This window comes from Nonomuraea sp. NPDC003560, assembly GCF_042878785.1.
Taxonomy (GTDB): domain Bacteria; phylum Actinomycetota; class Actinomycetes; order Streptosporangiales; family Streptosporangiaceae; genus Nonomuraea.
In genome coordinates, this window is sequence record NZ_JBIAOF010000006.1 from 1 (window position 1) to 56,658 (window position 56,658).

The window sequence follows — 56,658 nt, forward strand, 5'->3', positions numbered from 1 at the left end:
CCGGCGCCGGGGGTGACCCGGACGCGGCTGTAGGCCTCGTCGGGGCCTCTGCTGAGGTTGTCGAGCTGGCTGGAGACCGCCCTGTCGGCGACCGCCGCGGCGAGCGAGGCGGGGTCTGCCGCCGCTCGGCTGCTGCTGGAGCCTTGTTGGGCAGGGGTGGCTCCGGGCGGGGCGGCACTCGCGGGTGACGCGGGAAGCGTCAGGGTCGCGGCCGTGGCCAGGCCGGCGACCGCCGCGAGTAAGGCTTTGGGTTTCACGCTGTGGTGCTCCTTTCGGCGGGCTCCCTCCGGCCGTTGCCGTCTTGTGGGCGTGCGCGGGCCGCCGCACGGTCAGGGGTGTCCTGGGTCGCGGGGCGTGAGGGGGATGTGGGGGGTGATAAAGGGTGACGGATACAGCAAGCGGACCGTTTCGCCTTGTTGCCGCCAGACGCTAAGCGTTGGTGGACTGCTCGAAAATACGTATGTTCATCGGTAGGCATACCGACATTTCTGTTACCGCTGGTCACACCCATCCACGTGCGGATAACAGCCACGATGCTGGACAATCAGGCACGTGCAGTTCGGCATCCTGGGCCCGTTGGAGGTGCGATCGGCCGGCGGCGACCCGATCGCCGTGGGCGGTCCCCGACCGCGTGCCCTGCTCGTCCTGCTGCTGCTGGAGGCGGGCCGGACGGTCGGCGTCGACCGGCTCATCGACGCCCAGTACGGCGAGAGCCCGCCGGCCGGCGCGGCCAACGCCGTGCAGGCGCAGATCTCCCGGCTGCGGCGCAACCTGCCCGCCGACCTGATCGAGTTCCACGGCGCCGGCTACCGGCTGGCGGTCCCGCCCGAGGACGTCGACGCCCACCGCTTCGAGCGGCTGGCCCGCGACGGCCGGCGGCTGCTCGCGGCGGGCCGGCACGCGGCGGCGGCGGCCGTCCTGCGGGAGTGCCTGGACCTGTGGCGCGGCCCGGCGCTCGCGGACGTGCGCGAGGCCGCCTTCGCGCCCGGCCAGGCCGACCGGCTGGAGGAGCTGCGCCTCGCGGCCCGGGAGGACCTGTACGAGGCCGACCTGCACCTGCCCGAGGCCGAGCCCGCGGCGGGGCTGCGCGAGCTGGTCGCCGCCCACCCGCTGCGGGAACGCCCGCGCGCCCTGCTGATGCGCGCCCTGCACGCGGCCGGACGGCAGGCGGAGGCGCTGGCCGTCTACGACGAGGCGCGGCGGCTGCTCGCCGACGAGCTGGGCGCCGACCCCTCGCCCGAGCTGGCGGCGCTGCACCTGGCGATCCTGCGCGGCGAGCAGCGGCGCGCGCACGCCACGCGGTCGGCGCCGCCGCCGCAGCTCACCACGTTCGTCGGCCGCGAGGAGGAGCTGGCGCGCCTGGCCGCGCTGCGCGGGGCGCGCCTGGTCACGATCACCGGCCCCGGCGGCACCGGCAAGACCCGCCTGGCCGTCGAGGCCGCCACCCGCGGCCAGGAGCGGCAGGCGTGCTTCGCCGACCTGTCGCCCGCGGCCGGGGAGGGACAGGTGCCGCTGCTGGTGCTGAACGCGCTCGGGCTGCGCGAGTCGGCGCTCAGCCCGGGCGTCCCCGGCCTGGCCGACCCCGCCGAGCGCCTGGTCACCGCCCTCGCCGAGCAGGACCTGCTGCTCATCCTGGACAACTGCGAGCACGTCGTCGCCGAGGCCGCCACGCTGGCCCGCCGCCTCCTGGCCGGCTGTCCCGGCGTGCGCGTCCTGGCCACCAGCAGGGAGCCGCTGGGCATCACCGGCGAGCACCTGGTGCCGCTGCCGCCGCTGGGCACCCCGCCCCCGGGCACTCCCGCCGGGGACGCGCTCGCCTACCCGGCGGTCAGGCTGTTCGCCGACCGGGCCGCCGCCGTACGGCCGGGGCTGGAGCTGGACCTCGACGCGACGCTGCGCATCTGCGCGGCACTGGACGGCCTGCCGCTGGCCATCGAGCTGGCCGCGGCCCGGGTGCGCACGTTCCCCGTGGCGGAGATCGCCGCGCGGCTGGCCGAGCACGGCCGGTTCCGGCTGCTCTCGCGCGGCGACCGCACGGCCGCCGCCCGGCACCGGACGCTGCACGCGGTGGTGGAGTGGAGCTGGGACCTGCTGGACGCCGAGGAGCAGGTGCTGGCCAGGCGGTTCTCGGTGTTCTCCGGCGGGGCCCGGCTGGAGGCGGTCGAGCGGGTGTGCGGCGAGGACAGCGCCGTGCTGCTGGCCGATCTGGTGGACAAGTCGCTGGTGGAGACCGCCGGCGACCGCTACCGCATGCTCGACACCGTCCGGCTGTTCTGCGCCGAGCGGCTGGCCGAGGCGGGCGAGGAGCAGCGGATGCGCGCCGCGCACGCCGCCTGGCACCTGGCGCACGCCCGGCACGCCGAACCCCACCTCTACCGTGCCGAGCAGCTCGAATGGCTGGCCCGCCTGGGGGCCGACGACGCCGATCTCCAGGCCGCGCTGCGCTGGAGCGTCGAGCACGACCCGCCGGCCGCGCTGCGGCTGATCGCCGCCCTGGCCATGTACTGGTATCTGAGCGGGCGGCGCGGCCAGGCCGTCCAGCCGGCCCGGCGGCTGCTCGACGTGCTCGGCACCGAGCCGCCGGCGGGCCTGACCGACGAGTACGTGCTCGCCGTCCTGCACGCCGCCCCCGGCACCGGGTCGCCGCACTGGAGGCGGGCCGCCGAGATCACGACGGACCCGGACCGGCCGGTACGGCATCCGTTCGCCGCCGCACTGTGGGGCATGACCGCGGGGCCGCCCGAGCGCGACGTGGAACGGCCGCGGCAGCGCGAGCTGGGCGGCGACCCGTGGAGCCGGGCGCTCGGCCGGCTCGGCGAAGCGCTGCTCATGCTGCTGAACGGCGGCATCGTGGCGGCCGAGCGGGAGCTGGAGATCGTGCTGGCGGAGTTCGGCGCGCTGGGCGAGCGGTGGGGGAAGGCGCAGGGGCTCGACTGGCTGGCGGTCATCGCGGGCTGGCGCGGCGAGTGGGCGCGGGCGACGGAGCTGTGGGCGCAGGCGCTCGAACTGCTCGACGAGCTCGGGGCGCTGGACGAGCTGGTGGACGTGCTGTGCCGGCGAGCCGACGCCCGGCTGCGCGCGGGCGACCTGGCCGCGGCCAGGGCCGACTGCCTGCGCGCCCGTGAGCTGGCCCGCGAGCTGGGGCGGCCCGAGCTGACGGCGGCCGTGCACGTGAGGCTGGGCGACCTGGCCAGGATCGAGGGGGATCTCGGCGAGGCCGCCGAACGGCTGCGGGACGCGCTGGCCGCCACCGCTCCGGGCTCCCCGCTGGCCGGCAGCACGGATCCGCAGGTGCTCACGGCGCTGGCCCGGCTGGCCCAGGCCAGGGGCGAGGCGGCCGAGGCCGTGGCCCGGCACCGGGAGGCGGTGGCCGTCGCGCTGCGCTCGCCGGTCGACAGCGACCTGGCCGACGCCGTCGAGGGCCTGGCCGGGGCCGCCCTGCTCGACGACCCGCCGGAACGGGCGGCGCTGCTGCTCGGCGTGGGGGTGGCGCTGCGCGGGACGGCGGTGACCGGCGACCACGACGTGGCCGCGACGGCCGCCGCCGCCACGGCCGCGCTCGGCCCGGAGCGCTTCGCCGCCCTGTACGCCCGCGGCGCCGCGATGACCAGGGACGAGGCCCGGTCCACGATCCTCACCTGACAGTCCGCCGAAATGCCCCTGACAGTCCGGGACGGCCGCGCCCGGGACTGTCAGCCGGTCGTCGCCGGGCTGTCAGCGCTCCCGGCGAGGCTTGCCGGCATGAGAGACAACCTGCACAACACCCGCGTACTCATCTCCGGCGCCAGCATCGGCGGCCCCGCGCTGGCCCACTGCCTGGCCCGCCACGGCTGCAACGTCACCGTCGTGGAGAAGGCGCCGGCCCTGCGCGAGGGCGGCCAGGCGGTGGACTTCAAGGGCGAGACCCACCACACCGTCCTGACCCGCATGGGCATCCTGGACGACGTGCGCCGCCTCCAGACCGGCGGCACCGACCAGTACTTCGTGGACGCCGACGGCCGCACGCTCGGGGTCATGCCCGGCGAGTTCACCGGCGGCGACATCGAGATCCGCCGCGGCGACCTGGCCCGCCTGCTGTACGAGCGCACCGCGTCAACCTGCGAGTACGTCTTCGGCGACTCCATCACCTCGCTCACCGAGGCCGCGGGCGGCGTGCACGTCACCTTCGAACGCTCGGCCCCCCGCACGTTCGACCTGGTCGTGGGCGCGGACGGCATCCACTCCAACGTCCGCAGGCTGGCCTTCGGCCCCGAGTCCGAGTGCGTGGACTTCCTCGGCCACTACTACGCGCTGGTGGAGCTGGACACCGACTTCGGGCCGCACGGCCAGATGTACAACGAGCCCGGCAGGATGGTCGCGGTCGGCGGGCCGAAGGCGCCGGCGTTCTTCGTCTTCGCCTCGAAGCGGCTCGACTACGACCGTTACGACGTCGAGCAGCAGAAGGCGATCCTGGAGCGGGCCTACGCCGGCATGGGCTGGCGCACCCCGCAGGTCCTCGACGCGGTGCGCGGCGCCAAGGAGGTCTACCTCGACTCGATCAGCCGGGTGAGCATCGACCGGTACGTCCACGGCCGGGTGGCGCTGCTGGGCGACGCGGCGTACGGCAGCACGCTGGGCGGGTTCGGCAGCGGGCTGGCGCTGGTGGGGGCGTACGTGCTGGCCGAGGAGCTGGCCGCGGCGGGCGGCGACCACCGCGTGGCCTTCGCCGAGTACGAACGCCAGATGCGCCGCTACTCCAAGGTCACGAGGAGCGGCAACAACGCGGGCACGTTCCTGGCGCCCGGCTCCCCCGCCGGGATCCGCATGCGGAACTGGACCTTCAAGTTCGGCTTCCTGCTCGGCCTGATGATGAAGGTGACCGACAAGTTCGCCACCAACATCGCGCTGAAGGACTACTGAACGGGCACCCGGCCCACGCCCGCGTCGAGCCGGAGCCGGGGCATGTCGTCCAGCGGCGGGAGGTGGTCGTCGTCGGTGAGCCGCCAGTCCTGGACGGGCACCAGGCCGGGCCCGATCAGCTCGAACCCGTCGAACAGCCGCAGCACCTCGCCGTGGCTGCGGAACGCGCCCTGGGCGGGCGAGCCGGCGGTGGCCGGGCGGAGCTGGGCGATGGCCTCGGGAGAGCTCTCGGCCATCGCGTGGGAGAGCACCAGATGGCTGCCGGGCGCCATGGGCTTCCTGAAGGCGGCGACGATGCCGGGCGGGTCCTCGGCGTCCATGACGAAGTGCAGCACGCCGACCATCAGCACGCAGACCGGCTGGTCGAAGTCGATGAGGCCGGTGACGTGCGGGTCGGCGAGTATGTCGGCGGGCCTGCGCAGGTCGCCCTGGATGCCGGCGACGCCGGGCTGGTCGGCGAGCAGCACCTGGGCGTGCAGGCGGACCATCGGGTCGTGGTCCACGTAGACCACCCGGCAGGCGGGGCTCACCTCGCGGACGGTCTCGTGGATGCTGGGCGAGGTCGGGATGCCGGTGCCGAGGTCGATGAACTGGCGCACGCCCTGGCGGGCGACGTGGCGCACGGCCTCGATCTGGAAGCGGCGGTTGGCCCTGGCGACGGCCCGGGCGTCGGGCGCGACGGCCAGCAGCCGCTCGGCGACCGCGCGGTCGACGGCGACGTTGTCCTTGCCGCCGAGCAGGTAGTCGTACACCCGGGCGGAGCTCGGCACGTTCGGATCAACGCCGGGCGGAACACGTTCTAGCTCAGACATGGTGACCCATTTCCTCGCCTGCCACTGTTCGGTGGCCATACTAATCGGTAACTTACCGGAACGTGTTCTATTCGGCCGCGTAACCGCAGGGGCGGGGGTCGTCGAACTCGGGGTCGAGCTCGATCCTGCTCAGCACCGTCGCGTCGATCGGACGGCGGATCGTGCCGGCCGTGGCGCAGTCGTAGAACACGTACGCGCCGGAGTCCTGGCCGAGCACCAGCCAGCGCTGCCCCTTCGACAGGAGCTTGCCGGAGTCGTCGCGCACCTCGGCCCACTGGTTGGAGAACCCGGTGAGCTGGAGCAGGAGGTTGGCCTCGCCGCGGTCGTGCACCGCCTCGGCCCCCTGCGTCATCCAGCCGACGAGCACGAACCCCAGGCCCACCCCGACCAGCGCGCCGGTCAGCACGCGCATCGCGGCCCGTCCGGTGGGCCGCGCCCGCAGCAACCGGTACGGCACCAGCAGGCAGAACAGCCCGACCACCGCGACCGTGATCAGCACCGGCGTGCCGGTGACGTCGAGGATGCCGAGCAGCCCCCAGTACGCGACGCCCGACAGCGCCGCGCCCACCGCGGCGGCCAGCCACGGCTGCTCCCGCCCCCGGTCGAGAACGCGTCCGGCGGCGCCGCGGGTGATCCGGTCGAGCAGCCACCAGGCGCCCACGACCAGGCCGAGCAGCGGCAGCAGGGTCAGGAAGAGCAGCACGAGCGTCGCCACCAGGTGGCCGAAGATGCTCGCCTGGGTGAGCCCGGCCTGCTCAGGGGTGATGCCGAAGGTGTCGTAGACGCTCTCGAAGCCCAGGTAGAGCAGGGCGTACACGGCGACGGCGATCGGCACGACGACCGTGCCGATCTTCTCCATCACCTCCAGCACGCTGCCCCTGGTGGACGCGGTCCCCGGCGCCGTGGCGACGGGGGGCGCGGCGGGTGCCGGGGGCGCTGGGGGGAGCGTCTGATGTGTCATGGCACAAGAGGATGCATCAGGCCAGGAGCGGCGTCATCCGCCGGGCCGGGCGAAGCGGCGCAGCAGGGCGTCCGCCTCGGCGAAACCGGCCACCACGTCGGCGGCCGTGCGCCGTTCGCGCACCATCCCGACGGCCTGGCCCGCGTAGATGCAGGCGGTGTCGAAGTCGCCGTCGCGGCGGGCGGCGGCGATCCGCGCCGCGGCCTCCTCGTCGGCCGCCAGCTCCTCCTCGTGACCGGCCCAGCGGTCGAAGAACGTGTTGCGCAGGGCCCGGCCGCCGTACTCGGCCGGCCAGTCGAGGCGCTGGGCCACGTCGAAGACGCGGCCGTAGGCGGTGTCGGTCTCGGCCGCGGCCAGCACGCGGGCCGCCGCCGTCTCCGGCAGGGCCGTCTCCGCGCAGCCCATGAACGCGGTGCCGGCCCACGCGCCCTCGGCCCCCGCCGCCAGCACGGCGGCCAGCCCGCGCGCGGTGGCGATGCCGCCCGCCGCCAGCACCGGGACGCGGACGGCGTCGAGCACGCTCTGGAGCAGCGGCAGCGTGCCGACGTCGGCCCGGCCGTGGCCGCCCGCCTCGGCCCCGCGCGCCACGACCGCGTCGACGCCGGCCTGCTCGGCGGCGCGGGCCTCGTCGGTGGTGCCCGCCTGCGTGACGACCGTGATGCCGGCCTGCCGCAGCTCCTCCACGTACCGCTGGTACGGCCCGAAGCTCACGGAGACGAGCCGCGGCCGGGCCGCGAGCACGGCCTCGAACTGGGCCGGGTTGCCGGGCAGCGCCCAGGCCATGAGCCCGATCCCGTACGGCCGCCCGCTCGCGGCGGCGACGGCGGCCTCGGCCTCGATCCAGGAGGCGGGGGCGGCGGCGGACACCCCGATCACGCCGAGCGCGCCGGCCGCGGAGACGGCGGCGGCCAGCCGGCCCGCGCCCACTCCGGCCATGGGCGCGCCCACCAGGGGCACCGTCAGCCCGAACCGCTCGGTCAACCACGTCCGCACGCCGGCCTCCTTGCACGTCGCCTGCCGTTGTCAGTCTCGCACCCCGCCCTCTGCGAGCATGGCGGGAGGGCGACAACGCAGGATCCGTACGAAAGTAGAGCCGGATGACCGATGCGCCGGAGGCGGCGGCTGTGCATCCTGGTGGGGACGGGTCCGGCGCGCGTGGCCTGTTGTGAACCCGAGAGGAGTCGCCAGGACATGGACAGCGCTGCGAGCCGCCCGACCGTGGTCTTGGACAACGGTGTCGTCGGCCGGATCATGCTGGCCCACCGGTCGAGGAGCGATCTCGTGCTCGTGCTCGGCATGGACGGCACCCTGCTGAGCTGCGACCTCGACGGCATCGCCTGCGTGGTCGGTGGCCGCCCCCTGTGCCGCGACGGCTGAGCCCCGGCGGAGGCGGCGACGCCCCCGCGCCCGGCGGTCAGGACCGGGCGACCAGGGCGGCCAGTTCGCCGACGGCGGCGAAGTCGTTGGTGAGGCGGTTCTTGGTGAGGGCGACGGCGGTGCCGGTCGCGGTGTCGGCCCACGCGTAGCTGCCGCCCGCTCCGCCGATGCCGAACGCCGTCGCGCTCTCCTGCGGCGAGCCGCCGGGAAGCCCGATGGTGAAGCCGAGACCCCACGTCGAGGGCATGCCGAAGACCTCGTCCGGGCCGCTGTAGGCCACCGTGGTCGCCTCGCGCAGCCGCTCCGGCGAGATCAGCCGCACGCCGTCCACCTCGCCGAGCAGGGCGGCGTACATGCGCGCGATCGCCCTGGCCGAGGTCTTGCCGCCGGCCGGGATGTCGGCGGTCAGGTAGTCGGGCCTGCTGCCGAGGGCGGCGTTGGGCATCAGCTCCATCGGCCCGGCCCTGAACATCGGCAGGTCGGCCGGCATGTCCCCGAACGCCGACGGGTCCATCGGCTCGTCCTCCAGGCGGGCCAGGCGGTGCTGCTCCGCCGGCGGCATGCCGAAGTAGAGCTCGCGGGCCACGCCCAGCGGGCCGGAGACCTCCTCCAGCAGCACCTGCGAGATGCGCTTGCCGGTGGCCCTGCGGACGATCTCGCCGACGAGGAAGCCGAAGGTGTAGGCGTGGTAGCCCATCTTCGTGCCCGGCTCCCACCACAGCTCGGCGTTCTCCAGGGCGGCGACCATCTTGTCCCAGTCGCAGACGTCCTCGGGCGTGGTGTCGAGCGGCACGCCGGGCACGCCGGCCGTGTGGGTCAGCACGTGGCGGACGGTCACGCCGCCCTTGCCGTTCCCGGCGAACTCCGGCCACAGGTCGGCGACCGGGATGTCGTAGTCGTACAGGCCGCGCTCGGCCAGCATGTGGGCGACCGTGGAGGTCGCGCCCTTGCCGATGGAGAAGTTGTAGAACGGGGTGTCGGAGGTGACCGGCCGGCCGGTCTCCGGGTCGGCCACGCCCGCCACCACGTCCACGATCTGCACGCCGTCGCGGTAGACGGCCACCTGCAACCCGCGCTCGGCGCCTGACTCGACCAGCTTGTCGGCGGTCTGCTGCACCTGCTGCTGAAGGTCGCTCATGAGGTCGTCACTCCTGTTCGTTTCGGGAACTGGACGGTACAGTACTCACACGAGTACGGAACTGTCCAGTACTATGCGAACTCATGATCGAAAAGGTGGCGTGACGGTGACCGACGAGGACGGCCGGACGGCCCGCAAGCGCAGGCAGATCCTGGACGCGGCGCGCGCGGTGTTCCTGCGCAACGGCTACGTGGGCGCGAGCATGGACGAGGTCGCCTCGATCGCCGCGGTCTCGAAACAGACCGTCTACAAGCATTTCAGCGACAAGGAACAGCTCTTCACCACGATCATCCTCGACACCACGGCGCAGATCGAGGGCCTGGCCAAGCTGATCACCGAGTCGCTGGAGGGCAACGACGACCTGGAGAAGGGGCTGCGCAAGCTGGCCCGCGAGTTCCTGGCCTCGATCATGCAGCCCGACGTGCTGCGGCTGCGACGGCTGATCATCGCCGAGGCCGACCGCTTCCCCGACCTCGGCCGCACCTGGTACGAGCAGGGCTTCGAGCGTTCGCTGGAGAGCATGTCCACGGCCTTCGGCCGTCTGGCCGGGCACGGCCTGCGGCCCATGGACGACCCGCGGCTGGCCGCCGACCACTTCGTCGGCCTGCTGCTGTGGATCCCGGTGAACAGGGTCATGTTCGCGGGCGGCGGCGAGCACCACACCGAGGCCGAGCTCGACCGGCTCGCCGACGCCGCGGTCGAGGTCTTCCTGCGCGCCTACGGGGCCTAACCGGTCAGGAACTGCTTGAGTCCGGCGGCCAGCGAGCCGGCCATCTCCCCGCGGAACTCCCCGTCGGACATCTTGGCGGCGTCGCCCGGGTTGGCCATGTTGCCGCACTCGATGAACACCACCGGGCGGGTGGACAGGTTGAGCCCGCCCAGGTCGGTGCGGGTCTGCAGGCCCTGCTCGCCGGTGTAGGTGGCGTACGGCAGGCCGGTGCCGTCACGGAAGGCGTTCCGGACGGCCACGCCGAGCTTCCTGGACGGCTGGATGATCGCGTCGTTGTGCCCGGCCACCAGGCCCGGCAGGATCACGTGGAAGCCGTGGCCCGCCGGCGGCGCGCCGTCGGCGTGGATGGACAGGACGGCGTCCGCCCGCGCCTTGTTGCCGATGGCCGCCCGCTCGTTGATGCAGGGGCCGACGCCGGTGTCGTCCGGCCTGGTCAGCACCACCTTGGCGCCCATGTCTTCGAGCAGCGGCTTCAGGCGGTTCGCGACGTCCCAGGTGAAGGCGTGCTCGGTGTAGCCGGCGGCGGTCTGGGTGCCGGTGGTGTTGCAGGGTTTGCGCCCGGTGATGATGTCGACCGGGCGGCTGATCTCCTTGGGATGGGAGGCGTTGCCGCCGTTGTGCCCGGGATCGAGCACGACGACCTTCCCGGCCAGCGCGTTCCGCGTGCTCTGCGACGGCGAGCCGGAGGTCACGACCACCCCCTGGGTGGTGCGCACGGGGCCGCCGCCGCAGGCCGCCGACAGCGCGGCCAGGGCGGTCAGCAGCACCGGGACGGCTGGGTGAACGCGCATGCTAGTCGCGGTCCCAGTTCAGGCCGGGCACCGGCGGCTCCTCGCGCTTGCGGATCAGGTACGGCGGCATGACCAGGGCGTGCAGGTTCGTCGAGAGCAGGGTGCCGATCGACTGCTCGGGCGTCTCGGTCAGCGGCTCGCCGGGGCCGTTGAGCGAGGCGTTGACCAGCACCGGGGAGCCCGTGGCCGCGTGCCACCCGGTCAGCAGGGCGTGCAGGAACGGCGTGGCCCGCTCCTCCACGGTCTGGATCCGCGCCGTGCCGTCCACGTGGGTCACGCCCGGCAGGCTCGCGCGGTGCTCGGGGCGCACGTCCACGACGCACTGCAGGAACGGGGCCGGGCGGTCGACGCCGAAGAGGCGCTCGGCGTGCTCGGCCAGCACCAGCGCGGCCAGCGGGCGGAACCACTCGCGGCCCTTGACCTCGAAGTTGACGTAGTCCTGCACGTCCGGCCTGGCCGGGTCGGCGAGCACGCTGCGGTTGCCGAGCGCGCTCGGGCCCGACTCGCTGCGGCCCTGGTGCAGGCCGACGACCCGGCCGCTCTCCAGCAGCGACACGGTCGCGCCGACGAGGTCCGCCGGCTGCTCGGCCACCAGGCCGTCCGGCAGGCTCCGCACCGCGGCGGTGATCTCGGTCTCGTCCGGGTCGGGGCCGAGGAAGTCGTCGGTCCAGCGGAAGCGGCTCTCGACTCCAAGGCATTCGATGAGCCCGTACAGGGCGCAGCCCAGGGCGGTGCCGCCGTCGTGCGGGCTCGGCGGGATGAACACCTCGCGGAACGGCGACTCGCGGACGATCCGGCCGTTGGCCGTGGCGTTGAGCGCGGCGCCGCCGGCGTAGACCAGCCGGTCCAGGCCGGTCTGCCCGTGCAGCCAGGCGACCACCTGGGCCAGGGCGTTCTCGAAGACCCGCTGGCCGGCCGCGGCCAGGTCCGCCGCGCGGGAGAAGCGCTCGCCGCCGGGCTCGTAGACATAGGCGTCCCGCTGGGCGAAGGTCTCGATCCACTCCTCGGGGATGAACACCTCGTGGCCGCGTACGTCGAGGTCGGGCAGGCCGTAGACGTACGCGTCGCCGAACGGGGCCAGGCCCATGACCTTGGCCTCGTTGCCCTCGCCCTCGGGCCACAGCAGCCTGGTCAGCAGCGTGTAGAAGCAGCCGAGGCCGGCCGGCCGGGCCCAGTCGCCGTCCCAGAGCTGCTTGGCCAGGCACTCGACCGGGCCACCGCGCTCGCAGCGGTAGAACGAGGCGACCTCCAGCATGTCGTCGCGGGTGCCCTTCGGCAGCCGGACCGGCTCGGTGAAGTCCCTGACCCGGCTGCCCTGCGCGCCGATCACCAGGCCCGCCGCCCGGTCGAACGGCGAGGGCGGGAACGCGCTGTAGAGGTGGCTGAGATGGTGGGAGACCAGGACGACCCGGGCGTCCTCCTTGAGGCTCAGCGTCTCGCGCAGCTCCTCCTCGTAGGCGTCCTTGTGCTCGATCTCGGTGTCGGCGGCGTATCCCTCGACCACGAGGTCCACGGGCTCCTTGAGCAGCGGCATCTCGGGCAGGTACAGGTCCGGCAGGTCGCCCAGACGGCCCCAGTGGTGCCTGCGCCGGGTGATGCGCTCCTTCTGCAGGCTGTACATGCCCGACTCGCCCACAGCGACAGCAACAGAACCATCCTGAGTACGATTTATGCCGACAACGATAGGAACATCCGTCATCTCTGGTGCCTCCTGGGCTGTGATCACCGGCACCAGTACCCGGGCCCGGGACAAGACCATCCCTCAACCGCGTAACGGACACGTCAGCCCGCAGCCGCCCGCGAACCGGGCGAACTTGTGCGCCGGGCGCGCAGTCAAACCCTGCATGACGACGAAGCACATCATCGCGGCGGCGACCCTCGCGACGGGCGTCGCGCTGGCCGGGATCGCCTCCCCCGCGCTCGCCGCCCCCGCCTTCGGCCCCCAGGGATACGGCGGGGTCACGCTGGGCATGAGCGCCAAGGCCGCCCAGGCCACCGGGAAGATCGTCCACAAGCCCGGCCTCGACTCCCCCGCCTGCTCCGGCTGGGACCTCAAGGCCCAGCGGACCGGCCGCGACGCGGTCGGCCTCTTCATCTCCAAGAAGCAGGGCGTGGCGATCATCTTCGCCCCGAAGGGCGCCAGGACGCCGCAGGGCATCGGCATCGGCTCGACCGACGCCCAGCTCAAGCGCGCGTACGCGAACAAGCTGCGGACGGCCGCGAGCGGCTTCCCGTACGTCGCCGTGCCGGGCAACGCCAAGGCGCACTACTACTTCCTGCTCCGCGGCGGCAAGATCTACGAAATGGGCCTGGCCCTCGACAAGCAGGACTGCGCGAACTGACGATCCGAGACCCCGGCGACCATCGGTTGACGGGGCCCGATCGGGCGGCACCGGCTTCTCCATGAAGCCGGTGTTTTTTATTTCCCGATAAATAGGGTCTAGCCCGGAGATGCGAGTTTTTGGTACAAATTGCCGCTGGCGGCTACACGCTGCTTCCTGAACCGGTCATCCACCAATTCCTATAGTGAGCGGGCCGATTTTTGCTTGCCGATGATTTCTTCTTCGTCTGCTGGGACGCGACGGGCTCGGGCAAGCCTCGGCTGCACGTCCCGGGCGTGGCGCTCGGCCTGGCCGGGGCGCTGCTCGCGGAGCTGGTGCTGGAGCAGCGGATCACCGTCGAGGGGGTCCGGCTGCGGGTGGTCGACCGGCGCCGGGTCCCGGACGAGCTGACCGGAAAGGTGCTGACCGAAATAGGCAATTCCCCGCAGCACACCGATGTGCGGACCTGGCTGGCCTACCTCGCACAACGCTCGGTCACCGAAGTAACCAGCCGGTTGATGGGTAATGGTCTGCTCGACCGCGAATCCCCGAGGCTGCTCAAGCGTAAACAATTCCGCTATTTCTCCACGGACTTCAACCGGGCCATGTGGCCCTCCGCCCGGCTGCGGCTCGCGCTGGTGAAGTGGCAGCCGCTGACCCCGCACGACATGGCGCTGGCGGCGCTGGCCGAGGCCTGCGACCTGACCGACGTCGTCGTCGAGGACCCGGCCGACCGGCGCGGCGCCCACCAGTACCTGACCACGGTGCTGGCCGCGATGCCCCAGCCGCTCAGCGACCTCGGCCGCCAGGTGAGCGCGGCCGTCGGCGACGCCGTCCTGACCTACCGGACGTGAGCCCCGGGCCGCCGACCCGACCACACCGCACCTGAACCCCCCAGAAAGGAACGCGATGCCCTCCGCGAGATCCGGCGCCGCGCCCGACCCGATCGCCGGCGCCCTGGCCGCCGACCGGCTCGGCGCGCCCTCGGTCGTCTACTTCGTCCTGTCGGCCGCCGCGCCGCTCACCGTCGTCGCCGGTGTGATCACCACCGGCTACGCCGTCACCGGCATCACCGGGCTGCCGATCGCGTTCCTGGTCGTGGGCGCGGTGCTGGCGGTGTTCGCGGTCGGGTACGTGGCCATGGCCCGTCACATGGCCAACGCCGGCGCGTTCTACACCTACGTCAGCCGGGGCCTCGGCCGTCCGGCGGGCATCGCGGCGGCCTGGGTGGCGCTGATCGCCTACAACGCGCTCCAGGTCGGCCTGTACGGCGCCTTCGGCGCGGCGGCCACCCCGCTGCTCGAACGCTGGTTCGGCGGCGCGCCGCCCTGGTGGGCCATCTCGCTGGTCGCCTGGGCGCTGGTGGGCGTGCTCGGGCTGATGCGGGTGGACGTCAACGGGCGGCTGCTGGCCGTCCTGCTCACCGCCGAGGTGGCGGTCATCCTGCTGTTCGACCTGGCGGACCTGGTCAACCCGGCGCGGTCGGGGTTCTCGGCCGAGACGCTGTCGCCCGCGGCGCTGTTCGTGCCGGGGGTGGGGGCGCTGCTGGTCATCGCGACGCTCGGGTTCGTCGGGTTCGAGTCGTCGGTGGTGTTCTCGGAGGAGAGCCGGGATCCGCGGCGTACCGTGCCGCTGGCCACGTACGCGTCGGTGGCGATCATCGCGGGTCTGTACGCGCTGTCGTCGTGGGCGATGACGGTCGCCACGGGACCGGCGGACATCGTCGCCGCCGCGCGCCGCGACCAGGCCGAGACGATCTTCATCATCGCGAACCAGCACCTCGGCGGCGCGGTCGTGGACATCGCCCGGGTGCTCTTCGTCACCAGCGTGTTCGCCGCCATGATCTCCTTCCACAACACCACCGCCCGGTACTTCTTCGCGCTCGGCCGCGAGCGGGTGCTGCCCGCCTTCTTCGGCCGCACCCGGCCGCGCAGCGGCGCGCCCCGGTCGGGCTCGATCGCGCAGACCGTGCTCGGGCTGGTCGTCATCGTGGTCTACGCGGTCCTGGGGCTCGACCCGCTGGTGCAGCTCTTCTTCTACGGCGGCTCGTTCGGCGGATTCGGGGTGCTGCTGCTGGTGTTCGTGACCTCGATCGCGATCGTCGCCTTCTTCGCCCGGCAGCCGAGCGGCGAGAACCTCGCGCGGCGGTTCCTGGCCCCCGTGCCCGCCGCGCTGGCGCTGGCGGTGATGGTCTGGCTCGCGCTGGACAACTTCCCGACGCTGCTCGGGGTGCCCGAGGGCGATCCGCTCGCCTGGATCCTGCCGGTCGTGTACGCGGTGGCCGCCCTGTTCGGCGTGGGCTGGGCGCTGGTCCTGCGCACGGGACAGCCGAGCGTGTACTCGCTGGTGGGCATGGGCGCCAAGGCCGCCGCCACGCCGGAGGCCGTCCGTTGAGGCGCGCACAGGACGTCGCGGCGCACGACGTCCGCCGGGCGACGGCCGGGGACGCCGGCGCGGTCGCCGAGCTGATCGCGACCGCGTTCGCGCGGCTGCCCGCGGTGTCGTACCTGGTGCCCGAGCCGGCCGGGCGGCACGAGATCATGGTGGCCGACTTCCTGATCCTGGTCTCGCACGCCATCGAGCACGGCGAGGTGGACCTGCTCGACGAGGGCCGCGCGGTCGCGGTCTGGCTGACGCACACCGCCGACGCGCCGCTGCCCGAGCCGCCCGACTACGACCGCCGCCTGGCCGCCGCCACCGGCAGGTGGGCCGACCGCTTCCGGGTGCTGGACGAGCTGTTCGAACGGCACCACCCGGAGCCGCCGTACCACCACCTGGCGTTCCTGGCCGTGCACCCGGACCACCAGGGCCGGGGGCTCGGCTCGGCGCTGCTGCGCCGCCACCACGCCCTGCTGGACGGCGCGCCCGCCTACCTGGAGGCCAGCAGCGCCCGCAGCCGCGACCTGTACGCCAGGCACGGCTACCAGGCCGAGGAGCCGTTCGCGCTGCCCGACGGCGCGCTGTTCTGGCCCATGTGGCGGCCCGGCGTCACCGGGTGAGGCAGGGCCCCTCGCAGACGTCGGCGACCACGCCGGTCCTGAGGAACACCGACTTCTGCAGCTGGGCGGCCGGGGTCCTGCGCGGCTTCTCGTGCGGGTCCTCGCCCTGCGTAGGCGGGGTGTTGGTGAGCGGCGGCGCGGGGGCGCCGCTGTCCCACATCACCAGGGCCGAGCCGGGATGGGCCCGGCCGCGGATGCCGGGGATGCCCCAGAACGGCACGACGTCCGGGCTGCGTCCCGGGGCGAGGGCCGGGGTCAGCAGCCGGGCGCCGACGGTGCGGGCCTCGACCTCGGCGGTGACCGTGGCCACCTGGTGGTCGCCGAAGGCCACGTGCATGAGCACCCGGTGCCGCGGCGTCCCCGGGTAGGGGCGGTCGGTCAGATGGGCGGCGTAGCCGTCGGCCTCGCCGCGGTCCCACAACATCTGCATGAGCGCCAGGATGAGCTGCTGGTCCAGCTTGTCGGGGTAGGCCCGGTCGAAGGCGGCCTGGAAGGGGGCGGCGTCGGCGCTGCGGTTGAACAGGGTGCTGTAGTTCATGCCGGTCACGCCGAGCACGCCGCGCTCGATGTCCTTCGACAGCGCGACCAGCGCGCCGCCCAGGATGCCGCCCTGGCTGTTGCCGTCGTACACCAGGCCGTGGCGCGGGTCGATCAGCGGGCGGCCGCCGGCGGTGCGGAAGGCGGGGTGCGCGGCGAAGCCGCCGGGGGCGGTCATGGCGCGGCCCAGGAACATGAAGTCGAGGAAGCCCTGCAGCGTGCGGTCGGGGATCGTGCCGAACCGGGAGATGTCGGTGAAGACGGAGACGACGTTCGGGATGTCCTCGTCGGCCATGCCGATCCACTTGGTGGCGCAGAAGAGGAAGCCGTGCTCCTGCGCCATGGTCTTCACGTTCGACGCGCCCACCTCGGAGTGCCTGCCGAGCAGGCCGTGGCCGTACAGGGAGGGCCGGGCGGGGCGGTCGAAGGCGACGCGGGGGATCTCGCAGCGGAAGGGCGCCACCTGCTCGTTGCCGGGCAGGCGGGCCGGCAGGCCGTCGGGGCCGCGGTTGAGCGCCGACCCGGGCGGGCCGCCGGGCCGGTCGAGGTAGCTCGGCACGCGGAAGGTGCCCTCGACCCGGCGGGCGATCTGGGCGTCCTGCTCGGGGGTGAGGTCGGTGACCGAGGTGACCTCGAAGGCGGGCGCGCGGCCGCGCAGCGTGCGCAGGGCGTCGTCGCGCATGGCCAGCGCCGGGCCGGCCAGGCCGCGCGCACTGGCGACGGTGAAGTCCCAGGCCAGGTAGAGGCCGCGGGTGCCGATGCCGGCGCGGCGCAGCGCGGACAGCGCGGGCTGGAGGCGGCGCTGACGGTCGTGCAGCTCGTGGTCCGGCGGCAGGGGCGGCCCGGCGACCGCGGTGAAGGCGGGGCTCGGCGGGATCGGGGCGCCGGCGGCGTCGCGGAGGTCGCGCAGGGCGACGGCGTACCGGTGGCCCTCGCTCAGGTTGCGAGCCGGGCGGACGATCAGGGCCTGGCGGTCGGCGGGCGCGTTCGCGTCGAGCTCGGCCCAGTACGGCCACCGCTCCCCCGTCACCGTGTCCAGCAGCACGACGGGCGCGTCCCGGTCCAGCGACCTGCCGATGTCGGTGATGGGCGCGGCGCCCGTCCTGGCCAGGTCGAGCCCCGGCACCCTGGCCAGCAGCATCGAGCCCGGCGAGAAGCCGTCGTTCCTGTTCCACTCGGCGGGCGCGATCGGCACGCCGGCGACCGAGACCGGCATGGACCCGGCCGCGAAGGCCACCCGGCGGCCCGTGTCGGTGCCCCGGTCGGCGACGGTGAACCAGTCGTTCGGGAACGGCAGCAGGCAGGCCGCCGGGTCGATCGGGTCGCAGCCGGCCGGTTCGGGCACCGCCGAGGCCGGTGACGCCGTCGGGGCCGCGAGCGACGCGCAGGCCAGGGCGAGGACGGCGATGAGACGGGGAAGCACGCGCACGGGCACCTCGGGGGGCTGATCGAGGCCGGGGGTTCGGGCCATGGTGGATCGCGCCGGGGCCGCCGTCAATCGGCTTCGCGGAATGCCGCCCAGATTTGTGAGGCGTCACAGATTTGACCGTCCGGATTTACCGCCCTGTCCAGTTCACAGAAGGACGAGCAGGGCTCATCGTCATGTCTGCGAATTCAAACGACCTCGAACGACGCGAGCCACGTGGAGTGATGATGCGCCGTCGTACGTTCATCAGGACCGTCTCCGCGGCGGTCGCGTTCTCCGGGGCGATGTGGCACGACGCCGTCGCCTCCGCGGCGGGCGCGGGCGTGAGCCCGTACGGGCCGCTCGGCGCCCCGGACGCCAACGGCATGGCGCTGCCCGCCGGTTTCACCGGCCGGGTGGTGGCCAGGTCGGGCCGGGTCGTCGGCGGCACGCTGTGGCACCCCGCTCCTGACGGCGGCGCGTGCTTCGCCGACGGCTCCGGCTGGATCTACGTGTCCAACTCCGAGGTGCCGCTCGTGGGCGGGACCTCGGCGATCAGGTTCAGGGCCGACGGCTCGATCGACCGGGCGTACCGGATCCTGAGCGGCACGAACCTCAACTGCGCGGGCGGCGCGACCCCGTGGGGCACCTGGCTGTCCTGCGAGGAGATCTTCCGCGGCAAGGTCTACGAGACCGACCCGTACGGCAACCGCTCCGCCCAGCAGCGCCCCGCGATGGGCAAGTTCAAGCACGAGGCCGCGGCCTGCGACCCCGACCACAAGGTCGTCTACCTGACCGAGGACGAGGGCGACGGCTGCTTCTACCGCTTCACCCCCACCACCTGGGGCGACCTGTCCAGCGGCCGGCTCGACGTGCTCTGCGGGATCGGCGGCGACGACGTCGAGTGGCGGCCCGTGCCCGACGCGACGCCCGGCGTCTTCGACACCCAGACCAGGCACCAGGTCTCCGCGGCCCGGCACTTCAGCGGCGGCGAGGGCTGCCACTACGCCGCCGGGATCTGCTACTTCACCGCCAAGGGCGACCGCAAGGTCTGGGCCTACGACACCGCCCGGCAGACGGTCACCGCGGTCTACGAGGGCGGCGGCACCCTCGACGGCGTCGACAACATCACCGGCCGCCCGTCCGGCGACCTGTACGTGGCCGAGGACGGCGGCAACATGGAGATCAACATCATCACCCCCGACGGCGTGGTCGCCCCCGTCATGCGCCTGGACGGCCAGGCCAAGTCGGAGATCACCGGCCCCGCCTTCTCCCCCGACGGCACCCGGCTCTACTTCTCCTCCCAGCGCGGCACCAGCGGCGAGACCGCCGGGACCGGGGGGATCACGTACGAGGTGACCGGGCCCTTCCGCCGCTGACCAGCACGGCTTCACCCCACCGGGGCCGCTGACCGGCCCGGCCTCCGTCACCGGAGCCGCTGACCGGCACGGCCATCGCACCCCCCACCTCCGCCGAAGGAGTCCTCCATGGTCCGACGGTTGCTCGTCCTGCTCTCCGCGACCGCCCTGGCGCTCGGCGTCGTGCCGCCCGCACACGCCGCCCAGGGCGAGGTGTACGTGGCGCTCGGCGACTCCGCCGCGTCGGGTCCCCTGGTGCCCAACCAGGTCGTGCCCGACCTCGGGTGCTGGCGTTCCGACCACAACTACGCCCATCTGACCGCCCAGGCCATCGGCGCCGCCACCTTCAGGGACGTCACCTGCTCCGGCGCCAAGACCCGCGACATGTACAACTCCCAGGGCACCGACCTCGGCAGCGTCGCGCCCCAGCTCGACGCGCTCAGCTCGGACACCACCCTGGTCACGGTGCAGATCGGCGCCAACGACGTCGGCCTGACCGGCTTCATCGAGGACTGCCTCAACCTGCTGCCCCCGCCCATCGGCGACGCCTGCAACGACGACTACGTCGTCAACGGCCAGGACTCCTGGCGGGTCAAGACCGACGCCCTGCGGCCCAAGCTGACCACGCTGGTGACCGACATCCGCGCCCGCGCCCCGCGTGCCCGGATCTTCATGGTCGGCTACGCCACCTACGCGCCGCCGAACGGCTGCTACCCGACCGTCCCGATCATCAAGGCCGACGCCAACTACATCCGCGCCACGCTCCAGTACTTCAACCAGATGCTGGCCGAGCAGGCCGCCGCCGCGGGCGTGTCGTTCGTCGACCTGCAGACGCCGAGCGTGGGCCACGACCCGTGCAAGGCCCCCGGCGTGCGCTGGATCGAGCCGTACGTGCCGGCCTCGCCCGCCGCCCCGTTCCACCCCAACGGTCTCGGGATGCGGAACTTCGCCACCGTGGTGACCGCCGCGGTGTCCGGAGTCTGAACGCGCCGAATCGCGCGACGGGAGCCGTCCCCGCCCGGGGGCGGCTCCCGTTCACTTGCGGTGCTGGCGTCTGGCGGCCAGCGCGGCGCCGATGCGTTGCAGGTGTGCCGGGTCCACGGGGTCGAGGCCGGTCAGGCTGACGGCCCTGCGCAGGCGGTAGTCGACCGTGTTGGGGTGCACGTGCAGCAGCTCGGCCGTACGGCGGCGGTCGAGGCCGGTGTCCAGGTAGACCGTGAGCGTCCTGAGCAGGTCGGGGTTGTCGAGCAGCGGGTCGAGCAGCCCGGCAAGCACGGCGGTGGCCTGGCTCGGCCGGGTGAGCTGGTACTCCAGCAGCACGTCGGCCAGCCGGTAGGCGCCCGGCGGCTGCTCGAAGACCCGCACCACCTCCAGGACCTCCTCGGCCAGCTTGACCGCCTCCGGCACCCCGGGCGGCGCGGCGATCTCGGCCGCCGCCCACACCGGCACCCCGGCCGCCTTGGCCATCGCGGCGGCCGTCTCGCCGACCTCGTACCAGTCGGGGTCCTCGCCGGTGATGGGCACGAACACCAGGCCGCCCGTCGTGTCCAGCACCGACAGCACCGGCTCGGCCGCGCCCCGCTGGAGCGCCGTCCTGATCCGGTGGAGCTTGCGGCGGCCCGCGATCGACCCGCCCGGCTCGTCGCTCTCCTCGTCGGGATGCCGGCCCACGGCGAGCGCCAGCACCAGGTAGCGCGGGGCCAGCCGGACCCCGGCCAGGGCCGCCCGGTCGCCGCCCAGCAGCGCGGACACGGCGGCGTGCAGCGCGTGCTGCTCGTGGCTGAGCATCCCCTCGCGCTCCTCCAGGTACGCGGTGCACACGGCGGCCGTCACCGACTCCGTGTAGAGCAGGATCAGGCGGTTGGCCGCCAGCACGTCCTCGAAGTCGGCGGGCGTGGCCGCGGCGAACAGGTGCTCCCACACCTTGCGCGCGCCCAGGTGGTAGGCGGCCAGCAGGGCCTCCAGCGGCACGCCCTCCTGGGCCCGGCGGGCCGCCGACGAGCGCAGCGGGGCCAGCTCGGCCCTGGTGGGCGGGCGGCGGTCGCGGAACATGCGGGCGATCAGCCGCAGGTTGTGCTCGGTGATGACGGTGATCTCGCCGTCGAGCTCCTCCCTCGGCAGCCGCCGGTAGAGCGGGATCTCCTCGGCGAAGCCGCGGACGAGCTGCCTGGCCAGCTTGGCGGTCTGGCGTTCGAGCAACTCGTGCGCGACGCACCCGGCCAGGGTGAGGGCAGGGACCACGTTCGAAACCCTCCCAGAACATCCGGCGTCAGTGAAGGCCCCGCCGGCGTGCGGCGGGGCCCTGCGCAGGTCAGGCCACCTGGGGTCACTGCCTGGTCAGCTTGAGCCGGACGGTGTAGGTGTAGTCCGTCTCGTCGGTGCCCTCGACGATGGTGGTCTCGGTCGTGTCCGCGCCGACGGCCAGGCCCGCGCAGACCGAGCCGTGCGCGGTGGCCTTGCCCAGGCTGTCGCCCTCGCCCACGATCGGCGGGGTGACCTCGCGCAGGTCGAACTTGACGTCCTCGCTGCCCACCAGGAGCGTGGACGGGTACTCGAAGTCGGCCGGGTCGCCGTCGCCGCCGGTCTTCATCGAGAAGTAGTTCGCGCTGAACTTGGGGAACAGGTTCCCGTCGACCTTGAAGCGGAGCTCGTCCTTGCCGTCGCGTTCGGCCACGTTGTTGGCGTCGATGTCGTACAGGGTGATGACGCAGGAAGCGGTGGTGGCGGCGGTCGTGGCGGCGGCCGGGCCCGCGGTCAGGGCCGTGGGGGCGGCGACGCCGGCGGCCAGGGCGAGCGTGGCGATCAGTCGGTGAGCGTGCATGCTGTCGTGTCCTTCGGTCCGTGCCTCGCGGCTCTCGCGAAGCCGGTCCCAGAGTGCGGACGGCGTCGTGAGCACATCGTGAGAGCACAGGTCAGTGGCGCGGAACACGCGCTGTCTGTGGCTTTTGGCGCGGTCTGTCCAGGCGGCCGCGCCTACTGTCGTCCGCCATGGGAGAGTCGCTGACCCTGCTGCTGCTCGGGCCGCCCGACCTGGCCGTCGGGGGCGCGCCGGTGGGCCTGCGTGCGGCCAAGTCCAGGGCGCTGCTGTGCTACCTCGCCACCACGACCGGGCCGCGGTCGCGGTCGGAGCTGGCCGCGCTGCTGTGGGGCGAGCGCCCGGACGCCAACGCGCGCGGCAGCCTGCGGCTGGCGCTGTCGGAGCTGCGCAGGGAGGTGGGCGGCTGGCTCGACATCACCCGCGACCACGTGCGCTTCCTCGGCGACCGGGACGGCTGCTTCGTGGACCACCGGCAGCTCATGGCGGCCTCGACGGTCCAGCAGGCGCTGCGCCTGTGGCGCGGGGAGTTCCTGGACGGCGTCTGCGTCGAGGCCCCCGCCTTCGCGGGCTGGCTGGCGGAGGAGCGCGACCGGGTGCGCGCGCTGCTGCGCGACCTGCTCACCCAGGCCGGGGCCGACGGTTCCGCGCAGGTGGTGCGGCTGGCGCGGATCGTGGCGGCGCTGGACCCGTTCGACGAGGAGGCGCACCGGCTGCTGATGGCGTCCCTGGCCGGGGCGGGGAACCGGGCGGCGGCGCTGGCCTGCTACGACGACCTGCGCCACCGCCTGGCCGCCGAACTGGGCGTCGCCCCCGCCCCGGAGACCCAGGCCCTGCGCCGCGACCTGCTCCCCCGCCGCGCCGCCGCCGCGACGGCCGAGGCCGGGCGAGCGGCCCTGCCCCGCACCACCGCCGCGACGGCCGGGGCGGGGCGGGCGGCCCTGCCCGTTCCCGGTTCCGAGCTGGTCGGGCGCGCGGACGAGGTCCGGCGGGTGCGCGCGCTGGTGGCGGGGCGGCGGCTGGTGACGCTGGTCGGGCCCGGAGGGGTCGGCAAGACCCGGCTGGCCGTCGCGGCCGCCGCCGTTCGCGATGGCCGGGAGGTGGCGTTCGTCTCGTTCGTGGGCGTACGTCCCGAGGCCGCCGTCACCACGCTGGCCCGCCGCCTCGGCGTGGACCTCTCGCCGCCGCGTCCCGCCCTCGACCTCCTGCTGTCCGCCCTCGCCGGACGCCGGCTCCTGCTCGTCCTGGACAACCTGGAGCACCTTCCCGGCTTCGATGCGGTCGTGGGCGAGATCCTGCGCGCCGCGCCCGGCGTACGGGTCCTGGCGACCAGCCGGCGGCGTCCCGACCTGCCCGGCCAGGTGGCCGTCGAGGTGGCGGGGCTGCCGGGGCCGGCCGCCGAGGCGCTGTTCGCGGCCAGGGCGGTGCAGGCGCAGCCGTCCTTCGACCCCGACGCCGAAGCCGCCATGGTGGCCGCGATCTGCGCCGCCACCTGTGGCTTCCCTCTGGCCATCGAGCTGGCGGCCGGGCTGCTGCGCGCCGTCCCGTGCGCGGAGCTGGCCCGGCGGCTCGGCGTGGACCTGGAGCTCCTCACGGCCGGCGGTCCCGCCGTCCGTCCGCGGCACGCGTGCATGAGGACGGTCTTCGAGACGTCCTGGAGCCTGCTCGGGCCGCCGGAGCGGGCGGCGCTGGCGGCGCTGTCGGTGTTCGGCGGCGGCTGCACGCTGCCGCACGCGCTGGAGGTCGCCGGCACGACCCCGCGGGTGCTGGTCCGCCTGGTCGACCAGAGCATGCTGCACCTCACCCCGGCCGGACGGTACGCGGTCCACCCGCTCGTCCAGCAGTTCGCCGCCGCCCGCCTGGCCGAGGACCCGGCCACCCGCGACGCGGTGCGGAGGCGGCACGCCGCCTGCTTCGCCCGCCTGCTCGACCGGCACGCCACGGCGCTGCAGGACGCGTCGGACACCGAGGCCGTCCGGGTGCTCGGCGCCGACCTGGACAACATCAGGACGGCCTGGGCCGCCTCGGGCGACCCCGCCTTCCTCGACCACTACTGGACGTTGTGCCTGCGGTTACGCCTGTACGAGGAGTCGGCGGCCGTCGTGGGGCGGCGGCTGGAGAGCGGCGTGGACGTGCCGTGCCTGCGGGCGCGGTGGTCGCGGATGGCGGGGGTCAGCGCGTACCAGCTGGCCCGGGAGGGGGAGGCGGCCCACCTCGCCAGAACGGCACTGACCACCCTCGGCGAACCACTCCCCACCGGCCCGGCCGGGGCCGTCGTGGGTGTGCCGGCTGCCGCCGTGCGGCAGGTCGTCCATCGCCTGGCGCCGCCGCGGCGGACGGACGCGGCCGGCGCGGAGGCCGCCCAGGCGCTCACGTTGCTGGCCCGGCTCGCCTACCACCAGCAGGACCTGCCGACGATGCTGGTGGCCTCGCTCCGCCAGCTCAACGCCGCCGAACGCGCGCCGGACCCCGCCCTGCGGGCCGAGGCGTACGCGAACTTCGCGACGATCGCCCGGATTGCGGGCCGCCACGGACTCGCCGCCCGCTACGGCGGACTCGCCGACCGGGCACTGGACGGCGTCCCGCACCCGACTGAGGCGGCCAGCCGGGCACGACTCGCGCGCGGGCTGGACCAGCTCCACTCGGGCGCGTTCGGGGCGGCCCGCCGCTCGTTCGCCGAGGGACGGGCCAGGACGCTGGACCCCCGGATGGCGGAGAACTGCGCGGGCATGCTGGCCGAGACCGCCCTGTGGGAGGGGAAGTTCGCCGAGGCGGCGGAGCTGTTCGCCGAGACCGAGGAGCTGTCGGTCGGACGCGTCGGCGGGGACGACATCGGCCGCCACTGGTGCCTGGCGGGCCGCGCGGAGGCGCTGCTGCGGCTCGACGACGTGCCCGCCGAGCGGATCGCGGAGGTGCTGGCGGCGGCCCGCGCGTCCGTGGAACGGCGGCGCGCCCTCGCCGCCCGGCTCGGCCTCCATGACAGCCCGTCCCTGCACACCATCCAGTCCCTACGCCTCCTGACCGCCACCACCCGCCTCACCACCCCTCCCCACCAGCCGGCGACGACCGCAGCGGCCCCGGTGAGCGCGGCGGCACCGGAAGGGGCGACGGCCGCGCAGGTTCCGGAGGGTGGGGCGGCCTCGGAGGTTCTGGTGGCGGTTGCCGTCGCTGAGGTGCGGGGGGCGCTGGTTCGGGCGCTCGCGCTGGCGGACGGGTTGCCGTCGGCGCAGCCCGGCATGCTGGAGTGCTGGTCGGGGCTGGCGGAGCTGCTGTGGCACGTACGCGACCACGTGGACCGCGCGACCGCCCGCCGCCTCCACGCCCACCTGACCCGCTACCTGGCCCGCAACCCCGGCGCCGCGGCCAGGATCGGGTGGGCGCGCGCCCTGACGCTGGCCGCCGCGGGCAGGAGACGGGCCGCCGTCCGGGCCGCCGAACAGGCGGTGGCCGCCGCCGACCGCCTGGCCACCGCCTACGACCACCGCAGGGCCACCGACCTCCTCCACCACCTGACATCCGGCCTGTCACGCTCCCCCGGCTCGTGACAGGCGGGGTTGTCACGATCCGGCCCGTGAGGCAGGGCCGTCAGGATCCCCGGCCCGTGACAGGCCAGGCCGCCATGATCCCCCGGCCCGTAGCAGGCAGGGCTGTCACGATCCCCCGGCAGGTGAAGCGGCCCCGGCCGTGAAAGTTTCAGGGTCTTCGGGGCTGATCGGGTGCAGCCGTTGACGGGGCGGCGGTGGGCAAGGAGGATCGGGTTCGCTCCACTGGGAGCGCTCCCAACCCCCCGAAGGACCTCCATGACCCGATGCCGGGCCGCGCTGCTGGCCCTCCTCACCATGGTCGCCCTGTCCCCCGCCGCGTCCGCCCGCGCCGCCGACGAGGGACCCGAGCAGATCGTGAACGGCACCTTCGACGCCGGCACCGCCCCCTGGTGGAGCACCGGCAACACCACCCTGACCATCGACGGCGGCAGGCTGTGCGCCGACGTCCCCGGCGGCACCGCCAACCCCTGGGACGTCATCATCGGCCAGGACGGCGTCCCGCTGGTCGCCGGCGACACCTACGCCTACAGGTTCTCGGCCTCCGCCACCCCCGCCAAGGTCGGCAAGGCCCTGATCCAGCTCCCCGTGGACCCGTGGACGCAGTACCTGTCGGCCGCCCCGGAGCTGAGCGTCTCGGGCAACGACTACTCCTACACCTTCACCGCCCCGGTCTCGCTGCCGAACGCCCAGGTGGCGTTCCAGCTGGGCGGCAGCGCCGAGCCCTGGAGGTTCTGCATGGACGACGTGTCGCTCAAGGGCGGCGCCGAGCCCGAGGTCTACGAGCCGGACACGGGCCCGCGCGTCCGCGTGAACATGGTCGGCTACCTGCCCTCGGGCCCCAAGAAGGCCACCCTGGTCACCGAGGCCACCACACCTCTGGACTGGGAGCTGCGGAACGCCGCGCAGGAAAGGGTCGCGAACGGACGTACCGTCCCCAAGGGCATGGACGCCAGCTCCGGCCAGAACGTGCACACCATCGACTTCGGCGCCTACGCCAAGCCCGGCCAGGGCTACACGCTGACCGCCGACGGCGAGACCAGCAGGCCGTTCGACATCGGCGCGGACGTGTACGACTCCCTCCCCACGGACGCGCTGAAGTTCTACTACACCCAGCGCAGCGGCATCGAGATCCTCGACAGCCTGCGCCCCGGCTACGGACGCCCGGCCGGCCACGCGGGCACGTCCCCCAACCAGGGCGACACGGACGTGCCCTGCCAGGCGGGCGGCTGCGACTACACCCTGAACGTCAAGGGCGGCTGGTACGACGCCGGCGACCACGGCAAGTACGTCGTCAACGGCGGCATCGCGGTGCACCAGCTGATGGCGGCCTACGAGCGCGACCGGGCCGCCTTCACCGACGGCCAGCTCAAGATCCCCGAGAGCAGCAACGGCGTCCCGGACGTGCTGGACGAGGCCCGCTGGGAGCAGGAGTTCATCCTGAGCATGCAGGTGCCGGACGGCAAACCGTACGCGGGGATGGCCCACCACAAGGTGCACGACCAGAACTGGACCGGCCTGCCGCTGCTGCCGCACCTCGACCCGCAGAAGCGCGAGCTGCACCCGCCGTCCACGGCCGCGACGCTCAACCTGGCCGCGACGGCGGCGCAGGCGGCCCGGCTGTTCGCGCCCTACGACGCGGCGTTCGCGGCGCGGAACCTCAAGGCGGCGCGCAAGGCGTGGACGGCGGCGAAGGCGAACCCGGCCCGGTACGCCAGCCCCGCCGACGGCGTGGGCGGCGGCGCCTACGACGACGCCGACGTGACCGACGAGTTCTACTGGGCGGCGGCCGAGCTCTACCTCACGACGGGCGAGAAGGAGTTCGCGGACTTCGTGCTGGCCTCGCCGCACCACACCGGCGACATCTGGCGCGAGCGCGGCTTCGACTGGGGCCACACCGCCCAGCTCGGCCGGCTGGGCCTGGCGACCGTGCCCAACGCGCTGCCGGGCCGGGACAAGGTGCGGCAGTCGGTCGTCGAGGGGGCCGACAAGTACCTGGCGGTGCAGCGGGCGCACCCGTACGGGCTGCCGTACGCGCCGGCGGACTTCGACTGGGGCTCCAACAACCTGGTCCTCAACAACCTGGTCGTCATAGCCACCGCCTACGACCTGACCGGCGAGGAGAAGTACCGGGCCGCCGTCCGGGAGGGCATGGACTACCTGCTCGGCCGCAACGCGCTCAACATCTCCTACGTCACCGGCTACGGCGAGGTCTCCGCCCAGAACCAGCACAGCCGCTGGTACGCCCACCAGCTCGACCACGCGCTGCCCCACCCGCCGCGCGGCTCGCTGGCCGGCGGCCCCAACTCCGCCATCCAGGACCCGGTCGCCCAGCGGCTGCTGCGCGGCTGCAAGCCGCAGTTCTGCTACGTCGACGACATCGAGTCCTGGTCCACCAACGAGCTGACCATCAACTGGAACTCGCCGCTGGCGTGGGTCTCGGCGTTCCTGGCGGACAAGGGCGAGCGGTCCGCCTGCCGGGTGCGCTACTCGGCGCACGGCTCGTGGCCCGGCGGCTTCACCAGCCAGCTCGTGATCGAGAACACCGGCCGGGAGAGCGTGAACGGCTGGACCCTGAGTTGGTCGTTCCCCGGCGGCCAGCGGATCAAGGAGGGCTGGGGGGCCGAGTTCGCCCAGTCCGGGGCGGTGGTGACGGCGCGCAGCCTCGGCTACAACGGCCGGATCAGGCCCGGCGGGTCAGTGACGTTCGGCTTCGTCGGCACGCACGCCTCGGGCCCCAACCCGGCCCCGGAGGTCTTCCGCCTCAACGGCGACCGCTGCCGGTGACGCGCGACGCGGGCGGCCCTTGCGGGGGTCCGCCCGCGTTGCCCACACTCCGTTGAACGGAATACTGTCTCCCCCATGCCCAGGGGAACCTCAGAAGTCAGCGAGCCGATGTACTTCGTGCTCGCCGCGCTGCGCGCCGGCCCGCTGCACGGCCACGCGATCAGCAAGTCGGTCAAGGAGCTGTCCGGCGGCCGGGTCCAGCCCTCCGTCGGCACGCTCTACGGCATCCTGGAACGCCTGAACGAGCGCGGCGTCATCACCGTCGACCGCGAGGAGACGGTCAACGGGCGCAACCGGCGCTACTTCCGGATCACCGACGAGGGCCAGGCGCTGGTGGAGGCGGAGGCGAGACGCATGCAGGCGGCCGCCTCGCTCGTCCTGCGGCCGTCGGCCGGATGACGGCCGTCGGGTCCGCGCGAGCCGCGTCCGCGCTCGAACGGCGTTACCGCAGGCTCCTGCTCGCCTATCCCAGGACCTACCGCGCGGCCCACGGTGACGAGCTGCTCGACGTGCTGCTCGAATCGGCCGCGCCGGGGCGGCGCGTCCCGGTGCCGCGCGAGGCGTGGGGGCTGCTCAGGGGCGGGGTGCGCAGCCGGATCGTCCACCTGGCGAGCGGCAGCCCCTGGCAGGACGGCGTGCACCTCGCCGTTACCGCCATCGCGGCGGCGAACCTGGCCGCGCTGCTGCCCTACGCCGGCACGCTGCCGCTCTGGACGCTGCTGTCGGCGCTCACGCTGCTGGCGACCGCTCGCGGACGGCTGCGCACGGCGGCGGCGCTGACGCTGCTCACCGGGGCCAAGGCGGTGGCGCTGGCCGGCGGGTGGTGGCAGCCGTTCGACACGACGCTGTTACCGGTCTATCCGACGTTCCTCCAGGTCCGGCCGTTGTTCATGGACAGCGCCCCCTACCTGGTGGCGGGCACCTACGCGGTGGCGCTGGCCGGCCTGCTCGTGCTGCGGCGGGCGCCGCGCACGAGGTCGTGGTGGTGGTGGGCGGCGGTCGTCGCGGCGAGCTGGGCGGGCCCCGAGTGGATGGAGGACTCCACGAGGTTCCCGCTCAGCCTGAGCGGGCTGGTCGTGGAGGCGGCGGCGTTCGGGCTGGCGGCGGGGAGCGCCTACCTGGCCCGCGACCACCGGTGGACGCTGGCGGCGGCGATCTACCTGGCGACGGCGTCGGGCGAGCTGGTGCTGCACTCCGACGCCCTGACCCGGCAGCACCTGGCCTACTGGGGGGTGCTCGCGCTGCTGGTCGTGGCGGCCGCCTTCGCGCCCTTCCGCCAGCGGCGGCATTGCCTGGATTGACCATACTTCGTTGAACGGAGTATGGTCTCCGCCATGCTCAAGAGATCCCGCCTGGCCATCGCCATGTCGCTCTCGGCGGCCGTGCTCTGCGGCTGCGGGGGCGCCGCCGAGCCGACCGGCGGCGCCGAGACCGCCCAGCCGTCGCAGGCCGCCGCCGCCAAGGACAGGAAGCACCAGTTCGAGGCGGCCAAGGCCGACTGCATGAAGCAGAAGGGCTTCACGTACATGCCGTACGTGAAGCCCGAGGACAAGAGCGAGGACGAGCGCAAGCGCGCCTCCGGCGACTACCAGGCGATGAAGAAATATCGCGCCAAATACGGATTCGGCGTGTTCGCCCTGCAGGTCTACCCCGGGGAGCTGGAAGGCCCCGGCGGCAAGAACGACCCGGACCCCAACATGAAGATCCAGGCAGACCTCTCCACCGCCCAGCTCACCGCCTACCACAAGGCCAAGGACGCCTGCGTCGTCACGGCCGCCAAGCAGGTCCTCGGCCTCACCCTGAAGTCGAACATCGACTACTTCTCCCAGATGGCCATCGCCCACAGGCGGGCGAAGGCCACCGAACTGGACGGTGACCCCGAGCTGGTCGAGCTGGCCGGCCCCATGGCCGCCTGCCTCAAGGGCAAGGGCTACTCGGTGGCCGACGCCAAGCCGTCGGCGCTCAACCAGCGCGGGGAGCGGGAGTTCATGCGCCGGCAGGACAAGCTGGGCCGCCAGCAGCAGAAGAACCTCCCCGAAGCCCCGAAGATGACCAAGGACACCGAGCAGTTCCACATTCCGGACCTCACCCCCGACGCCGCCCGGCCGTACCTCGTCCAGGAGGTCAAGGCGGCGCTGGACGACCTGGAGTGCGGCAAGGACTTCTACGCGGCCTACACGCCGAAGGAGACCGCCGTCCAGCGGAAGATCAACGACCGGTTCGCGTTCTGACGTCCTCATGAGATCCCCACGCAGGCTTGCGGCCGTCGTGCTCGCCGGGGTCGTGCTCGTCGCCCTGGCCGGGTGGGCGGTGAGCACCCGGCTGCGCTCGCCGGCCGACGAGGCGAGCAGGCGCGCCGCGCCCACACCGTCCCTGGTCACCGCCGCCGTCGAGCGGCGCAGGCTGGTCAGCACCGTGGTGGTCAACGGCACCCTCGAATACGGCTCGCCGCTGCCGGTCGGCCTGGCCGGGGCCGTCGGCGGCGCGTCCGAGCTGCAGCGGGCCACCAGGGCGCCGCGTCCCGGCCGGATCGCCGAGGGCGGGGTGCTGATGGAGGTCAACGGCCGGCCGGTGTTCGTCCTGCGCGGCTCGGTGCCGATGCACCGCACGATCACGCCGGGCAGCGAGGGCGACGACGTCACCCAGTTGCAGCGGGCGCTGCGCAGGCTGGGGCACCGCGCGCCGTCCACCGGCGTCTTCGACCGGGCCACGGTCGCCGCGCTCACCCGGCTCTACGCGGCCAAGGGGTACCAGGCCCAGCGGCCCACCCTCGCCGACCGGCAGACCTACGAGACGCTGCGCAAGGCCGTACGGACCGCCAAGGAGACCCTGGCGGCCGAGCAGCAGGCGCTCGACCGGGGACGTGACGTGCTGCCGCTCAAGCTCAGGCTGAAGAACGCCAGGACCGGGCTCACGGCGGCCCGCCGCGCCCTGGCCGAGGCCCGGTCCCAGGAGCTTCCGCCGGCCGACGAGGCCCGGCTGTCGGCCGCCGACTCGGCGGTGCGGGCGGCCGAGGAGCGGCTGCTGGAGGCCGAGCAGGCCCTCGCCGCCGCCCGCACCCGCCCCACGAGCGCGCCCACGGCGGCCGCCACCGATGCCCCCACCAATGCCGCCACCGCTGCCCCCACTGCGGCCCCCACCGGCACGCCCGCGCCCGCGCCCGCCGCCACGGCCGCTCCCCAGCCCACGGCCTCGCCCGCTGACACGCGGCTGCTGGAGCTGCGGGTGGCCAACGCCCGCGCCGACCTGTCGGCCGCCCAGGAGGCCCGCGACCTGATCCTCAAGGAGGCCGAGCAGGCCCGCGCGGCCCGGGTCGAGCAGCTGCGCGCGGCCGTGCGCACCGCCCAGGAGACGCTGGCGACCGCCGAGCAGGCGCTGCGCCAGGCCAGGCAGCTCTCCCCCGCCCGGCTCAAGGTGACCGGCGCCCGCGCGGACGTGGCGGCGGCCGAGGAGATGCTGGCCGAGTACTCCCGCACGTACGGGGTCTCGATCCCGCCCGGCGAGGTGGTGTTCCTGCCGAGGCTGCCGGCCCGTGTGCGCAAGGTGTCGGTGAAGGCGGGGCAGCGCGTCGAGGGCGAGGTCGCCACCGTGACGAGCTCGTTGTTCGCGGTCACGGCGTCGGTCGAGGCGGCGGAGTCCGAGCTGCTGCGGGCGGGCATGCCCGCGACCGTCGAGCTGGACACCGGCCGGTCGTACCCGGCCCGGCTGACCGCCGTGGGCGACAAGGCGAAGGTGCCGGGCTCCGCGGCGGCCGAAGGCGGGGCGCAGCCCGTCCTGATCACGCCGGGCCCGGCCAAGGGGCTCAAGGCCGGGACCGCGGTGACGGCGCGGATCACCGTGGGGGCGACGAAGGACCCGGTGCTGGTGGTGCCCGTGGCGGCCGTGATCACCTCGGCCGACGGCAGGGCCCGGGTCCGGGTCGAGTACGCCACCGACAGGACGAGGGACGTCGAGGTCCGCACGGGCCTGTCCGCCGACGGGAACGTCGAGGTCACCGGCGCGCTCAAGGAGGGCGACCGGGTGGTGGTCGGCGATGCCTGAGCGGCGGGCCGAGCCGGTCATCGAGCTGACGGGCGTGTGCCGGCTGTACGCCGCGCAGCCGCCGGTCCGCGCGCTCGACGGCGTCTCGCTGCGGGTGGGCCGCGGCGACCACGTGGCCGTCATGGGCCCGTCCGGCTCCGGGAAGTCCACGCTGCTCAACGTGCTCGGCCTGCTCGACCGGCCGGACTCCGGCAGCTACCGCCTCGACGGCGCCGAGACCACCACGCTCCCCGACGGCGTCAGGACCAGGTTGCGCGGCGACCGGATCGGCTTCGTCTTCCAGTCCTTCCACCTGCTCGCCCACCGCACTGTGGTGGAGAACGTGATGCTCGCCGAGGTATACACCCGGCGGCCGCGCAAGGGCAGGCGGGAGCGGGCCCTGGCGGCGCTCGACCGCGTCGGCCTCGGACACCGTACGGGGTTCGCGCCCGGCCGGCTGTCCGGGGGCGAACGTCAGCGCACGGCCATCGCCAGGGCCCTCATGGGCTCCCCGTCGCTGCTGCTGTGCGACGAGCCGACGGGCAACCTCGACAGCCGCAACACCGAGGCGGTGCTCGACCTGTTCGACGAGCTGCGGCGGCAGGGCCTGACCATCGTGGTCATCACGCACGAGCAGGAGGTCGGCGCGCGCGCCGAGCGGCGGGTGCGGATCACCGACGGCGTGCTGGTGGAGGAGTGATGGACCTGCGCGACCTGGCCGGCGAGGCCGTCGCCGGCCTGCTGGCCCGGCCGCTGCGCACGGCGCTCACCACGCTCGGCACCGTGCTCGGCATCACCACCCTCGTCGTGACGCTCGGCGTGGCCGCCACCGCGGGCAACCAGGTCGTGGGCCACTTCGACGCGCTGGTGGCCACGGCCATCACCGTCGAGGTGCCCGGCATGCCGGGCGCCCCCCTGGTGACCTGGGACGCGGTCGACCGGCTGACCAGGCTGCGCGGCGTGGAGTCGGCCGCCGCGCTGTCGGAGAGCGAGGACACCGCGAACCTGTCCGTGCGCTCCAACGACATCGTCGATCCGGCGCGCATCACCACGCAGTCGCTGCCCGTGGTCGCCGCGACCACCGGCCTTCCCGGGGCCCTGCGCGGCACGATGCTGCGCGGCAGGTTCTACGACGCCGGGCACGTCCGGCGCGGCGACCGGGTGGCGGTGCTCGGCGACCAGGCGGCCAGGCTGCTCGGGATCACCCGGCTCGACGGGGCGCCCGCGGTCTTCATCGGCAGCCACGCGTACACGGTGATCGGCGTGCTCGGCGGGCTGCGCCGGGAGCGCGACCTGGGCGCGGCCGTGTTCGTGCCGCCGACCGCCGGGGCCCGGTTCGGGCTGCGGACGGTCACCAGGGTGCTGGTCAACACCGGCCTGGGCGCCACCGCGCTGGTCGCGGGCCAGACGCCGGTCGCGCTCAGCCCCGGCAACGAGGACCTGCTCCAGGTGGTCGCGCCGCCCGGCCCCACCCGGGCCCGCGACGCCGCCCAGGACGACGTCAACGCGCTGTTCCTGATCCTCGGCCTGGTCTCGCTCGTCGTGGGCGCGGTCGGCATCGCCAACGTCACGCTCGTCACGGTGCTGGAACGGGTGCCCGAGATCGGGCTGCGCCGGGCGCTCGGCGCCGCCCGACGGCACGTGGCCGCCCAGTTCCTGCTGGAGTCGACGCTGGTCGGGCTGGCCGGCGGCGTGATCGGCACGAGCCTCGGCGTGGTCGCCGTGGTCGCCGTCTCGGCCGCCAGGGAGTGGACGCCGCTCCTCGACGCGCGGCTCGCGCTGGCCGCGCCGGTGGCCGGGGCGGTGGTGGGGTTGCTGGCCGGGCTCTATCCGGCGCTGCGGGCGGCGAAGATGCAGCCGGTGGACTCTCTGCGATAGCGGTTCCGCCACTTATGATGTGCCCGACATATGGCGAAAAAAGCCCGGCGGGTGCTGCTCAGAGCGGTCAGACCGCTGCTCGTCAAGGCAGCGGTCCTGTCCGGGCTGCGCGGACGCGAGCGGACCCTCCTCCTGCTCAACCGCGCCCTGGTCTACCTCGCGCTGACCACCGTGGTCGGCGCCGTCTACTTCGGGGTCGGCGCGCTCGACGCCCTGCTCGGCTCGTGGTCCGACCTGCTCGCCGCGCTGGCCGCGGGCGCGCTGTTCCAGCCCGTACGGCTGCGCCTGCAGAGCGCGGCGGACCGGCTGTTCCGGTGGGAGCGCGACCCGTACCGGCTGGCCGACCGGGTGAGCCGGAGCGTGCAGGAGGCCAGGGGACCCGCCGAGGCCCTGGCGTCGGCGGCCCACGCCGTCCGGCTGGCCCTGGGGGCGCCCGGCGTCGCGGTGGAGGTCGTCCTGCCCGGCGGACGGGTGCGCAGCGTCGTCGCGGGCGAGATGGGCCCGGCCCCCTCGGTCGAACGCCTGGTCTGGCACGGCAAGTCGATGGGCTGGCTGTCGGTCAGCGGCGAGCCGCGCGACCGGGCGCTGCTGGACATGCTGGCCAGGCAGCTCGCCGAGGTCGCCCACGCCGTACGGCTCAGCGCCGACCTGCAACGCTCGCGCGAGCGCATGATGGTCACCCGCGAGGAGGAACGCCGCGAACTCCGCCGCAACCTGCACGACGGACTCGGACCGGCGCTGACGAACCTGGCGATGAGCGTCGACCAGGCCCGGCTCAGCCTGGCCAGCGACCCCGGCTCGGTCGAGCCCCTGCTCAGCACGGCACGCAGGCAGATGACCGAGGCCATCGTGGACGTCCGCGACCTGGTGTACGGCCTGCGCCCGCCCGCGCTCGACGGCGCCGGGCTGGACGAGCTCGGCCTGGAGGGCGCCTTACGGCTGCTCGCCGACGCGCCCGGCCCGAGGGTGGACGTGGTGGTCTCGGGCTCGCTGGCCGACCTGCCGGCCGCGGTGGAGGTGGCGGCGTACAAGATCGCGCATGAGGCGGTGGCGAACGTGCGCCGGCACGCCCGCGCCACCACCGCCCTGATCAGGGTGGAGCGGCGCGACGGGCTCCGGCTGACGGTGTCCGACGACGGGATCGGGCTGCCCGAGCAGCGCCGCCAGGGGGCCGCCCTGATGCGCGGGCGGGCCGAGGAGGTGGGCGGCGTCTGCCGGCTGGACGTCCGCCCCGGCGGCGGCACCGAGGTCGTCGCGGAACTGCCGGTCAAGGAGCCACGATGACCCCTGACGACCACGACGATCCCGGTCCCGGTCCCGGTCCCGGCGCGGACGGGCCCGGCGCGGACGGGCCCGGCGCGGACGGGCCCGGCAGCACGCGGGTGCGGCGGTGGCGGCTCGTGCTGGCGGTGGTGTGGACGGCCGCCGGGGCCTCGCTCGCGGCCGTGGTGACGGCGGCGGTGCTGGCGGCGCAGCTCGGCGGGCTGGCCGAGACGCAGGGGCTCGACCCGATCGGGCTGATGTTCCCGCTCGCCGGCGCGTTCCTGATCAGCCGGCGGCCCCGGCTGCTGGTCCCCTGGCTCATGTGGGCAACGGGCGTCGTCTGGTCGGCGTACTCGCTGCTGTTCGCGCTGACCGGCTGGATGTACTTCCACGCGCCCGGCCCGCTCCTGCCCTACGTCGCCTGGCCGGCCATCTGGCTGTGGCTGCTGCCGGTGCCCACGTTCACGGGCATCATGCCGCTGCTCTTCCCGGACGGACGGTTGCCGTCGAGGCGCTGGCGGCCGGTGCTCTACGGCAACCTGGTGCTCATGGCCGGGCACTCGCTGCTGCTGGGCCTGTCCCCCGACCCGTCGTTCGAGCTCGGGGTGCCGGTGGGCAACCCGTTCGGGGTGGCGGCGCTGGGCAGGGTCCCCGAGGTCGTGGAGTCGTGGATCGGACCCCCGATGATCCTGCTGTGCCTGCTCGGCGTGGTCTCGCTGGGCTTCAGGTACCGGGCGGCGACGCCCGAGGTGCGCCGCCAGATCACCTGGTACTTCCACGCCATGGTGATCTTCGTCGTCTACTGGATCGCCAGCGCGGGCAACCAGGACACCTTCATCATCGCCGTACGGGTCTTCCTGGCCGCGGGCATCCCCATCGCGATCATCGCCGCCGTGCTGCGCCACCAGCTCTACGGCATCCGGCTCATCCTCAACCGCACGCTGGTGTACGGCACGCTCGCGGTCGGGGCCGGCCTCACGTACTCGGCGCTCATCTGGGCGTCCAACAGCCTGGCGGACGGCTACGGCGCGGCGGCGGGGCTCGCCTCCGCGATGGTCACCGGCGCGGCCTTCCATCCCGTGCGCCTGCGCCTCCAGCGCTCGGTGGACCGGCTGTTCAACGTGGAACGCGACCCGTACCGGGCGGCCGACCTGCTCAGCCGTACCGTGCAGCGGGCCGGGGATCCGGCGGGGGCGCTGGCCGAGGCGATCTCCGTCGTGCGCACGTCGCTGGTCGCCCGGGGGGTGGGCGTGGAGGTGCCGGGCGAGCCCGCGCTGTCGTTCGTGGACGGCGAGCTGGGCGCCCGATCGCGGTCCGTCGAGCTGACCTGGCACGGCGAGCCGGTCGGGCGGCTGCGGATCGCCGGGGCGCGGCCGGGCCGCGAGCCGCTGGACGTCATGGCCAAGCACCTGGCCGAGCTGGCGCACGCCGTACGGCTGAGCACCGACCTGCGGGACTCCCACGAGCGGATCAGCGCCACCCGCGACGAGGAGCGGCGCCGGCTGGGCAGGGAGCTGCACGACGGGCTCGGCCCCACGCTGACCAGCGTGACGATGACCCTGGACGAGGCGCGACGGCGGCTGGAGCGCGACCCCGAGTCGGTGGAGGAGCTGCTGGTCCGGGTGCGCGAGGAGATGACCGGCACGCTGATGTCGGTGCGCGAGCTGGTGGACGGCCTGCGCCCGCCGGTGCTGGACGAGTTGGGCCTGGCCGGCGCCCTGCGCGCCTTCGGCCAGGCTCCGGGCCCCCGGGTCGAGGTCACCGTGCCCGCGGCCGCCGACGGTTCCGAAGGGCTGCCCGACGGGTCCGACGCGGCCCTCGACGGTTCCGAAGGGCTGCTCGACGGGTTGCCGGCGGCGGTGGAGACGGCCGCGTACCGGATCGCCCAGGAGGCGCTGACGAACGTGCGCCGCCACGCCCAGGCCACGTCGGTGCTGGTCACGTTACGGCGGGAGGCCGGGGAGCTGCGGGTGTCGGTCGCCGACGACGGCACCGGCCTGCCCGACGAGCCGTCGCCGGGCGTGGGGCTGACGTCGATGCGCGAGCGGGCGGCCGAGATCGGCGGCACCTGCGCGATCGGCCCGCGTGCGGGCGGCGGCACCGAGGTGACCGCCGTCCTGCCGCTCACGCCGCCGGCCTAGGAGGTCAGGCTCGGACGCAGCGCGAGCAGCGCGCCGAGGGTGGCGTACCCGACGATCAGGTGGAAGCCGCCGATCCAGTTCGAGATCGACTCGCCGAACACGATGTACGCCGGCACCGTCACCACGGCCCAGCTCTCGGCGACGAGCGGCCACCACCGCAGCGCCCCGCGCCAGCGCCCGGCGAAGGCGATCTTGATGCCGATGGCCATCATGCCCAGCATGGACACCGGCCAGAACACGTCGAGCACCTGCATCACCGGCCCGTCCTGGAGGTCGTCGGGCAGGACGCCGTGCAGCAGGGACCAGACACCGGCCAGCCCGAGCAGCACCAGCTCGACCTTGAGCATCATCCTGGCGAAGCCGGACGTGCCCGTCGCGCGGGTCCGGATCTGCACGGCGAGCAGGGCGAAGAGGCCGAGCTGGAAGAGCAGCCCGGTCAGGTCGCCGACCCGCTCGCCGAACCCCTGGGCCTGCGTGCCGTAGACGAAGATGCTGGCGGTCCAGGCGAGCGTGCCGGCGCTGAGGGCGAGGCCGAGCCTGCGGACGGCGGCCGGGGCGATGGCGGGGCCTGCGGATGGGGACGGGGTGGCGGGCACGTCGGTGCGGGCCCTGGCCGGGGTGGTGGTGATCTTGCCGTCCACGGGAGGTCCTTTCTCCTTGCGGGGATCTTGCGGGGATGTCGTGCCTCCAGGCTTCCGGCGGGCCGCCCCGGGCCGGCAGAGCCGCCGGTCCCGCCTCCGACGGGACTCCTGTCCCGGGACATGAGGACACGGCGTCGGGTGTAATACGTCCCGTGACACAAACCGGACCTTCCGCCCTTCCGGCGGCAGCGACGTCCCCCGCCGCGGCGCGCGGGTGGTGGGCCGCCGGGGTGGCCGTGGCCGGGGCCGGGATCGCGGTCGCCACCGTGGCGCTGGACGTCGCCGCCGGGGACGTGCGGTTGCCGCCGACGTCGGAGCTGGAGCCCGGGTGGCCGGCCGCGCTGACCGGGCTCGCGCAGCTCGTCCCGGGCGCGCTGCTGCTGCGCCGGCTGCCGCGGCATCCGGTGGCCTGGGTCCTGGCGGTGTTCGGGCTGCTGTGGTTGCTGGACGGGCTCACGGGAAGCTGGGCGACGTACGCCACCTACGTCTCGCCCGGCCTGCCGGGGGCCGCGGCGGCGTACTGGTCCTACTCGCGGTTCGGGGCGTCGCTGCTGCTCGGGCTGCCGCTGCTGATCCTGCTGTTCCCGGACGGCCGGCTGCCGCCGGGGCGGGTGTGGCGGGCGTCGTCGGTGACGAGCCTCGTGCTGACCGGACTGCTCACGGCCCTGCTGGTGACCGCGCCGACGGCGGTGATGGAGCGCTATCACGACCGGGCGATGCCGCCGGAGATCGCGCGGCTGGGCCTCGACTTCCTGTCCGTGGACCTGCCGTACGGGTTCTGGGAGCCGGCGCTGGCGCTGGCGTACGCGTCCGTCCTGGTGAGCCTGGTGGTGCCGTTCGCGTCGATGGTGCGCAGGTACGTGGTCGCCGACGCCGAGCGGCGGGCCCAGATCCGCTGGCTGATGTGGGCCGCGCTGGTGGACATGATCGTGCTCCTGCTGCCGCTGTCGTTGTCCCCGCAGATCCCGGCGGTGCTGCTGACGCTGGCCATCGCGTTCACCGCCGCGGCCGTGGTGGTGGCGGTGACCAAGTACCGCCTGTACGACATCGACCGGCTGCTGTCGGCCACCATGGCCTACGGCCTGCTCGCCGCGCTCGTGGTGCTCATGGACGTGGTGGTGTTCACGCTGGTGGGCAGCGTCCTCGGGGAACGGGACTCGGCCCTGGCCGCCATCGCGATCGTCGCCGTCCTGTACGCCCCGCTGCGCACCTGGCTGTGGCGGGCGGTGCGCCGGCTGGTGCGCGGCTCCAGGGACGACCCGTACGCCGCGGTCTCGACGCTGGCCGAGCGGCTGGAGCTGGCCACGGACCCGGACGAGCAGCTGCTCGCGGTGGCCACGACGCTGGCGGAGGCGTTCCGGCTGGCCTACGTGCGGGTGGAGATCGAGCGGCCGGGCGGCGAACGGTCCGTGGTGGAGCACGGGTCGCCGCGCGGGCCGTCGGTGTCGCTGCCGGTGGCCTACCGGGGCGAGACCGTGGGGCGGCTGGTGCTGTGCCGTACCGATCTGACCGAACGGGACCAGCGGCTGCTCGGCGACCTCGTCCGCCAGGCCGCCGCCGCGGCGCGGGCCGTCGAGCTGAGCACCGACCTGCAGCGCATCCGCGCCCGGCTGGTGCTGGCCCGCGAGGAGGAGCGCCGCAGGCTCCGGCGCGACCTGCACGACGGGCTCGGCCCGAGCCTGGGCGCGGTGGCGCTGCGCATCGAGGCGGCCCGCAACCTGGCCGCCGGCGCGCCCGAGCAGGCCGACCGCATCCTGGAGCAGACGGCCGCCGAGGTCGGCGGGGTGCTGGCGGACGTGCGCAGGCTGGTCCACGACCTGCGCCCGCCCGCGCTCGACGAGCTGGGCCTGCTGCGCGCGATCGAGCAGCAGGCCGGCCGGTTCCGCACCGCCGCCCTGGACGTCCGCGTCACCGGCGACGGCCCGCTGGGGGCGCAGGGCGCGCTGCCCGCGGCGGTGGAGGTGGCGGCCTACCGTATCGTGTCCGAAGCGCTGGCCAACGTGGCCAGGCACGCGGGCGCGGCCCGCTGCGACATCACGCTCACCGCGCGGGAGGGGGCGCTTGAGGTGGCGGTACGCGACGACGGCTCGGGCATCGGCCCCGACGTGGCGGCGGGCGTGGGCATGCTCTCACTGCGCGAGCGCGCCGCCGAGCTGGGCGGCGACTGCCGGGTGAGCTGCCCGCCCGGCGGCGGCACCCTGGTCCTGGCCCGGCTGCCGATGCGGGTGGAGGCGGCCGATGTCTAGCCAAGAGCCACTGCGGGTGGAGGCCGCCGATGTCTGACCAGGAGCCGATCAGGGTTCTGCTGGCCGACGACCATCCGGTCTACCGCGACGGGCTCGCGCTGCTGCTCGGCTCGATCCCGGGCATCGAGGTGGCCGGCACCGCCGCCGACGGCCCCGAGGCGGTCGAGCGCGCCGCCGACCTCCAGCCGGACGTCGTGGTGATGGACGTCCGCATGCCGGGGCTCGACGGCATCGAGGCCACCAGGCGGATCGTGGCCGACAGCCCGCACGTCGCCGTCGTCGTGCTGACCATGTCGGAGGAGGACGCCACGCTGTTCGCCGCGATGCGCGCGGGGGCCCGCGGCTACCTGCTCAAGGGCGCGGGCCAGGGCGAGATCGTCCGGGCGATCACCGCGGTCGCGCACGGCGAGGCGATCTTCGGCCCGGCGGTGGCGCTGCGCGTCGCCGAGTTCTTCCAGGGGGCCGCCGCGGCCTCCGGCGACCCGGTCTTCCCGCAGCTCACGCCGCGCGAGCGGGAGATCCTGTCGCTGGTGGCGGCCGGCCGCTCGAACGCGCAGATCGCCTCGGCCCTGTTCCTGTCGCCGAAGACCGTGCGCAACAACGTCTCCAACATCTTCGCCAAGCTGCACGTCGCCGACCGCGCCGAGGCCATCGTCCGCGCCCGCGACGCGGGGCTCGGGAAGTGAGCCGTTCCGGGCTCCCGTACGTCATAGAGGTATGAAGATCTGGCGAATCGTGCTTCTGCCGGCGCTCGCGCTGGCCGTCACGGCCTCCGCACTGCCCGCCGAGGCGGTGACCACGCAGCGGAAGGTGCTGGTCGACCTGCGCGAGGAGGGCGGCTTCGCGGGGCTGCTGAACCGCGTGACGGTCTACACCGACGGCTGCTTCCGGCTCAGCCGCCGCACCGGCCCGGTGGTGACCAAGTGCCTCACGGCCAGGGAACACCGTCAGCTGCGCGGCTATCTGAAGGAGCTGAGGATCGGCCGGTCCGAACGCCCGCCGCAGGGCGCGGACTTCCTCAAGTACACGCTGACCCACAAGGGCCACCACGCCACGCGGTACACGCTGCCCCGCACGTGGAAGCCGGTGGTGGCGCACCTGGACAAGGTCCTCGTCAAGTACTGGGCTCCGGACTGACCGTAAACCCTCTCCATCAAGCGATTGACCAAGGGGGCGGGACGGAACTACGGTCGGTCGTATGAGACCTGCCGACAGCGGACAGCCGGCCGTGATCCTCAAGGCGGCCACCCAGCTCTTCGCCGCGCTCGGCTACGACGGCACCTCGACGCGCCAGATCGCCGACGCCGCGGGGATGAACATCGCCACCGTCAACTACCACGTGGGCGGCAAGCGGGAGCTGTACCTGGCCGTCATGGAACGTGCGCACCGGGCGGAGAAGGCGGCGCTGGACAAGGCGCTGGCCCAGCTGCCCGGTGACGACCCGGTCGCCTCCATCCACCGCCTGGTGGACGACTACCTCGACTTCTGCGCGGACAACCCGGAGATCCCCGCGCTGTGGATGCACCGCTGGCTCTCCGACGCGAGCGACATCACCGAGCTGGAACGCCAGTACGTCCAGCCCCTGGTCTCCGCCGTCACCGGCGCGCTGCGCCCGGCGGTCGAGGCCGGCGTGATCGACGGCACGGTCGACCTGGAGTACGCCATGTGGACGGTCATCTGGTCGATCCACGGCTTCGCCAAGGGCGGCGTGCTCGACGCCGACGGCCGCCGCAGGGGCGCGGGCGACCGGGCCGCGCTGCGCCGCTTCCGCGCCCACCTCCACCTCACCCTCCACCGCACCCTCGCCCTGCCCGGCGACCCGCGAACCCTTCCAGGCGACCCGCGAACCGCCCTGCCCGACACCCCCGAAAGCCCTCTGCCTGGCGCCTCCGGAAACCCCCTGCCCGGCGACCCGCGATGACCGCGGCGGACATCGGCCGGCTCGGTCGCGGACGGCTGCTCGGCTACGGCGTCGGCTCGGTCGGCACCGGCGTGTTCTCCGCCGTGCCCGGCCTGCTGCTGCTCTACTACCTGACCGACATGCTGGGCGTGCCCGCCGCCGTCGCGGGCGCCGTCCTGGTCGCGCCGAAGATCTGGGACGTGCTGCTCAACCCGCTCGTCGGCGCCGCCAGCGACCGCGAGGCCGTGCGCACCGGCCGCCGGACGCGGCTGCTGGCGGTGGGCGCGGCCACGCTGCCGGTGGCGTTCGCGCTGATGTTCGCCGTGCCCGGCGGCGTCGCGGGCGGCGTCGGCGGGGCCGTGTGGTCCGGGGTCGCGTTCCTGCTGGCCGCGACCGCCTTCGCGAGTTTCCAGGTGCCGTACGTGGCGCTGCCGGCCGAGATGTCGGCGAGCCCGGCCGAGCGGACCAGGATCATGTCGTGGCGGGTGGTCTGCCTGACCGTCGGCATCCTGGTCGCGGGCGGCCTGGCCCCCGCCGTGGTGGACCTGGCGGGCGGCGGCCGGCCGGGGTACGCGGTCATGGGCGTCGCGATCGGGCTGGTCATGGCCGCCGCTCTGGTGGCCGCCACGCTGGGCACGCGGTGGGTGTCGTCGCGTCCGGGGCCCCGGCAGCTCGGCCCGGCGGCGGCCTTCCGGCTGGCCCGGGGCAACCGGCCGTTCTTCGCGCTGCTGGCGGCGTTCGTCACGCAGGCGCTCGGGGTGGCGGTGATGCTGGCGGGCGCCCCGTACGTGGCCTCGTACCGGCTGGGCGACTACGGGCTGACCTCGGTGATGTTCGTGTGCCTGGTGGGCCCGAGCATGCTCGCCGTGCCGGCCTGGGCCCGGCTGGCCCGCGCGTACGGGACCGTGCGCTGCTACCTGGCCGCCTCCGCCGGGTTCGCCGTCGTGGCGCTCGCCCTGGTCCCCGCCATCGCGGCGGGCAGCCTGGTCGCCACGCTGGCGCTGACCGCGCTGGCGGGGGTCTGCTACGCCGCGCTGCAACTGCTGCCGTTGTCGCTGCTGCCCGACACCGTGCACGCCGACGCCGCCCGTACCGGCCATGCACAGGCCGGCGCGTTCACCGGCCTGTGGACGGCCGGCGAGACCGCCGGGCTCGCGCTCGGCCCGGGCCTGTTCGCGCTGGTCCTGGCGCTGTCGGGGTTCGTCTCCGCGCCCGTGGAGTCGCCCGTCGCCCAGCCGGCCGGCGCGCTGACCGGGCTGCTGCTCGGCTTCACCGCGCTGCCCGCCCTGCTCATGCTGATCAGCCTGCCGTTCGTCGTCCGCTACGGCCGGCTCGCCCTCGACCCCGCCGTCGCCCCCGCCAAGGAGAACGTGTGACCCTCCCCCTGTCCGGAAGAACCGCCGAGGACCTGCTGTCCGAGGTGGCCAGGATGAAGCAGCACGACCTGCCGGTGCGGGGCGGGCAGGTGACCGCGTACGTCTACGACACCGGCCGGCCCGAGGTGCACGAGGCGGCGGCCCGCGCGTACGCCGAGATGCTGGAGGTCAACTGCCTGGACCCGACGGCGTTCCCGAGCATCGTCGAGATGGAGAAGCAGGTCGTGGGCGCGGTCGCCGACCTGCTCGGCGGCGGCCACGGCGTCTTCACCAGCGGCGGCACCGAGTCGATCATGCTGGCGGTCAAGGCGGCGCGGGACGCGGCCGGGCGCCCCGGCGCCAACCTCGTGCTGCCGGTGACCGCCCATCCTGCCTTCCACAAGGCGGCCCACTACCTGGGCCTGCGGGTCAAGGCCGTGCCGGTGGACCTGGAGACGTACAAGGTGCGGGTGGCGGACGTCGCGGCGGCGATCGACGAGGACACGGTCCTGGTGGTGGTCTCGGCGCCGTCGTACCCGCAGGGCGTGATCGACCCGGTCGCGGAGGTCGCCGCCGTGGCCGCCGGGGCGGGCGTGGCCTGCCACGTGGACGCGTGCGTGGGCGGCTGGCTGCTGCCGTGGCTGCGGGAGGCGGGGGCCGACGTGCCGCCGTTCGACCTGTCGGTGCCGGGGGTCACCTCGCTCTCCTGCGACCTGCACAAGTTCGGCTACGCGCCGAAGGGCGCCTCGGTGGTGCTGTTCGCCGACCCGGCGACGCGGCGCAAGGCGTACTTCGCCTCGGCCGCCTGGCCGGGTTACACGATCATCAACGCCACCGTGCAGAGCTCCAGGTCGGCCGGGCCGCTCGGCGGCGCGTGGGCCACGCTCCAGGCGCTCGGCCGGGAGGGGTACGTGGAGCTCGGCCGCGCCACCCTCAAGGCGGCGACCCGGCTCAGGGAGGGCATCGCCGCGATCCCCGGCCTGCGGGTCCTGGGCGCGCCCGAGTCGTCTCTGGTGGCCTTCGCCGGGGACGACCTCGACGTGTTCGTGCTGGCCGACGCGGCCCGCGAGCGCGGCTGGTTCCTGCAACCGCAGCTCTCCTACGCAGGGATCCCCGCGAACCTGCACGTCACGGTCACCGGCGTGACGCTGAACGGCGTGGAGGCGATGCTCAGGGTGATCGCCGACGCGGCGGAGGCGGCCCGGCTGCGCGGCCCGGCCGTGGTGCCGGACGGCCTGGTCGAGCTGATCGCCGACCTCGACCTGGACGCCCTGGACGACGCGACCTTCGCCGAACTGGCCGCCTCGGTGGGCGTGGACCTGCGTCCGGGCGCGGGCCAGCCGGGGATGGCGACGGTCAACGCGGTCCTCGACGCCCTGCCCGCCGAGACCAGGGAAGCCCTCCTGCTCCGCTTCCTGTCGGTGATGTACGCCTCCTGACGGGCTCAGGACAGGTCGAACTCCCCCTTGGCGGCACCGTCGAGGAAGGCGAGCCATTCGTCCCGGGTGAAGGCCAGAACCGGGCCTTCACCCCGGTCCTTGGTGTCCCTGACGAGAACGCCGTCATCCGCCCGCCGCATCACCTCGACACAGCTCCCGCCGTTTCCCCCGGACGCCGTCGCCTTGACCCATACGCCTGTACGGAGACCGCTCACATCACTCATAGCTCTCCATCACCTCACGGATGATCTCGCGGCTCCTGTCCACGGGATACGCCATGCCGGACAGGGCCTCCCATCGCACGATAAGCGCTTGAACCGTCCTGGCGCGATTGGTCACCCGCCCCTCCTCGGCGCTTTCCAGGTAGGCGTGATCGGGGCCTCCCTCCAGGAGGGTGGCCACCTCGAAGGCTCCAAGACACCCCACGGTGAGCCCCGCCCTGAGAGGGATGATCCTGAGCGTGACGTAGGGCGGGTTGAGCACGTCGAGCAGCTTGGCAAGCTGCTCTCTCATCACCCCCGGGCCGCCGACCGGCCGATGCAGGACGCTCTCGTCCACGAGGGCCGAGTACATGGGCGGGGACGCGCGGCCGAAGACGGATTGCCGGTGCAGCCGGAACTGTACGGCCTCCTCGGCCTCCTGCTCCACGACCCCTGGCTCGCCCAGGAACACATGTCTGGCGTAATTCTCCGTCTGGAGCAGGCCGGGGATCAGCAGGGGTTCGGACGTCCTGATGGTGTGGGCCGCCGCCTCGACCTTCGGCCATTCGCGGAACCAGCGCGGGCCCAGTGCGCCGTGGATCTGGGGCAGCAGCTCCGTCAACTGGCCCTTGAGGCCGAGGGCCTTCTCCACTTCGCGGGTGAAGTCCTCGCTCGGCTTGCGCAGCAGGCGTTCCACGTGCCCGACCGCGCTCTCGCTGTAGGCCAGCCGGTCCGCCAGACGCTCCTGGCTCAACCCGTGGTCCGTACGGAAGGCACGCAGGCGTCTGGCGTACTCGGCCCACGCTTCCGCTTCTTCTTCCTTCGGCATGTCACGCCCTTCCCACAACCGTTCACGCTGAGCCATGGCGTACTCACTGTAAGGAACTGTAGGGCCGATTCCAGGGGCTCGTCAGCCGAATCACGTGCATCCTCAGAACCTGCGTACAAGCGGTCTCGGCCTGTACGCCCATCCCGGAGGTGATCATGTCCAGTTCCCTGCATGCGGGCGTCAAGGTGTGGACGGTCGGCGAGCTCGACGACCCGGCGATGCTGCCCCGGCTGGCGCGCACCGAACTGGCGGCGTGGCTGGGGGCGGATCACCAGGCTCTGGACGACCTGCGGCTGATCGCCTCGGAGCTGGTCACGAACGCGTTGCAGCACGCGGCGGCACAGTGGGTCCGGCTGTCCCTCGCCCCTGAGGCGGGGTTCTGGCGGCTGGCCGTGACCGATCCGGGCCGGAACGGCCTGGTTCCGCGTCCCCGCGTGCCGGCGGACGCGGACGAGTCGGGACGCGGACTCCGGCTGGTGCACGAGCTGACCGCCGGACTGTGGGGGACCTACCAGGACAGGGCCGGCGAGCGGGTGGTGTGGGCGTTGCTGCCCCGATAGCGGAGTTTCGATACCCGGGTTGCGAAATGCCGCCCTCCGGGATTACGCTACTCAGGTAGCGAAAAGGAGGCAGGGCATGGTGGGACGGCCGCGCAGGAGTGACGTCGACGAGGGTGTGCTCAGGGCCGCCACCGAGCTGCTGCTCGCGCGCGGCTACGCCGGCCTGTCCCCCGACGAGGTCGCCGAGCGGGCCGGCATCGCCAAGACCACGCTCTACCGCCGCTGGCCGACCAAGGACCACCTGGCCCTGGCCGTCGTCAACCGGCTCCAGGACCACGACGAGATCACCGACACCGGCGACATCCGCCGCGACCTGCCCGCGTACCTGGAGAAGATCGCGGCCGGGCTCAACCGGATGCGCGCGGCGGGCCGCGCGCCCGGCGACGACGACGGGTCGGCGGGCACGGTGGCCGAGCTCGTGGCCGCCGCCGCCCGCCACGCCGACGTCGGCGAGCTGGAGCGGCAGATGTACGCCCGCCGCAACACCCTGGCCCGCGCCCTGCTCGAACGGGCCAGGGACCGCGGCCAGCTACGCGCCGACCTCGACGTGGAGGCCCTGTTCGACCAGCTCGCCGGGGCCCTGTACTACCGCGTCCTGATCACCGGCCTGCCCGTCGGCCGCGCCTACGCCGAACGCCTCGTGGAGACAGCACTCCGCGGCGCCCTCTCCGAGAACGGATAGCACCATGTCGCTCATCGACCCCCGCAGCACCGCCGTCATCCGCTCCGTCGACGCCGAGGTCATCGGCGGCCCGCCCAGCACCGGCCGCATGCTCCTCGACTCCAGCGCCACCGGCGGCGCCCTGAGCACCGTGCGCATCACGCTCGGCGCGGGCGCCGACGGCGCCGTGCCGCACACCCACACCACCGCCTCCGAGATGTTCTACGTCCTCGACGGCCGGGCGCAGGTGCTGGCCGGCGACGAGGTGATCACCCTGGAGCAGGGCGACGTCGCCGTCGTCCCGCCCCACGTGGCCCACGCCTTCGCCGCGGCCCCGGGCGCCGAGGCCGACCTGCTGATCGTCATCACGCCGGGCGTCGAGCGGTTCGAGTACTTCCGCCTGCTGGCCCGGCTGAAGACCGGCGAGGCCACGCTCGAAGAGCTGCTGGCCTCGCAGGACCGCTTCGACAACCACTTCATCGACAGCCCCGCCTGGGCGAAGGCCCGCTCCTGACGGGTCAGACCTTGGTGATGCGCACGGCGTCGGCGATCACGTAGCCGGTCGCCGAGGTCCACCGGCTCACCCCGACCACGTTGTACGTCCCGGCCGCCAGCGTGTACGTCCCCAGCACCCGCCACGCCCCGCCGCCGGTGCGCTGGTCGACGTTGACCGTCTGGTTGCCGCCCGAGGCCGCCACGATGTGCGGCGCGGAGCCGTTGTAGCCCGCGTTGGCCGGGTACCAGACCTCCACCCGGTAGCTGCCCGCGCTCGGGATCGCCGCCCGGAACCAGGCCGGGTCGCTGGCCGCGACCGGGTCGGCGAAGCGGTAGTCGGCGCCGTTGGCCTGGGTGGAGTAGCTGGAGGTGCCCCAGGAGGAGGAGGCCGTGAAGCCGGCGTCGGCGTTGTCGATCACGACGCTGAAGCCGCCCGTGCCGCCCGCCGACCGGCCCTCGCTCGGCGCGCTCTCCTGGTGGGTCCTGCTCAGCGCGGTCACGTAGTAGGTGGACGCCCCGCCGCCGGGGTCGGTGTAGGACTTCTGCCTGGTCGTGCCGATCAGGTTGCGGGCGTCGGCGAAGAAGCACGGATCGGCCGAGGGCGGGGTGCCGGCCACGCGGTAGACCGCGTACGCCGTGCCGGAGCCGGTCCAGGTGAGCTGGACGCCGTTCGAGCCCGCGGTGGCCGCGGTGATCGCGGGCGCGGCGGGCGCGGCCCCCGAGCCCCGGGCGGGCAGCAGGGCGGGCTTGGCGTAGTGGTCGGCGACCAGCTTGGTGATCGCCCCGATCCGGTCGGCCTTGACGTCCTTGGCGCTGAAGTACACGTCACCGGCGATCTCGGGATGTTTCCTGTTGTCGTACAGGTGGTCGCTCAGCTCGGCCGGGTCCTGCCAGGCGGCCTCCTGGCCCGCGGCGCCGGCCCGGTACGCGGCCTGCCCCACGACGAGCTGCACGCCGGTGCCGCGCACGACGTCCGACCACCACGCGGTCAGCACCTCGTAGGCGGCCGTCGAGAACCCGATGTGCCAGTAGATCTGCGGCGCCAGGTAGTCGATCCAGCCCTGCTTGACCCACTGCCGGCTGTCGGCGTAGATCGCGTCGTAGGACTGGAGGCCGGAGGTGCGCGAGCCGAGCGGGTCGGTCGAGGAGTTGCGCCAGATCCCGAAGGGGCTGATCCCGAACGACACCCACGACTTGGCGGTGTGGATGCGCTGGCCGAGCTCGCGGACGAGCAGGTTGACGTTGTCCCGCCGCCAGTCGGCGATGTTCGGGAACGCGCCGCCGTACTGGGCGTAGGCGGCCGAGTCCGGGATGGCCTGGCCGCTGACGGGATAGGGGTAGAAGTAGTCGTCGAGGTGCACGCCGTCCACGTCGTAGCGGGTGACGGCGTCCATGATCGCGTCCTCGATGAAGTCGCGGACCGCCGGGATGCCCGGGTTGTAGTAGAGCTTCCCGCCGTAGGCGAAGCGCCAGTCGGGGTGCTGCCGCGCGGGGTGCGTGGAGATCAGCTTGGTCGGGTCGTCGTTGTTGGCCACCCGGTACGGGTTGAACCAGGCGTGGAACTCCAGGTTCCGCGCGTGGGCCTCGCCGACCATGAACGCCAGCGGGTCGTAGCCGGGGTTCGTCCCCTGGGTGCCGGTCAGCCATTGCGACCACGGCTCGTACGGGGACGGCCAGAACGCGTCCGCCGTCGGCCTGACCTGCACGATCACGGCGTTCATGCGCTTGGCGACGGCCAGGTCGAGCCAGGCCCGGAACTCGGCCTGCTGGGCGGAGACGCTGAGCCCGGTACGGCTCGGCCAGTCGATGTTGGCGACCGAGGAGATCCACATCGCCCGGAGCTGCCGCTTGGGCGTCGCGGGATCGGTCGCGCAGGCGGCCGTTGCGGAGGAGGAGGAGGAGGAGGTGGGGGCTGCGGAGGCGGGGACGGGAGCCACGGCGGTGACGACAGCGGTGACGACGGCGGCGGTGAGCGCCGCCAGGACGGTACGCAGGAGCGCGGTCACGAAAGGAAGTTTCAGTCCCCCGATCGCGGAGCGCAATAGTTTTCAGGGGCCCAACTTTCCGGCCGCCCTCCGGTCGGCGGGCGGAAAGTTTCACCTAACACGTCAGTAATGTCAATTATCGACATTGTGTCAGAGGTGACATACGTTGGGCCGCATTCGGCGGCCAAACGCGGGCCGCGGACCCGCGCCCGCGTTCCACCCGTCACCCCCCAACGAGGAGCATCCCCATGATTCTCGCCCGCACGCGATTAGCTGCCCTCGCCACGTCCGCCCTGACCGTCGCCCTGATCACCGCGGGCCAGCCCGCCGCCCAGGCCGCCCGGGAGCCCGCGCTGCCGGCCGCGTTCGCCAAGGCCGCCTCGGCCAGCGACGTACCCCGCGATCTGCTGGTCGCGCTCGCCTACGCCGAGACCCACCTCGACGACCACCAGGGCAAGCCCAGCGCCAGCGGCGGCTACGGCCTGATGCACCTGGTCAGCAACCCCACGACCCACGCGCTGGAGAAGGCCGCCCAGCTCACCAGCCTGCCGGTCGAGAAACTGCGCTCCGACAACGCCGCCAACATCCTCGGCGGCGCCGCCCTGCTCCGCTCCTACGCCGACGAGCTCGGCCTCGACGACGCCGGCCGCAAGGACGCCGGCCGCTGGTACCAGGCCGTCGCCAAGTACGGCAACGCCTCCTCGCCGGAGATCGCCCGGCTGTACGCCGACTCGGTCTACGAGCAGCTCGGCCTCGGCATCACGGCCCGGGGCGTGACGGTCAAGCCCCAGGAGGTCACCGCCGACCGCGGCGACTACGCCAAGGCCCGCGACCTGAGCGCCCAGGGCGACGTCGGCGTGCTCAGCACCGACTACGGCCCGGCCGCCTGGGTCCCGGCCAGCTCCAGCAACTACACCGCCTCCAGCCGGCCGTCGAGCTACGCGATCGACCGCGTGGTCATCCACGTGACGCAGGGCTCGTACGCCGGGACGATCTCCTGGTTCCAGAACTCGGCCGCGCAGGTCTCGGCGCACTACGTCGTGAAGTCGTCCAACGGCGCCATCACCCAGATGGTGCGCGAGAAGGACGTCGCCTGGCACGCCGGCAACTGGACGTACAACACCAGGTCGATCGGCATCGAGCACGAGGGCTACGTCAGCGAGTCCTCGTGGTTCACCGACGCCATGTACCGCGCGTCGGCGGCCCTGACCAAGGCCATCTGCGACAAGTACGGCATTCCGAAGGACCGCGCCCACATCATCGGGCACAACGAGGTTCCCGGGGCCGACCACACCGATCCGGGGCCGTACTGGAACTGGACCACGTACATGAACTACGTGACCGGCGGCGGCACGCCCTCGTGGTCCACCACGGTGGACAACGCCACCTCCGGCCAGTTCACCGCCAGCGGCAACTGGGGCACCTCCGCCTACTCCAGCCAGCGTTACGGCGCCGACTACCGCTTCTCCGACCCGGTCGCCGCCAGCGACCCCGCCTGGTACCAGGCCGCGATCCCCAGCGCGGGCACGTACAAGGTGGAGGTCTGGTACCCGTCCGATCCGGGCTACAACAGCTCGGCGCCGTACATCGTGGCGGCCTCGGGCGGCAACCAGACCGTCTACGTGGACCAGCGCTCCGGCGGCGGAGGCTGGCGCAGCATCGGCACCTTCTCGCTGAACGCCGGCACCTACAACGTCGTCGGCGTCAGCCGGTGGACGGCCGGCACGGGCCTCGTCATCGCCGACGCGGTCCGCATCAGCAAGGTCTGACGGGCTCGGGCCTGGCGGTCCGGGCAGGTCCGCAAGGCGCGAGCCACCGAAACCGGCTCACACCCTCTCCCCCGGGGGTGTGAGCCATTTCACTTTGCCAATCATGTAATCGATTTCATAAGCTGCCGTGTAATCGATTACACGGAGGAGCGATGGCAAGGATCAAGGACGTCGCCGCGCAGGCCGGTGTCTCCGTCGCCACGGTCTCCCGCGTGCTCAACGACAACCCCTCGGTCAACGAGGAGACCCGGCGCCGAGTTTACGACGCGATGAGCGCGCTCAACTACGTGCCGAACGCCGTCGCCCGCTCCCTGCGCACCACCGCGACCAGGACGATCGGCCTGATCATCGGCGACGTCCTGAACCCGTTCTTCACCGAGCTGGCCAGGAGCGTCGAGGACGAGGCCAGGCGCGAGGGCTTCACGGTCGTCATGGGCAACGCCGACGAGCGCGCCGACCAGCAGGACCACTACGTGCGCACGCTGCTGGAGCAGCGCGTCGACGGGCTGCTGATCTGCCCGACCGCCGAGGTCACCCCGCTGGTGCAGCAGCTCGCCGAGGCCGGCCGGCCAGTGGTGTTCCTCGACCGCACGATCTCCGGGCTCGACGTGCCCTCCGTGCGTTCCGACGGCGCCGCCGCCATCGCCGAGCTGGTCCGCCACCTGCGCGAGCAGGGCCACCGGCGGATCGCCCTGGCCTCCGGCCCGGCCACCCTGTCCACCGGCCGTGAGCGCACGGCCGCCTTCGCCGCCGCGATGGCGGCCGAGGGCCTGGAGGTGCGCCCCGAGTACGTGCGGCCCGGCGACTTCCGCGAGGGCAGCGGCCGGCGCATCACCGCCGAGCTGCTCGACCTGCCCGAGCCGCCCGAGGCGATCTTCTTCGGCGACAACCTGATGACGCTCGGCGGTCTGGAGGAGATCCAGGCCAGGGGCCTGCGCATCCCCGCCGACGTGGCCGTCGCCTCCTTCGACGACGTGACCTGGTTCAAGCACACCGCCCCGCCGATCACCGCCATCGCCCAGCCGACGGCCGAGATGGGGCGCCTGGCCGTGCGGCTCGTGATCGGCCGGATCCAGAGCGGGCAGGCGGCCGACTCGCACGTCCTGCCGGCGCGCCTGGTGATTCGCCGATCATGCGAGCGGAAAGGGATCATGGAGTGACCGCGGAGATACTCAAGGCCGAGGGCCTGCGCAAGGTCTTCCCCGGCGTCGTGGCACTCGACGGCGTCGATCTGAGCCTGCGCGCCGGCGAGGTGCACGTCCTGCTCGGCGAGAACGGCGCGGGCAAGAGCACGCTGATCAAGATCCTGTCGGGCGCGTACCGGCCGGACGGCGGGCGCGTCACCATTGACGGGCAGCCGGTGGACATCCGGTCGGCGGGCGACGCCCAGCGGCTCGGCATCGCCACCATCTACCAGGAGTTCAACCTGGTCCCCCAGCTCACCGTCGCGGAGAACCTGGCGCTCGGCCGCCCGCCGCGCCGCTTCGGGCTGGTGGACAAGAAGCGCATGGAACGGCAGGCCAAGGCGCTGCTCGACCGCGTCGGCGTGGACGTCGACCCGGCGACGCCGATCTCCCGGCTCGGCATCGCCCGCATGCAGATGGTGGAGATCGCCAAGGCGCTCGCGCTCGACGCCCGCGTGCTCATCATGGACGAGCCCACCGCCGTGCTCACCTCCGGCGAGGTCGCCAAGCTGTTCACGATCGTCCGCCAGCTCCGCGACGAGGGCGTCTCGATCGTGTTCATCACCCACCACCTGGAGGAGATCGCCGAGATCGGCGACCGGGTGACCGTGCTGCGCGACGGCAGGTCCGTCACCGAGATCCCCGCCGACACCGCCCAGGACGAGCTGGTCAGGCTCATGGTGGGCCGCCCGATCGACCAGCAGTTCCCGCGGCAGGCCGCCGAACGCGGCGAGGCCCTGCTCAAGGTCTCCGGCCTCGGCCGCAGAGGCGTCTTCGACGACGTCTCGTTCGAGGTGCGCGCGGGCGAGGTGGTCGGTGTCGCCGGGCTGGTCGGCGCCGGCCGCACCGAGGTCGCGCGGGCCGTCTTCGGCGCCGACCGCTACGACACCGGCGAGGTGGTCGTCCGCGGCACCCGCCTGGCGCCCGGCGACGTGCACGCCGCCATGGAGGCCGGGCTCGGCCTGGTCCCCGAGGACCGCAAGGGCCAGGGCCTGGTGCTCGGCGCGGACGTGGCCGAGAACCTGGGCCTGGTCACCATGCGCGCCGCCACCCGCGCCGGCTTCGTCGACCGCGCCGGCCAGCGCAGGGCCGCCGGGAAGGTGGCCGAGCAGCTCGGCATCCGGATGACCGGCCTGGACCAGGAGGTCCGCACGCTGTCCGGCGGCAACCAGCAGAAGGTCGTCATCGGCAAGTGGCTGGTCGCCGACGCGGGCGTGCTCATCCTCGACGAGCCGACCCGCGGCATCGACGTCGGGGCCAAGGTCGAGATCTACCAGCTCATCAACGCGCTCACCGCCTCCGGGCACGCCGTGCTCATGATCTCCAGCGATCTGCCGGAGGTGCTCGGCATGAGCGACCGCATTCTGGTCATGGCCCGCGGCAGGCTCGTCGGCGAGCTGCCCGCGGCCGGGGCCACGCAAGACGACGTCATGGCCCTCGCGGTCACGGATGTGGAGGGTCCCCGTGCCAAGTAGCACCGTTCCGAACAAGCTCACCGGCCGCCGGTCGCCCGCCGCGGCCTGGTTCGCCGAGAACGGCGCGCTCGCCGCGCTCGTCGTGCTGGTCGTGGCGCTGTCGTTGTTGTCCTCCGACTTCCTCAGCGTGACGAACCTGCTCAACGTCGGCGTCCAGGCGGCCGTCACCGCGATCCTGGCCTTCGGGGCCACGTTCGTGATCGTCACCGGCGGCATCGACCTGTCCGTCGGCTCGGTCGCCGCGCTGTCGGCGATCGTGCTGGCCTGGACGGCCACCAGCGCCGGACTGCCGTGGCCGGTCGCCGTCGTGGTCTCGCTGGCCGTCGGCGTCGTGTGCGGCCTGGTCAACGCCGCCCTGATCGCGTACGGCAAGCTGCCGCCGTTCATCGCCACGCTGGCCATGCTGGGCATCGCCCGCGGTCTGGCGCTGGTCATCTCGCAGGGCAGCCCGATCGCGATGCCCGACTCGGTCTCGCACCTGGGCGACACGCTCGGCGACTACCTGCCGATCCCGGTGCTGGTGATGCTGGTCATGGGCGTGATCGCGGCCGTGGTGCTCAACCGCACGTACCCGGGCCGGGCCATGTACGCCATCGGCGGCAACGAGGAGGCCGCCCGGCTGTCCGGCATCAAGGTCAACCGGCAGAAGCTCATCACGTACGCGCTGTCCGGCGCCTTCGCGGCGGTGGCCGGCATCGTCCTGGCCAGCCGGCTGGCCTCGGCCCAGCCGCAGGCCGCGGCGGGCTACGAACTGGACGCGATCGCGGCCGTCGTCATCGGCGGCGCGAGCCTGTCCGGCGGCAAGGGCAGGGCGCTCGGCACCTTCGTCGGCGCGCTCATCCTCGCCGTGCTGCGCAACGGGCTGAACCTGCTGTCCGTCTCGGCGTTCTGGCAGCAGGTCGTGATCGGCGTGGTGATCGCGCTCGCGGTCCTCGTCGACACCCTGCGGCGCAGGGGAACGAACTAGGAAAAGGAAGTAAAGATCATGCGGATTCCCGCGATTGTCATGGCCGGCGCCGCGCTCACGCTCGGCCTGGCCGCCTGCGGCTCCTCCGGCGACGGCGGCTCCGGAGGCTCGTCCTCGGGGGGCGGGGACATCAAGATCGGCATGTCGGTGTCGACCCTGAACAACCCCTACTTCGTGCAGCTGCGCAGCGGCGCGGAGGCGGAGGCCAAGAAGGAGGGCGTCACGCTGACCGTCACCGACGCCCAGAACGACGCCTCCCAGCAGGTGAACCAGGTCCAGAACTTCACCAGCCAGAACATGAAGGCGATCATCGTCAACCCGGTGGACTCCGACGCGGCGGCCCCGGCGGTCAAGGCGGCGGACCGGGTCAAGATCCCGGTGATCGCGGCCGACCGCGGCGTCAACGGCGCCGAGGTGGCCCAGACCGTGGCCTCCGACAACGTGGCCGGCGGCAAGCTGGCCGCCCAGGAGCTGGCCAAGCAGCTCGGCGAGAAGGGCAGCGTGGTCGTGCTGCAGGGCACGGCGGGCACGTCCGCCTCGCGCGACCGGGGCCAGGGCTTCGCCGAGGGCATCGCCGCGTACCCGAACATCAAGGTCGTGGCCAAGCAGCCGGCCGACTTCGACCGCACCAAGGGCCTGGACGTCATGACCAACATGCTCCAGTCGAACCCCGGCATCACCGGCGTCTTCGCCGAGAACGACGAGATGGCGCTGGGCGCGATCAAGGCCCTGGGCGCCAAGGCGGGCCAGCAGGTCAAGGTCGTCGGCTTCGACGGCACCCCCGACGGCCTGAAGGCGGTGCAGGCGGGCACGCTGGCCGCCAGCGTCGCCCAGCAGCCGTCGCTGCTCGGCCAGCAGGCGGTGCAGGCCGCGGTCAAGGCCGCCAAGGGCGAGACCATCGACAAGACGGTGGCCGTGCCCGTCAAGGTGGCGACCAAGGAGAACGTCGCGGACTTCCAGTGAAACGCGCGGGGATTCTGAACGCCGAGCTGGCGGGGGCCATGGCCCGGCTCGGCCACACCGACCAGGTGCTGGTCTGTGACAGCGGGATGCCCGTGCCGCCCGGCGTGCGGGTCGTCGACCTGGCCTTCCTGCCGGGCATCCCGGCCTTCGCCGACGTGCTCGGCGGGCTGCTCGCCGAGCTCGTCGTCGAGGGGGCCACGGCGGCCGAGGAGGTG

At 73.5% G+C, this 56,658-nt stretch carries 47 protein-coding genes and 2 pseudogenes (1 of these 49 only partly in view); 35 read left to right on the plus strand and 14 right to left on the minus strand.

Annotation, left to right across the window (positions count from 1 at the left end; translation table 11 throughout):
* Positions 1-257: pseudogene (locus tag ACFYUV_RS23625) on the minus strand (hypothetical protein); the annotation flags it as partial.
* Positions 258-552: 295 nt separating this feature from the next.
* Between ACFYUV_RS23625 and ACFYUV_RS23630 the strand changes: the two are divergent.
* Together ACFYUV_RS23630 and ACFYUV_RS23635 are read left to right on the plus strand one after the other, a co-directional pair.
* Complete coding sequence (locus ACFYUV_RS23630) at positions 553-3,642, plus strand: BTAD domain-containing putative transcriptional regulator (protein WP_387671312.1); 3,090 nt, start codon at positions 553-555, stop codon at positions 3,640-3,642.
* A gap of 99 nt (positions 3,643-3,741) precedes the next feature.
* Positions 3,742-4,899: an FAD-dependent monooxygenase gene (locus tag ACFYUV_RS23635; protein ID WP_387671313.1), complete on the plus strand. Its 1,158-nt coding sequence runs from the start codon at positions 3,742-3,744 to the stop codon at positions 4,897-4,899.
* On the opposite strand, the gene ACFYUV_RS23640 is transcribed toward ACFYUV_RS23635, so the two are convergent.
* The 3 genes and pseudogenes from ACFYUV_RS23640 to ACFYUV_RS23650 form a co-directional block, all read right to left on the minus strand.
* Positions 4,893-5,711, minus strand: coding sequence for an SAM-dependent methyltransferase (locus tag ACFYUV_RS23640; protein ID WP_387671315.1), 819 nt, complete (start codon positions 5,709-5,711; stop codon positions 4,893-4,895). The genes ACFYUV_RS23635 and ACFYUV_RS23640 overlap by 7 nt on opposite strands.
* 67 nt (positions 5,712-5,778) lie before the next feature.
* Positions 5,779-6,672 (minus strand): hypothetical protein, encoded by an 894-nt coding sequence (locus ACFYUV_RS23645; protein WP_387671317.1) that lies wholly within the window; start codon positions 6,670-6,672, stop codon positions 5,779-5,781.
* A gap of 33 nt (positions 6,673-6,705) precedes the next feature.
* Positions 6,706-7,674 (minus strand): annotated as a pseudogene (locus tag ACFYUV_RS23650) (NAD(P)H-dependent flavin oxidoreductase); the annotation flags it as partial.
* 189 nt (positions 7,675-7,863) lie between these two features.
* Here ACFYUV_RS23650 and ACFYUV_RS23655 point away from each other — a divergent pair.
* Positions 7,864-8,049 carry a hypothetical protein gene (locus ACFYUV_RS23655; protein WP_352320620.1) on the plus strand — a complete coding sequence of 62 codons (186 nt, stop codon included), beginning with the start codon at positions 7,864-7,866 and terminating at the stop codon, positions 8,047-8,049.
* Positions 8,050-8,086: 37 nt separating this feature from the next.
* On the opposite strand, the gene ACFYUV_RS23660 is transcribed toward ACFYUV_RS23655, so the two are convergent.
* On the minus strand, positions 8,087-9,187 hold the full coding sequence (locus tag ACFYUV_RS23660) for a serine hydrolase domain-containing protein (RefSeq protein ID WP_387671319.1): 1,101 nt from the start codon (positions 9,185-9,187) through the stop codon (positions 8,087-8,089).
* Positions 9,188-9,293: 106 nt separating this feature from the next.
* Here ACFYUV_RS23660 and ACFYUV_RS23665 point away from each other — a divergent pair, with 106 nt between their 5' ends.
* On the plus strand, positions 9,294-9,917 hold the full coding sequence (locus ACFYUV_RS23665; RefSeq protein ID WP_387671321.1) for a TetR/AcrR family transcriptional regulator: 624 nt from the start codon (positions 9,294-9,296) through the stop codon (positions 9,915-9,917).
* Here the strand turns inward: ACFYUV_RS23665 and ACFYUV_RS23670 are convergent.
* Both ACFYUV_RS23670 and ACFYUV_RS23675 read right to left on the minus strand, forming a co-directional pair.
* On the minus strand, positions 9,914-10,708 hold the full coding sequence (locus ACFYUV_RS23670) for an N-acetylmuramoyl-L-alanine amidase (RefSeq protein WP_387671322.1): 795 nt from the start codon (positions 10,706-10,708) through the stop codon (positions 9,914-9,916). The two genes, ACFYUV_RS23665 and ACFYUV_RS23670, sit on opposite strands and share 4 nt — an antisense overlap.
* A gap of 1 nt (position 10,709) precedes the next feature.
* Positions 10,710-12,329 (minus strand): carbamoyltransferase C-terminal domain-containing protein, encoded by a 1,620-nt coding sequence (locus ACFYUV_RS23675; RefSeq protein WP_387671324.1) that lies wholly within the window; start codon positions 12,327-12,329, stop codon positions 10,710-10,712.
* A 223-nt stretch (positions 12,330-12,552) separates the two neighbouring features.
* Between ACFYUV_RS23675 and ACFYUV_RS23680 the strand changes: the two genes are divergently transcribed.
* From ACFYUV_RS23680 to ACFYUV_RS23695, 4 genes are all read left to right on the plus strand, one after another.
* A complete protein-coding gene (locus ACFYUV_RS23680) occupies positions 12,553-13,050 on the plus strand; it encodes a hypothetical protein (protein WP_387671325.1) in 498 nt (165 codons plus the stop codon).
* Positions 13,051-13,250: 200 nt separating this feature from the next.
* Positions 13,251-13,883: a GPP34 family phosphoprotein gene (locus ACFYUV_RS23685; RefSeq protein ID WP_358291795.1), complete on the plus strand. Its 633-nt coding sequence runs from the start codon at positions 13,251-13,253 to the stop codon at positions 13,881-13,883.
* Positions 13,884-13,938: 55 nt separating this feature from the next.
* Positions 13,939-15,423 (plus strand): APC family permease, encoded by a 1,485-nt coding sequence (locus tag ACFYUV_RS23690; RefSeq protein WP_387671327.1) that lies wholly within the window; start codon positions 13,939-13,941, stop codon positions 15,421-15,423.
* Positions 15,420-16,028 (plus strand): GNAT family N-acetyltransferase, encoded by a 609-nt coding sequence (locus ACFYUV_RS23695; protein ID WP_387671329.1) that lies wholly within the window; start codon positions 15,420-15,422, stop codon positions 16,026-16,028. The genes ACFYUV_RS23690 and ACFYUV_RS23695 overlap by 4 nt, the downstream gene beginning before the upstream one ends.
* Here ACFYUV_RS23695 and ACFYUV_RS23700 read toward each other — a convergent pair.
* Positions 16,018-17,988, minus strand: a complete 1,971-nt coding sequence (locus tag ACFYUV_RS23700; protein WP_387671330.1) for a hypothetical protein — start codon at positions 17,986-17,988, stop codon at positions 16,018-16,020. The two genes, ACFYUV_RS23695 and ACFYUV_RS23700, sit on opposite strands and share 11 nt — an antisense overlap.
* A gap of 230 nt (positions 17,989-18,218) precedes the next feature.
* On the opposite strand from ACFYUV_RS23700, the gene ACFYUV_RS23705 reads away from it, so the two are divergent.
* A complete protein-coding gene (locus ACFYUV_RS23705; protein ID WP_387672187.1) occupies positions 18,219-19,349 on the plus strand; it encodes an alkaline phosphatase PhoX in 1,131 nt (376 codons plus the stop codon).
* A gap of 108 nt (positions 19,350-19,457) precedes the next feature.
* Positions 19,458-20,312: an SGNH/GDSL hydrolase family protein gene (locus ACFYUV_RS23710; RefSeq protein ID WP_358291787.1), complete on the plus strand. Its 855-nt coding sequence runs from the start codon at positions 19,458-19,460 to the stop codon at positions 20,310-20,312.
* A gap of 51 nt (positions 20,313-20,363) precedes the next feature.
* Here ACFYUV_RS23710 and ACFYUV_RS23715 read toward each other — a convergent pair whose 3' ends face one another.
* Positions 20,364-21,569 (minus strand): PucR family transcriptional regulator, encoded by a 1,206-nt coding sequence (locus tag ACFYUV_RS23715; protein ID WP_387671333.1) that lies wholly within the window; start codon positions 21,567-21,569, stop codon positions 20,364-20,366.
* A gap of 85 nt (positions 21,570-21,654) precedes the next feature.
* Positions 21,655-22,149 (minus strand): hypothetical protein, encoded by a 495-nt coding sequence (locus ACFYUV_RS23720; protein ID WP_387671335.1) that lies wholly within the window; start codon positions 22,147-22,149, stop codon positions 21,655-21,657.
* Positions 22,150-22,316: 167 nt separating this feature from the next.
* On the opposite strand from ACFYUV_RS23720, the gene ACFYUV_RS23725 reads away from it, so the two are divergent.
* From ACFYUV_RS23725 to ACFYUV_RS23770, 10 genes are all read left to right on the plus strand, one after another.
* Positions 22,317-25,688 carry an ATP-binding protein gene (locus tag ACFYUV_RS23725; RefSeq protein ID WP_387671337.1) on the plus strand — a complete coding sequence of 1,124 codons (3,372 nt, stop codon included), beginning with the start codon at positions 22,317-22,319 and terminating at the stop codon, positions 25,686-25,688.
* A gap of 255 nt (positions 25,689-25,943) precedes the next feature.
* Complete coding sequence (locus ACFYUV_RS23730) at positions 25,944-28,472, plus strand: glycoside hydrolase family 9 protein (protein ID WP_387671339.1); 2,529 nt, start codon at positions 25,944-25,946, stop codon at positions 28,470-28,472.
* A gap of 75 nt (positions 28,473-28,547) precedes the next feature.
* Positions 28,548-28,871, plus strand: coding sequence for a PadR family transcriptional regulator (locus tag ACFYUV_RS23735; RefSeq protein WP_189651648.1), 324 nt, complete (start codon positions 28,548-28,550; stop codon positions 28,869-28,871).
* The gene (locus ACFYUV_RS23740; RefSeq protein WP_387671341.1) at positions 28,868-29,773 is read left to right on the plus strand and encodes a hypothetical protein; all 906 of its coding nucleotides are present in this window, start codon (positions 28,868-28,870) and stop codon (positions 29,771-29,773) included. The genes ACFYUV_RS23735 and ACFYUV_RS23740 overlap by 4 nt, the downstream gene beginning before the upstream one ends.
* Before the next feature lie 33 nt (positions 29,774-29,806).
* Complete coding sequence (locus tag ACFYUV_RS23745) at positions 29,807-30,703, plus strand: hypothetical protein (RefSeq protein ID WP_387671343.1); 897 nt, start codon at positions 29,807-29,809, stop codon at positions 30,701-30,703.
* 7 nt (positions 30,704-30,710) lie between these two features.
* The gene (locus tag ACFYUV_RS23750) at positions 30,711-32,513 is read left to right on the plus strand and encodes a peptidoglycan-binding protein (protein ID WP_387671345.1); all 1,803 of its coding nucleotides are present in this window, start codon (positions 30,711-30,713) and stop codon (positions 32,511-32,513) included.
* On the plus strand, positions 32,506-33,192 hold the full coding sequence (locus ACFYUV_RS23755) for an ABC transporter ATP-binding protein (RefSeq protein ID WP_387671347.1): 687 nt from the start codon (positions 32,506-32,508) through the stop codon (positions 33,190-33,192). Before ACFYUV_RS23750 ends, ACFYUV_RS23755 begins: the two co-directional genes overlap by 8 nt.
* Positions 33,192-34,370, plus strand: coding sequence for an ABC transporter permease (locus ACFYUV_RS23760; protein WP_387671348.1), 1,179 nt, complete (start codon positions 33,192-33,194; stop codon positions 34,368-34,370). Before ACFYUV_RS23755 ends, ACFYUV_RS23760 begins: the two co-directional genes overlap by 1 nt.
* A gap of 30 nt (positions 34,371-34,400) precedes the next feature.
* On the plus strand, positions 34,401-35,654 hold the full coding sequence (locus ACFYUV_RS23765) for a sensor histidine kinase (protein ID WP_387671350.1): 1,254 nt from the start codon (positions 34,401-34,403) through the stop codon (positions 35,652-35,654).
* On the plus strand, positions 35,651-37,774 hold the full coding sequence (locus tag ACFYUV_RS23770) for a sensor histidine kinase (RefSeq protein ID WP_387671352.1): 2,124 nt from the start codon (positions 35,651-35,653) through the stop codon (positions 37,772-37,774). The genes ACFYUV_RS23765 and ACFYUV_RS23770 overlap by 4 nt, the downstream gene beginning before the upstream one ends.
* On the opposite strand, the gene ACFYUV_RS23775 is transcribed toward ACFYUV_RS23770, so the two are convergent.
* Positions 37,771-38,415 (minus strand): hypothetical protein, encoded by a 645-nt coding sequence (locus ACFYUV_RS23775; protein WP_387671354.1) that lies wholly within the window; start codon positions 38,413-38,415, stop codon positions 37,771-37,773. The genes ACFYUV_RS23770 and ACFYUV_RS23775 overlap by 4 nt on opposite strands.
* Before the next feature lie 152 nt (positions 38,416-38,567).
* Here ACFYUV_RS23775 and ACFYUV_RS23780 point away from each other — a divergent pair, with 152 nt between their 5' ends.
* The 6 genes from ACFYUV_RS23780 (at position 38,568) to ACFYUV_RS23805 (ending at position 45,355) form a co-directional block, all read left to right on the plus strand.
* Positions 38,568-40,661 carry a histidine kinase gene (locus tag ACFYUV_RS23780; protein ID WP_387671356.1) on the plus strand — a complete coding sequence of 698 codons (2,094 nt, stop codon included), beginning with the start codon at positions 38,568-38,570 and terminating at the stop codon, positions 40,659-40,661.
* A gap of 29 nt (positions 40,662-40,690) precedes the next feature.
* On the plus strand, positions 40,691-41,347 hold the full coding sequence (locus ACFYUV_RS23785; protein ID WP_352320660.1) for a response regulator transcription factor: 657 nt from the start codon (positions 40,691-40,693) through the stop codon (positions 41,345-41,347).
* 31 nt (positions 41,348-41,378) lie between these two features.
* On the plus strand, positions 41,379-41,798 hold the full coding sequence (locus ACFYUV_RS23790) for a hypothetical protein (RefSeq protein ID WP_358291763.1): 420 nt from the start codon (positions 41,379-41,381) through the stop codon (positions 41,796-41,798).
* A 61-nt stretch (positions 41,799-41,859) separates the two neighbouring features.
* Positions 41,860-42,582 carry a TetR/AcrR family transcriptional regulator gene (locus ACFYUV_RS23795; protein WP_387671358.1) on the plus strand — a complete coding sequence of 241 codons (723 nt, stop codon included), beginning with the start codon at positions 41,860-41,862 and terminating at the stop codon, positions 42,580-42,582.
* A complete protein-coding gene (locus tag ACFYUV_RS23800) occupies positions 42,579-43,937 on the plus strand; it encodes an MFS transporter (RefSeq protein WP_387671360.1) in 1,359 nt (452 codons plus the stop codon). The genes ACFYUV_RS23795 and ACFYUV_RS23800 overlap by 4 nt, the downstream gene beginning before the upstream one ends.
* Complete coding sequence (locus ACFYUV_RS23805) at positions 43,934-45,355, plus strand: pyridoxal phosphate-dependent decarboxylase family protein (protein ID WP_387671362.1); 1,422 nt, start codon at positions 43,934-43,936, stop codon at positions 45,353-45,355. Before ACFYUV_RS23800 ends, ACFYUV_RS23805 begins: the two co-directional genes overlap by 4 nt.
* A gap of 5 nt (positions 45,356-45,360) precedes the next feature.
* Here the strand turns inward: ACFYUV_RS23805 and ACFYUV_RS23810 are convergent, their stop codons facing one another.
* The gene (locus ACFYUV_RS23810) at positions 45,361-45,579 is read right to left on the minus strand and encodes a DUF397 domain-containing protein (RefSeq protein ID WP_358003916.1); all 219 of its coding nucleotides are present in this window, start codon (positions 45,577-45,579) and stop codon (positions 45,361-45,363) included.
* Positions 45,572-46,420, minus strand: coding sequence for a Scr1 family TA system antitoxin-like transcriptional regulator (locus ACFYUV_RS23815; protein ID WP_387671364.1), 849 nt, complete (start codon positions 46,418-46,420; stop codon positions 45,572-45,574). Before ACFYUV_RS23815 ends, ACFYUV_RS23810 begins: the two co-directional genes overlap by 8 nt.
* Positions 46,421-46,539: 119 nt before the next feature.
* Between ACFYUV_RS23815 and ACFYUV_RS23820 the strand changes: the two genes are divergently transcribed.
* The 3 genes from ACFYUV_RS23820 (at position 46,540) to ACFYUV_RS23830 (ending at position 48,119) form a co-directional block, all read left to right on the plus strand.
* Entirely contained in the window at positions 46,540-46,944 is a 405-nt protein-coding gene (locus ACFYUV_RS23820) for an ATP-binding protein (RefSeq protein WP_387671365.1), read from the plus strand.
* Positions 46,945-47,020: 76 nt separating this feature from the next.
* A complete protein-coding gene (locus ACFYUV_RS23825) occupies positions 47,021-47,626 on the plus strand; it encodes a TetR/AcrR family transcriptional regulator (protein ID WP_358291749.1) in 606 nt (201 codons plus the stop codon).
* A 4-nt stretch (positions 47,627-47,630) separates the two neighbouring features.
* A complete protein-coding gene (locus tag ACFYUV_RS23830; RefSeq protein ID WP_387671366.1) occupies positions 47,631-48,119 on the plus strand; it encodes a cupin domain-containing protein in 489 nt (162 codons plus the stop codon).
* A gap of 4 nt (positions 48,120-48,123) precedes the next feature.
* On the opposite strand, the gene ACFYUV_RS23835 is transcribed toward ACFYUV_RS23830, so the two are convergent.
* On the minus strand, positions 48,124-50,106 hold the full coding sequence (locus ACFYUV_RS23835; protein ID WP_387671368.1) for a family 10 glycosylhydrolase: 1,983 nt from the start codon (positions 50,104-50,106) through the stop codon (positions 48,124-48,126).
* A gap of 227 nt (positions 50,107-50,333) precedes the next feature.
* Between ACFYUV_RS23835 and ACFYUV_RS23840 the strand changes: the two genes are divergently transcribed.
* From ACFYUV_RS23840 to rbsD, 6 genes are all read left to right on the plus strand, one after another.
* Positions 50,334-51,854: an N-acetylmuramoyl-L-alanine amidase gene (locus ACFYUV_RS23840; protein ID WP_387671370.1), complete on the plus strand. Its 1,521-nt coding sequence runs from the start codon at positions 50,334-50,336 to the stop codon at positions 51,852-51,854.
* A gap of 152 nt (positions 51,855-52,006) precedes the next feature.
* On the plus strand, positions 52,007-53,014 hold the full coding sequence (locus ACFYUV_RS23845; RefSeq protein ID WP_352358770.1) for a LacI family DNA-binding transcriptional regulator: 1,008 nt from the start codon (positions 52,007-52,009) through the stop codon (positions 53,012-53,014).
* Positions 52,987-54,513, plus strand: a complete 1,527-nt coding sequence (locus tag ACFYUV_RS23850) for a sugar ABC transporter ATP-binding protein (protein WP_387671372.1) — start codon at positions 52,987-52,989, stop codon at positions 54,511-54,513. The genes ACFYUV_RS23845 and ACFYUV_RS23850 overlap by 28 nt, the downstream gene beginning before the upstream one ends.
* A complete protein-coding gene (locus tag ACFYUV_RS23855) occupies positions 54,503-55,480 on the plus strand; it encodes an ABC transporter permease (RefSeq protein ID WP_352320688.1) in 978 nt (325 codons plus the stop codon). The genes ACFYUV_RS23850 and ACFYUV_RS23855 overlap by 11 nt, the downstream gene beginning before the upstream one ends.
* Before the next feature lie 18 nt (positions 55,481-55,498).
* The gene (locus ACFYUV_RS23860; RefSeq protein ID WP_352358764.1) at positions 55,499-56,443 is read left to right on the plus strand and encodes a substrate-binding domain-containing protein; all 945 of its coding nucleotides are present in this window, start codon (positions 55,499-55,501) and stop codon (positions 56,441-56,443) included.
* Positions 56,440-56,658, plus strand: partial view of a D-ribose pyranase gene (gene rbsD / locus ACFYUV_RS23865; RefSeq protein WP_352320692.1) — the 5' portion only. Its footprint extends 171 nt past the window's final position; only the first 219 of its 390 coding nucleotides appear in the window; the start codon lies at positions 56,440-56,442; its stop codon lies off the right edge, out of view. The genes ACFYUV_RS23860 and rbsD overlap by 4 nt, the downstream gene beginning before the upstream one ends.

What these genes read in the sequence shown, in the direction of transcription:
- ACFYUV_RS23770 (WP_387671352.1), top strand. Translation starts at nt 35,651, where the DNA reads ATGACCCCTGACGACCACGACGATCCCGGTCCCGGTCCCGGTCCCGGC.
- ACFYUV_RS23710 (WP_358291787.1), top strand. Translation starts at nt 19,458, where the DNA reads ATGGTCCGACGGTTGCTCGTCCTGCTCTCCGCGACCGCCCTGGCGCTC.
- ACFYUV_RS23680 (WP_387671325.1), top strand. Translation starts at nt 12,553, where the DNA reads ATGACGACGAAGCACATCATCGCGGCGGCGACCCTCGCGACGGGCGTC.
- ACFYUV_RS23845 (WP_352358770.1), top strand. Translation starts at nt 52,007, where the DNA reads ATGGCAAGGATCAAGGACGTCGCCGCGCAGGCCGGTGTCTCCGTCGCC.
- ACFYUV_RS23750 (WP_387671345.1), top strand. Translation starts at nt 30,711, where the DNA reads ATGAGATCCCCACGCAGGCTTGCGGCCGTCGTGCTCGCCGGGGTCGTG.
- ACFYUV_RS23745 (WP_387671343.1), top strand. Translation starts at nt 29,807, where the DNA reads ATGCTCAAGAGATCCCGCCTGGCCATCGCCATGTCGCTCTCGGCGGCC.
- ACFYUV_RS23735 (WP_189651648.1), top strand. Translation starts at nt 28,548, where the DNA reads ATGCCCAGGGGAACCTCAGAAGTCAGCGAGCCGATGTACTTCGTGCTC.
- ACFYUV_RS23815 (WP_387671364.1), bottom strand. Translation starts at nt 46,420, where the DNA reads ATGGCTCAGCGTGAACGGTTGTGGGAAGGGCGTGACATGCCGAAGGAA.
- ACFYUV_RS23690 (WP_387671327.1), top strand. Translation starts at nt 13,939, where the DNA reads ATGCCCTCCGCGAGATCCGGCGCCGCGCCCGACCCGATCGCCGGCGCC.
- ACFYUV_RS23725 (WP_387671337.1), top strand. Translation starts at nt 22,317, where the DNA reads ATGGGAGAGTCGCTGACCCTGCTGCTGCTCGGGCCGCCCGACCTGGCC.
- ACFYUV_RS23840 (WP_387671370.1), top strand. Translation starts at nt 50,334, where the DNA reads ATGATTCTCGCCCGCACGCGATTAGCTGCCCTCGCCACGTCCGCCCTG.
- ACFYUV_RS23645 (WP_387671317.1), bottom strand. Translation starts at nt 6,672, where the DNA reads ATGACACATCAGACGCTCCCCCCAGCGCCCCCGGCACCCGCCGCGCCC.
- ACFYUV_RS23655 (WP_352320620.1), top strand. Translation starts at nt 7,864, where the DNA reads ATGGACAGCGCTGCGAGCCGCCCGACCGTGGTCTTGGACAACGGTGTC.
- ACFYUV_RS23730 (WP_387671339.1), top strand. Translation starts at nt 25,944, where the DNA reads ATGACCCGATGCCGGGCCGCGCTGCTGGCCCTCCTCACCATGGTCGCC.
- ACFYUV_RS23790 (WP_358291763.1), top strand. Translation starts at nt 41,379, where the DNA reads ATGAAGATCTGGCGAATCGTGCTTCTGCCGGCGCTCGCGCTGGCCGTC.
- ACFYUV_RS23755 (WP_387671347.1), top strand. Translation starts at nt 32,506, where the DNA reads ATGCCTGAGCGGCGGGCCGAGCCGGTCATCGAGCTGACGGGCGTGTGC.
- ACFYUV_RS23810 (WP_358003916.1), bottom strand. Translation starts at nt 45,579, where the DNA reads ATGAGTGATGTGAGCGGTCTCCGTACAGGCGTATGGGTCAAGGCGACG.
- ACFYUV_RS23640 (WP_387671315.1), bottom strand. Translation starts at nt 5,711, where the DNA reads ATGTCTGAGCTAGAACGTGTTCCGCCCGGCGTTGATCCGAACGTGCCG.
- ACFYUV_RS23850 (WP_387671372.1), top strand. Translation starts at nt 52,987, where the DNA reads ATGCGAGCGGAAAGGGATCATGGAGTGACCGCGGAGATACTCAAGGCC.
- ACFYUV_RS23760 (WP_387671348.1), top strand. Translation starts at nt 33,192, where the DNA reads ATGGACCTGCGCGACCTGGCCGGCGAGGCCGTCGCCGGCCTGCTGGCC.
- ACFYUV_RS23825 (WP_358291749.1), top strand. Translation starts at nt 47,021, where the DNA reads ATGGTGGGACGGCCGCGCAGGAGTGACGTCGACGAGGGTGTGCTCAGG.
- ACFYUV_RS23860 (WP_352358764.1), top strand. Translation starts at nt 55,499, where the DNA reads ATGCGGATTCCCGCGATTGTCATGGCCGGCGCCGCGCTCACGCTCGGC.
- ACFYUV_RS23705 (WP_387672187.1), top strand. Translation starts at nt 18,219, where the DNA reads ATGCGCCGTCGTACGTTCATCAGGACCGTCTCCGCGGCGGTCGCGTTC.
- ACFYUV_RS23795 (WP_387671358.1), top strand. Translation starts at nt 41,860, where the DNA reads ATGAGACCTGCCGACAGCGGACAGCCGGCCGTGATCCTCAAGGCGGCC.
- ACFYUV_RS23720 (WP_387671335.1), bottom strand. Translation starts at nt 22,149, where the DNA reads ATGCACGCTCACCGACTGATCGCCACGCTCGCCCTGGCCGCCGGCGTC.
- ACFYUV_RS23765 (WP_387671350.1), top strand. Translation starts at nt 34,401, where the DNA reads ATGGCGAAAAAAGCCCGGCGGGTGCTGCTCAGAGCGGTCAGACCGCTG.
- ACFYUV_RS23635 (WP_387671313.1), top strand. Translation starts at nt 3,742, where the DNA reads ATGAGAGACAACCTGCACAACACCCGCGTACTCATCTCCGGCGCCAGC.
- ACFYUV_RS23740 (WP_387671341.1), top strand. Translation starts at nt 28,868, where the DNA reads ATGACGGCCGTCGGGTCCGCGCGAGCCGCGTCCGCGCTCGAACGGCGT.
- ACFYUV_RS23675 (WP_387671324.1), bottom strand. Translation starts at nt 12,329, where the DNA reads ATGTACAGCCTGCAGAAGGAGCGCATCACCCGGCGCAGGCACCACTGG.
- ACFYUV_RS23670 (WP_387671322.1), bottom strand. Translation starts at nt 10,708, where the DNA reads ATGCGCGTTCACCCAGCCGTCCCGGTGCTGCTGACCGCCCTGGCCGCG.
- ACFYUV_RS23785 (WP_352320660.1), top strand. Translation starts at nt 40,691, where the DNA reads ATGTCTGACCAGGAGCCGATCAGGGTTCTGCTGGCCGACGACCATCCG.
- ACFYUV_RS23820 (WP_387671365.1), top strand. Translation starts at nt 46,540, where the DNA reads ATGTCCAGTTCCCTGCATGCGGGCGTCAAGGTGTGGACGGTCGGCGAG.
- ACFYUV_RS23660 (WP_387671319.1), bottom strand. Translation starts at nt 9,187, where the DNA reads ATGAGCGACCTTCAGCAGCAGGTGCAGCAGACCGCCGACAAGCTGGTC.
- ACFYUV_RS23800 (WP_387671360.1), top strand. Translation starts at nt 42,579, where the DNA reads ATGACCGCGGCGGACATCGGCCGGCTCGGTCGCGGACGGCTGCTCGGC.
- ACFYUV_RS23830 (WP_387671366.1), top strand. Translation starts at nt 47,631, where the DNA reads ATGTCGCTCATCGACCCCCGCAGCACCGCCGTCATCCGCTCCGTCGAC.